This window comes from Actinoplanes sp. NPDC051343 (genome assembly GCF_044455125.1).
In the GTDB taxonomy this organism is placed as follows: domain Bacteria; phylum Actinomycetota; class Actinomycetes; order Mycobacteriales; family Micromonosporaceae; genus Actinoplanes.
On sequence record NZ_JBITEL010000006.1, the window covers coordinates 521173 to 566001 of the forward strand.

The 44829-nt window shown below is 72.3% G+C and carries 41 protein-coding genes, 2 tRNA genes and 1 pseudogene (1 of these 44 only partly in view); 27 read left to right on the forward strand and 17 right to left on the reverse strand.

Features of this window, described 5'->3' with window-relative positions:
- Together ACIA5C_RS22690 and ACIA5C_RS22695 are read left to right on the forward strand one after the other, a co-directional pair.
- Positions 1-983, forward strand: partial view of a catalase gene (locus ACIA5C_RS22690; RefSeq protein WP_396057594.1) — the final stretch only. It extends 1231 nt beyond the left edge of the window; 983 of the gene's 2214 nt are visible here — the last part of the coding sequence; its start codon lies beyond the left edge, outside the window; the stop codon is at positions 981-983.
- 76 nt (positions 984-1059) lie between these two features.
- On the forward strand, positions 1060-1851 hold the full coding sequence (locus tag ACIA5C_RS22695) for an SDR family oxidoreductase (protein WP_396057707.1): 792 nt from the start codon (positions 1060-1062) through the stop codon (positions 1849-1851).
- 6 nt (positions 1852-1857) lie between these two features.
- Here the strand turns inward: ACIA5C_RS22695 and ACIA5C_RS22700 are convergent, their stop codons facing one another.
- The 4 genes from ACIA5C_RS22700 to ACIA5C_RS22715 all read right to left on the reverse strand — a co-directional run bounded on the left by ACIA5C_RS22700 (position 1858) and on the right by ACIA5C_RS22715 (position 4077).
- Entirely contained in the window at positions 1858-2022 is a 165-nt protein-coding gene (locus ACIA5C_RS22700) for a hypothetical protein (protein ID WP_396057596.1), read from the reverse strand.
- A 73-nt stretch (positions 2023-2095) separates the two neighbouring features.
- Complete coding sequence (locus tag ACIA5C_RS22705) at positions 2096-2467, reverse strand: class I SAM-dependent methyltransferase (protein WP_396057598.1); 372 nt, start codon at positions 2465-2467, stop codon at positions 2096-2098.
- A complete protein-coding gene (locus tag ACIA5C_RS22710) occupies positions 2464-3006 on the reverse strand; it encodes a PIG-L deacetylase family protein (protein WP_396057709.1) in 543 nt (180 codons plus the stop codon). Before ACIA5C_RS22710 ends, ACIA5C_RS22705 begins: the two co-directional genes overlap by 4 nt.
- A gap of 162 nt (positions 3007-3168) precedes the next feature.
- Entirely contained in the window at positions 3169-4077 is a 909-nt protein-coding gene (locus ACIA5C_RS22715) for an acyl-CoA dehydrogenase (RefSeq protein WP_396057600.1), read from the reverse strand.
- Between the two features lie 71 nt (positions 4078-4148).
- Here ACIA5C_RS22715 and ACIA5C_RS22720 point away from each other — a divergent pair, with 71 nt between their 5' ends.
- Positions 4149-5333: a zinc-dependent alcohol dehydrogenase gene (locus ACIA5C_RS22720; protein ID WP_396057602.1), complete on the forward strand. Its 1185-nt coding sequence runs from the start codon at positions 4149-4151 to the stop codon at positions 5331-5333.
- A 1-nt stretch (position 5334) separates the two neighbouring features.
- Here ACIA5C_RS22720 and ACIA5C_RS22725 read toward each other — a convergent pair whose 3' ends face one another.
- The gene (locus ACIA5C_RS22725) at positions 5335-6132 is read right to left on the reverse strand and encodes an SDR family NAD(P)-dependent oxidoreductase (protein ID WP_396057604.1); all 798 of its coding nucleotides are present in this window, start codon (positions 6130-6132) and stop codon (positions 5335-5337) included.
- Positions 6133-6167: 35 nt separating this feature from the next.
- Entirely contained in the window at positions 6168-7055 is an 888-nt protein-coding gene (locus ACIA5C_RS22730; RefSeq protein ID WP_396057606.1) for a glycosyltransferase family 2 protein, read from the reverse strand.
- Between the two features lie 77 nt (positions 7056-7132).
- Here ACIA5C_RS22730 and ACIA5C_RS22735 point away from each other — a divergent pair, with 77 nt between their 5' ends.
- Complete coding sequence (locus tag ACIA5C_RS22735) at positions 7133-8209, forward strand: NAD-dependent epimerase/dehydratase family protein (protein ID WP_396057608.1); 1077 nt, start codon at positions 7133-7135, stop codon at positions 8207-8209.
- Here ACIA5C_RS22735 and ACIA5C_RS22740 read toward each other — a convergent pair.
- Positions 8206-8745, reverse strand: a complete 540-nt coding sequence (locus ACIA5C_RS22740) for a DUF6328 family protein (protein WP_396057610.1) — start codon at positions 8743-8745, stop codon at positions 8206-8208. The genes ACIA5C_RS22735 and ACIA5C_RS22740 overlap by 4 nt on opposite strands.
- Before the next feature lie 207 nt (positions 8746-8952).
- Between ACIA5C_RS22740 and ACIA5C_RS22745 the strand changes: the two genes are divergently transcribed.
- Genes ACIA5C_RS22745 through ACIA5C_RS22755 form a run of 3 tightly spaced genes read left to right on the forward strand, consistent with a single transcriptional unit; the run spans position 8953 to position 12628 of the window.
- Complete coding sequence (locus ACIA5C_RS22745) at positions 8953-9966, forward strand: chemotaxis protein CheB (RefSeq protein ID WP_396057612.1); 1014 nt, start codon at positions 8953-8955, stop codon at positions 9964-9966.
- A 50-nt stretch (positions 9967-10016) separates the two neighbouring features.
- Positions 10017-11852, forward strand: coding sequence for a CheR family methyltransferase (locus ACIA5C_RS22750; protein ID WP_396057614.1), 1836 nt, complete (start codon positions 10017-10019; stop codon positions 11850-11852).
- Positions 11853-11908: 56 nt separating this feature from the next.
- Positions 11909-12628 carry an ATP-binding protein gene (locus tag ACIA5C_RS22755; RefSeq protein ID WP_396057616.1) on the forward strand — a complete coding sequence of 240 codons (720 nt, stop codon included), beginning with the start codon at positions 11909-11911 and terminating at the stop codon, positions 12626-12628.
- 19 nt (positions 12629-12647) lie between these two features.
- Here ACIA5C_RS22755 and ACIA5C_RS22760 read toward each other — a convergent pair whose 3' ends face one another.
- Positions 12648-13760: a SigB/SigF/SigG family RNA polymerase sigma factor gene (locus ACIA5C_RS22760; RefSeq protein WP_396057618.1), complete on the reverse strand. Its 1113-nt coding sequence runs from the start codon at positions 13758-13760 to the stop codon at positions 12648-12650.
- 150 nt (positions 13761-13910) lie between these two features.
- Here ACIA5C_RS22760 and ACIA5C_RS22765 point away from each other — a divergent pair, with 150 nt between their 5' ends.
- The 5 genes from ACIA5C_RS22765 to ACIA5C_RS22785 all read left to right on the forward strand — a co-directional run bounded on the left by ACIA5C_RS22765 (position 13911) and on the right by ACIA5C_RS22785 (position 18702).
- On the forward strand, positions 13911-14759 hold the full coding sequence (locus ACIA5C_RS22765; RefSeq protein WP_396057620.1) for a Rieske 2Fe-2S domain-containing protein: 849 nt from the start codon (positions 13911-13913) through the stop codon (positions 14757-14759).
- 49 nt (positions 14760-14808) lie between these two features.
- Complete coding sequence (locus tag ACIA5C_RS22770; protein WP_396057622.1) at positions 14809-15531, forward strand: ArsR family transcriptional regulator; 723 nt, start codon at positions 14809-14811, stop codon at positions 15529-15531.
- The gene (chrA, locus tag ACIA5C_RS22775; RefSeq protein WP_396057624.1) at positions 15528-16685 is read left to right on the forward strand and encodes a chromate efflux transporter; all 1158 of its coding nucleotides are present in this window, start codon (positions 15528-15530) and stop codon (positions 16683-16685) included. The genes ACIA5C_RS22770 and chrA overlap by 4 nt, the downstream gene beginning before the upstream one ends.
- 38 nt (positions 16686-16723) lie before the next feature.
- Positions 16724-17587, forward strand: a complete 864-nt coding sequence (locus ACIA5C_RS22780; protein WP_396057626.1) for a glycosyltransferase family 2 protein — start codon at positions 16724-16726, stop codon at positions 17585-17587.
- 68 nt (positions 17588-17655) lie between these two features.
- Entirely contained in the window at positions 17656-18702 is a 1047-nt protein-coding gene (locus ACIA5C_RS22785; protein WP_396057629.1) for a YihY/virulence factor BrkB family protein, read from the forward strand.
- 8 nt (positions 18703-18710) lie between these two features.
- Here the strand turns inward: ACIA5C_RS22785 and ACIA5C_RS22790 are convergent, their stop codons facing one another.
- From ACIA5C_RS22790 to ACIA5C_RS22800, 3 genes are all read right to left on the reverse strand, one after another.
- Entirely contained in the window at positions 18711-19424 is a 714-nt protein-coding gene (locus ACIA5C_RS22790; RefSeq protein WP_396057631.1) for a hypothetical protein, read from the reverse strand.
- Positions 19421-20344 carry a hypothetical protein gene (locus tag ACIA5C_RS22795; protein WP_396057633.1) on the reverse strand — a complete coding sequence of 308 codons (924 nt, stop codon included), beginning with the start codon at positions 20342-20344 and terminating at the stop codon, positions 19421-19423. Before ACIA5C_RS22795 ends, ACIA5C_RS22790 begins: the two co-directional genes overlap by 4 nt.
- A gap of 103 nt (positions 20345-20447) precedes the next feature.
- Complete coding sequence (locus ACIA5C_RS22800; RefSeq protein WP_396057635.1) at positions 20448-21854, reverse strand: aldehyde dehydrogenase family protein; 1407 nt, start codon at positions 21852-21854, stop codon at positions 20448-20450.
- A gap of 162 nt (positions 21855-22016) precedes the next feature.
- Here ACIA5C_RS22800 and ACIA5C_RS22805 point away from each other — a divergent pair, with 162 nt between their 5' ends.
- The 12 genes and pseudogenes from ACIA5C_RS22805 (at position 22017) to ACIA5C_RS22860 (ending at position 34540) form a co-directional block, all read left to right on the forward strand.
- The gene (locus ACIA5C_RS22805; protein ID WP_396057637.1) at positions 22017-23636 is read left to right on the forward strand and encodes a carbamoyltransferase; all 1620 of its coding nucleotides are present in this window, start codon (positions 22017-22019) and stop codon (positions 23634-23636) included.
- A gap of 11 nt (positions 23637-23647) precedes the next feature.
- Positions 23648-24637 carry a glycosyltransferase family 2 protein gene (locus tag ACIA5C_RS22810; protein WP_396057639.1) on the forward strand — a complete coding sequence of 330 codons (990 nt, stop codon included), beginning with the start codon at positions 23648-23650 and terminating at the stop codon, positions 24635-24637.
- Positions 24634-26187, forward strand: coding sequence for an HAD-IIIA family hydrolase (locus ACIA5C_RS22815; RefSeq protein WP_396057641.1), 1554 nt, complete (start codon positions 24634-24636; stop codon positions 26185-26187). Before ACIA5C_RS22810 ends, ACIA5C_RS22815 begins: the two co-directional genes overlap by 4 nt.
- Positions 26184-27110 (forward strand): glycosyltransferase, encoded by a 927-nt coding sequence (locus tag ACIA5C_RS22820; RefSeq protein WP_396057643.1) that lies wholly within the window; start codon positions 26184-26186, stop codon positions 27108-27110. The genes ACIA5C_RS22815 and ACIA5C_RS22820 overlap by 4 nt, the downstream gene beginning before the upstream one ends.
- Complete coding sequence (locus ACIA5C_RS22825; RefSeq protein WP_396057645.1) at positions 27095-28300, forward strand: glycosyltransferase; 1206 nt, start codon at positions 27095-27097, stop codon at positions 28298-28300. Before ACIA5C_RS22820 ends, ACIA5C_RS22825 begins: the two co-directional genes overlap by 16 nt.
- Positions 28300-28779: pseudogene (locus ACIA5C_RS22830) on the forward strand (SIS domain-containing protein); the annotation flags it as partial. The gene ACIA5C_RS22825 and the pseudogene ACIA5C_RS22830, both read left to right, overlap by 1 nt.
- A gap of 87 nt (positions 28780-28866) precedes the next feature.
- Positions 28867-30258: a PfkB family carbohydrate kinase gene (locus ACIA5C_RS22835; RefSeq protein ID WP_396057711.1), complete on the forward strand. Its 1392-nt coding sequence runs from the start codon at positions 28867-28869 to the stop codon at positions 30256-30258.
- Positions 30259-30260: 2 nt separating this feature from the next.
- The gene (locus ACIA5C_RS22840) at positions 30261-30941 is read left to right on the forward strand and encodes an SDR family oxidoreductase (protein ID WP_396057647.1); all 681 of its coding nucleotides are present in this window, start codon (positions 30261-30263) and stop codon (positions 30939-30941) included.
- Positions 30938-31936 carry a glycosyltransferase family 9 protein gene (locus tag ACIA5C_RS22845; RefSeq protein ID WP_396057649.1) on the forward strand — a complete coding sequence of 333 codons (999 nt, stop codon included), beginning with the start codon at positions 30938-30940 and terminating at the stop codon, positions 31934-31936. The genes ACIA5C_RS22840 and ACIA5C_RS22845 overlap by 4 nt, the downstream gene beginning before the upstream one ends.
- Positions 31937-31960: 24 nt before the next feature.
- Positions 31961-32899, forward strand: coding sequence for a TIGR03557 family F420-dependent LLM class oxidoreductase (locus tag ACIA5C_RS22850; RefSeq protein ID WP_396057651.1), 939 nt, complete (start codon positions 31961-31963; stop codon positions 32897-32899).
- A 38-nt stretch (positions 32900-32937) separates the two neighbouring features.
- Complete coding sequence (locus ACIA5C_RS22855) at positions 32938-33507, forward strand: Dps family protein (protein ID WP_396057653.1); 570 nt, start codon at positions 32938-32940, stop codon at positions 33505-33507.
- 76 nt (positions 33508-33583) lie between these two features.
- Positions 33584-34540: a DNA topoisomerase IB gene (locus tag ACIA5C_RS22860; RefSeq protein ID WP_396057655.1), complete on the forward strand. Its 957-nt coding sequence runs from the start codon at positions 33584-33586 to the stop codon at positions 34538-34540.
- Here ACIA5C_RS22860 and ACIA5C_RS22865 read toward each other — a convergent pair.
- On the reverse strand, positions 34527-34943 hold the full coding sequence (locus tag ACIA5C_RS22865; protein WP_396057657.1) for a hypothetical protein: 417 nt from the start codon (positions 34941-34943) through the stop codon (positions 34527-34529). The genes ACIA5C_RS22860 and ACIA5C_RS22865 overlap by 14 nt on opposite strands.
- Before the next feature lie 28 nt (positions 34944-34971).
- Entirely contained in the window at positions 34972-35175 is a 204-nt protein-coding gene (locus ACIA5C_RS22870; RefSeq protein ID WP_396057659.1) for a DUF1684 domain-containing protein, read from the reverse strand.
- Between the two features lie 184 nt (positions 35176-35359).
- On the opposite strand from ACIA5C_RS22870, the gene ACIA5C_RS22875 reads away from it, so the two are divergent.
- Both ACIA5C_RS22875 and ACIA5C_RS22880 read left to right on the forward strand, forming a co-directional pair.
- Positions 35360-36436: a sensor histidine kinase gene (locus ACIA5C_RS22875; protein WP_396057661.1), complete on the forward strand. Its 1077-nt coding sequence runs from the start codon at positions 35360-35362 to the stop codon at positions 36434-36436.
- Complete coding sequence (locus ACIA5C_RS22880; RefSeq protein WP_396057663.1) at positions 36433-37086, forward strand: response regulator; 654 nt, start codon at positions 36433-36435, stop codon at positions 37084-37086. The genes ACIA5C_RS22875 and ACIA5C_RS22880 overlap by 4 nt, the downstream gene beginning before the upstream one ends.
- A gap of 29 nt (positions 37087-37115) precedes the next feature.
- Here the strand turns inward: ACIA5C_RS22880 and ACIA5C_RS22885 are convergent.
- From ACIA5C_RS22885 to ACIA5C_RS22900, 4 genes are all read right to left on the reverse strand, one after another.
- Positions 37116-37186, reverse strand: a tRNA-Cys gene (locus tag ACIA5C_RS22885).
- Positions 37187-37194: 8 nt separating this feature from the next.
- Positions 37195-37279: transfer RNA gene (locus tag ACIA5C_RS22890), tRNA-Ser, on the reverse strand.
- Positions 37280-37450: 171 nt separating this feature from the next.
- Positions 37451-38296 (reverse strand): NEW3 domain-containing protein, encoded by an 846-nt coding sequence (locus tag ACIA5C_RS22895; RefSeq protein WP_396057665.1) that lies wholly within the window; start codon positions 38294-38296, stop codon positions 37451-37453.
- Positions 38280-40865, reverse strand: coding sequence for a beta-glucosidase H (locus ACIA5C_RS22900; protein WP_396057667.1), 2586 nt, complete (start codon positions 40863-40865; stop codon positions 38280-38282). Before ACIA5C_RS22900 ends, ACIA5C_RS22895 begins: the two co-directional genes overlap by 17 nt.
- A 375-nt stretch (positions 40866-41240) precedes the next feature.
- Between ACIA5C_RS22900 and ACIA5C_RS22905 the strand changes: the two genes are divergently transcribed.
- Complete coding sequence (locus ACIA5C_RS22905) at positions 41241-44738, forward strand: AAA family ATPase (protein ID WP_396057669.1); 3498 nt, start codon at positions 41241-41243, stop codon at positions 44736-44738.
- The last annotated feature ends 91 nt before the right edge of the window (positions 44739-44829 follow it).

Below are 44829 nucleotides of genomic sequence, written 5' to 3' on the forward strand. Positions count from 1 at the left end.
CCCAGCTCACCCGCCTGGGCGGGCCCAACTTCGAGCAGATCCCGATCAACCGGCCGCACGCGCCCGTGAACGACATGCTGCGCGACGGCTTCCACCAGCACGCCGTGCACGCGGGGGTGGCTCCCTACCGGCCGAACTCGCTCGACGGCGGGAACCCGTTCGTCGACCCGTCCGACGGTTTCCTCGATGTGCCGGTGACGGTGGCCGAAGCGCCCAAGATCCGGCAGAACCCGGCCTCCTTCGACGACCACTTCAGCCAGGCCCGGGTGTTCTGGCTGAGCATGTCGCCGGTCGAGAAGGAGCACATCGTCGCGGCGTACACCTTCGAGCTCGGCAAGTGCTACGAGCAGGCCATCAAGGAGCGCCAGCTGCAGTGCCTGGCCGAGATCGACCCGGTGCTGTGCGCCGAGGTCGCGACCGGCCTCGGCCTGCCCGCCCCGGCGCCCCGGACCGACCCGGTGGACGTCTCGCCGAGCCCCGCGCTGTCCCAGCTCGGACAGTCGTGGCCGGTGGACGGCCGCATCATCGGCATCGTGGCGACGGAAGGCTCGGACGTTGGCGCGGTGCGCCAGGCCGTCCTGGACGCCGGCATGCTCCCGCTGATCGTCGCGCCGCACGGCGGCAAACTCGGCGACCTCGACGTCCAGCGCACCTTCGACACGGCGCGGTCGGTGGAGTTCGACGCCGTACTCGTGGCGGCCGCGCCCCCGCCCGCACCCGGCGCCATCCCGGCCCGGGACGCGAAGGCCGGCGCACCCGGCGCCGCGCCGGTCGACCCGCGCGTGCTGCTGCTGATCGACGAGGCCTGGCGGCACGCGAAGGCGATCGGAGCCTGGGGCGACGGGGCAGCGCTGATCGAGCAGACCGGCGCCGCCGGAACCCCCGGGGTGGTCACCGCGGGAGACGGCCCTTCGGCCTTCACCGCCGTACGCGAACTGCTCGCCGACCACCGCGTGTGGGACCGCTTCCCGGCCTCTCTGTGAAACCGGCCTCCCTCTGAAAGGAGTTGTGGTGACCGACAAGGAGCGTCAGCAGGAACCGCCCGGCACCCTCGGTGCGATGCGGCAACGGCCCGACCACGGCGAGGACAGCTACCACGGCAGCGGCCGGCTGGCCCGCAAACGGGCCCTCATCACCGGCGGCGACAGCGGCATCGGCCGCGCGGTGGCGATCGCCTTCGCCCGCGAGGGCGCCGACGTGGCGATCTCCTACCTGAACGAGCACGAGGACGCCCGCGAGACCGCGGCCCTGGTCGAGAAGGCGGGCCGGCAGGCGTTGCTCATCCCGGGCGACCTGACCGACCGGGACCACTGCCGCAACGTGGTCGAGCAGACCGTGCAACAGCTGGGCGGCCTGGAGATCCTGGTCAACAACGCCGCCTTCCAGATGACCCACGAGACGGTCGAGGAGATCCCGGACGAGGAGTGGCGGCACACCTTCGACCTGAACATCACGGCCATGTTCCGGCTCGTGCAGGACGCCCTGCCGCACCTGAAGGCGGGTGCCTCCATCATCAACACCAGCTCGGTGAACTACGACCAGCCCAGGCCGACGCTGCTGCCGTACGCCACCACGAAGGGCGCGATCGCCAACTTCACGGCCGGCCTGGCCCAGCTCCTGGGCGACCGCGGGATCCGGGCCAACGCGGTGGCGCCGGGCCCGATCTGGACCCCGCTGATCCCGTCGACGATGCCGCCGGAGCAGGTGGCCGAGTTCGGCAAGGACACCCCGCTGGGCCGCCCCGGCCAGCCGAAGGAACTCGCGCCGGTCTACGTCATGCTGGCCTCCGACGAGGCCAGCTACATCTCCGGCGCGGTCATCGCGGTGACGGGAGGCAAACCGATCCTCTGAGCCCGGTCACGCCAGCCGCTCGCGCTGGGCGACCAACCGGGCCGGCGGCGGCACGCGGGTGAAGACCTCGAGGAGGAAGTCGTCCTCCTCGTGGCGGGCCAGCCGGGTGAGGCCGCGCCGGGCGGCCAGGGCGGCGTGGACGGCGTCGCCGGAGCGGAAGTGTTCGGTCACGGCCAGCGCCAGTGGGCGGCGACCAGGTCGCCGCCGGGGACCAGGGAGTCGATCGCGCGGTCCAGCAGCGTGGTCAGGTCGGCGTCGTCGAAGTAGTAGGCCAGTTCGGAGAGAGCACGATCAGGTCGAACGAGGCGTCCGGCCAGTCGGACGGCACCCGGCCCTGGCGGACGGTGACCTGTGGCGTGGCGGCGAGCCGGGCCGTGGCGGTCTGCACGGCGGCGGGGACGGCGTCCATCGCCAGGAGGCGGTCGCAGCGGGGGGCCAGCAGGGCGGTCAGGCGGCCGGTCGAGCAGCCCGGTTCGAAGGCCGACCGGTAGCGCGGCCGGGTCGCGGCGGCCGCGGTCAGGGCGTGTTTGCGGGTGTCGTACCAGCGGGTCTCGAAGCTCCACGGGTCAGGGTCGGCGGCGTAGAGGGCCTGGAAGTAGCTGAGCGGGGTGGTCACACGAATACCGTTTCGAAGGCGCGGGTGAAGTGGTCGAGCACGTTCGGTGGGAGGATCGCGGCGTCGGCCGGCTCCGGGCCCAGGGGCGCGATCTGGCTGGGGAAGGCGGCAATCGCGGCGGCCTTGGCGGCTACCGCGGCCGGCGTCAGGTCGATGCAGCGGGCCCGCTCCCACGGCACGGCGGCATCGCCGGGGCGGGCCCAGTGCCACATCCAGATCGGGTATTCGAGCAGGCGTGCCGCGGTTGCCGCGCATGCGCGGGCGGCGGCCCGGCCCACCGTCTCGTGGTCGGGGTGGCCGTCCTCGCGCCACGTGGCCAGGCACCAGCGGCCGGGGGAGAGCAGGGCGGTGAGCCGGGAGCAGACCTCGTCCTCGTCGATGCCGCCGTCCGGCTGGCCGAGCCGGTGCACCGCCGAGCCGGCCAGGCGCAGGCGGGACAGCGCCTCTGTGGTCTCGGTCCGGCGGAGCGCGGCCAGCGAGGCCGGTGTGTGCGCGGCCGAGCCGGGATGGGACGCCTCGCCGTCGGTGACCGCGGCCAGGTCGGCCGAGCATCGCCATCAGTCCGGCCACGCCGAGGATCTCGTCGTCCGGGTGCGGCGCGACGACCAGCGGCTAGACGGCCGGGTCGAGCGCCAGCGCGGGGAACACCGGCAGCGACTCCCACTCGTTCTCGGGCGTGCCCGCCGCGACGTCGATCGGCCTCACCACGACAGGTCCTCACGGATCAGCAGGCGTCCCAGCTGCTCGAGGTCGTCCTCGGCGTGGGACTGGCGTAAGTAGACGGTCAGGTCGGCCACCCGCCGGGCGTGGTCCTGGCAGAGCGGGCCGGCCCCGAGCGCCCGCCCCACGCGGTCGAGCACCGACGTGGCGGTCGCCTCCACGGTCGCCCGCACCCGCAGGGCCAGGCGGTGCTGGTTGTCGGACGGTGACGCGTCGATGGCGTCCGCCGCCGCCGAGAGCACAGACCCGGCAGCGCCGAGCGCGACGTCGACCGCGCCCAGATGGGCGTACGCGTGCGGCGAGCGCTCCTTCGCGAAGGCCGCCCGCAGCTTGTCGGCGACTCCGAGCGCACCGCCGTACCAGACCGCGGCGACCCCGATGCCGCCGTGCCAGAAGCCGGGCCGGTCGACGTAGGCGCCCGGGCCGCCGACCGGGTGGCCGGGCGCGTCGGTGAAGCGCACGGTCCGGCTGTCGCTGCCCGCCATGCCGACCGCAGGCCAGGTGCCGTCCAGCGGCCCGGCTGTCGGGGCCGTGTTGGTGACCGCGAACAGCCGGATTCCGTCCGCTGCCGCGGCGGTGACCAGCGCGTGGGTGCACCAGTCGGCGCCGGAGCACCACGGACGGTCCCCGGTCAGCCGCCACCCGGAAGGGCCGTGCACCGCGCGTACGGAATCGGGAGCCGCCGCCCAGACGCCCCAGCGCTCGCCCGCCGGGTTTTCGGACGCGTCGGAGGAGCCCAGCTCGGCCCGGATCGCGACCGCGTCGGCGTGACCCTCACCCAGCCGGGCGCCGGCGAGGTCGGCCCGGCCGAGCGCGGTGAGCCCGCGGAGGCGTTCGAGAGTGCGGCCGTGGCCGGGGAGCGGGAGATCAGGAACGCCGATGAACGACACGGACGCCCGGTACCAGGAAAGTGGCTGCGCAATCCACGTGCATTCCGGGCGCCCGCGGGTATCCGGCGGCCATGCGTGCATTGACTTGGCAGGGCACGGGCAAGGTCTCGGTCGAAACCGTACCCGACCCGACGATTCAGGAACCGACCGACGCGATCGTGCGGATGACCTCGACCGCGATCTGCGGGTCCGATCTGCACCTCTACGACGTCCTGGGCATGTACATCGACCCGGGCGACATTCTCGGGCACGAACCGATGGGTGTTGTCGAGGCGGTCGGCTCCGCGGTCACACACATCAAGCCGGGCGACCGGGTGGTCATCCCGTTCAACATCTCGTGCGGGCACTGCTGGATGTGTCGCAAGGGGTTCTTCGCGCAGTGCGAGACGACCCAGGTGAAGGGGCACGGCAAGGGCGCGTCGCTGTTCGGTTACACCAAGCTCTACGGCCAGGTGCCGGGCGGCCAGGCCGAGTTGCTGCGGGTGCCGCAGGCCCAGTTCGGGCCGATCAAGGTGCCGGACGGGCACCCGGACGAGCGCTACCTGTTCCTGTCCGACGTTCTGACCACCTCGTGGCAGGCGGTCAGATACGCCGACGTCGAGCCCGGCGACACCGTGCTGGTGACCGGCCTCGGTCCGATCGGCCAGATGTGCGCCCGGATCGCCCGGCACCTCGGCGCCGGGCGGGTCATCGCGGTCGACGACGTGCCCGAGCGGCTGGCGATGGCGGAACGCAACGGCATCGAGGTGATCGACTACTCCAAGGTCGAGGACGTACCGGAAGCGGTGCGGGAGATGACCGCCGGCCGTGGGGCCGACGGGGTGGTCGAGGCGGTCGGCATGGAGGCGCACGGCACGCCTTTCCAGGCGGCGGCGATGAAAGCGGCAGGCATGCTGCCGGACCCGTTGGCCCGCAAGGCGACCGAGACCTTCGGCGTGGACCGCATGGGTGCGCTCCGCACGGCCTTCGATGCCGTGCGCCGGGCCGGCACCATCTCGATCATCGGCGTGTACGGGGGAGAGGCCGACCCGTTCCCGATGATGGAACTGTTCGACAAGGGCGTGACCCTGCGGATGGGTCAGGCGCATGTGAAGCGCTGGGTCGACGACATCATGCCGCTGCTGACCGGCGACGACGACCCGCTCGGGGTGGACGACCTGGTGACGCACCGGGTGCCCCTCGAGGAGGCGCCCGGTGCCTACGACATGTTCAAGGAGAAGCGCGACGGTTGCATCAAGGTCGTGCTGAAGCCCTGATCTACTCCGACGGTGCGGACCCCGGCTCGGCCATCTTGCGGTGCATCTCCGCTTTGGCCCGGTCGGGGAGCACCTTCGACATCGCGCCCTGCGCCTTGGTCTTGGCCGAGCCGGCGACGACCTTCTCCTTGTCCTTCATCATGGCCTCGAAGCCCTGCTTGGCCACCTGCGCCGGGTCGTCCTTCTTGCCCGCGCCGATCTTGGTGTCGTCCATCTCGGCGCGATGGAAGAAGTTGGTGTCGGTCGGCCCGGGCATCAGCGAGGTGACCGACACGTTGGAGTCGTTCAGCTCGGCCCGCAGCGCCTCGGCGAACGACTGCACGAACGACTTCGACGCGTTGTAGACGGCCTGATAGGTGCCGGGCATGGTGGACGCGATCGACGACGTGAACAGCACCCGGCCGGAGTCCCGCCGCACCATGTCGGGGATGACCCGCTTGGCCAGATGCACGGTGGACGTCACATTGACCGCGATGACGTTCAGCTCGTCGGCCAGGTCGGTGCCGTCGACGAACTCGCCGCCGATGCCGCGGCCGGCGTTGAGCGCCAGCGCGTCGACGCCGCGGCCCGACTCGAGGACGGCGGCGTAGAGCTTCTCGACGCCCTCGTAGGTGGCGAGGTCCGCCTGGACCGCGACGACCTGATTCTCACCGTCCCGGCGCAGGTCGACCGCGGCCTGCTGGATGGCATCGTCCTCGGCGGCGATCAGAAGGTCGTAACCGTGTTCGGCGAACTGCCGGGCGAGCTCGAACCCGATGCCGCTGGAAGCCCCGGTGACTACTGCGAATTCTTTGGACATGGCGACCGCATGCCCTCGGTGCGGTCATCTATGCGTCAGACGTAGCGCCGCGCTTTCGAGGCGCGCTGGGCGGCGTCGAGGGGCGCCAGGCGACGCTCGACCGGCCGGGGCCGGACCCGCCGTTCGGTGAGCACCCAGGGCAGCCCGCGCACGGCGTCCCACCAGGCGAAAACCGTGATCCGGTCGCGCGGCGCGGTGAAGGCCAGGAAGAGCGTACGGCGCAGGGCCGGTCGGAGTGGCCGCCGCAGCCACGTGAACCACAGGGTGTTGCGCAGACCGTCGCGCCGGCGCCGGGTGGTGTCCCGGAGCGTCGAGGCCGCGTGGTGGACGGTCAGATGGTCCAGATAGCAGATCTCCCAGCCGGCGGTGAGCAGGTCGGTCGCCAGCAGTTCCTCCTCGCCGCCGAGCCAGAGCCGCTCGCTGAAGCCGCCCTGTTCCCGGAAGGCGTGCCGCCGGACGGCCGACGCACCGGCCAGGAAGCTGCCGAGCGCCGGGCCCGGCAGCCAGTCCGGACCTTCAACGGGAGAGTCGCGCAGCTCGGCGACGATCGGATCCTCCCGGGCGCCCGGTTCGGCGACGATGCGGGCGTTCACGACGGCCAGGCGCGGGTGGGCGTCGAAGGCGTCGGCGGCCGCGGTCAGACTGCCCGGCTCCCACCACGTGTCGTCGTCGCAGAAGGCGATGTAAGGGGTGTCCAGCCGTTCCACCCCGAGGTTGCGGCCGACCGCGCCCGCGTTGTGGTCGAGCGCGAGGACGTCGACGTGCGGGAACTTGTCGCGCACGGCCTCCGCGGTGCCATCGGTGGACCCGTTGTCGACCAGCACGATCGGCGGTTGTTCGGGCAGGTCGGACAGGCGGGCGACCGCTTCGAGCGCCTCGTCGCGGCGCTCATGGGTGATGACGACGACACCGATCTTTATCACGGGGCGCGCGGGTACCCGCTCCGGCGGCGGTCAATCAAGGCGGGCGTAAAACGTACCCCTGCGGGTACGCCGCACCCATGCGAGTAGTGATCGTCGGAGCGACCGGCAACGCCGGTACGGCCCTGCTGCGCCGCCTGCACACCGAACCCGACGTCGAGCTGGCCGGGGTGTCCCGGCGGCTCCCCGACCCGGCCGGTGTCTATCGGGACGTCGCCTGGCATTCGGTCGACGTGGCCGGGGACCGGGCGGCCGGCGAGCTGACCGAGGTGTTCCGGGGTGCCGACGCCGTGGTCAACCTGGCCTGGCAGATCCAGCCCAGCCACGACCAGCGGCGGCTGTTCCGCACCAACGTGCTCGGCAGCCGCGAGGTGGCCCGCGCCGCGGTGCAGGCCGGCGTCGGGACGCTGGTGCAGGCCTCCTCGGTCGGCGTCTATTCGGCCGGGCCCAAGGACGCCTTCGTGACCGAGGGCTACCCGCGCAACGGCGTCCCCCGGTCGTCCTACAGCCGGCACAAGGCGCTGGTCGAACGGATGCTCGACGAGGTCGAGGCGGATCATCCGACGCTGCGGGTGGTGCGTCTGCGGCCCGGCCTCATCTTCCAGCGGGCGGCCGGCACCGAGATCGCGCGGTACTTCGCCGGGCCGCTGTTGCCGGCGCGGCTGCTGCGCTTCCAGCGCATCCCGGTGATTCCGGACCATCCGCGGCTGCGCTTGCAGGCCGTGCACGCCGACGACGTCGCCGACGCGTACGCCAAGGTGTTGCGGGCCGACGTGCGAGGCGCCTTCAACGTCGCGGCGGGCCCGGTTCTCGACCCCCGGGTGGCCGCGAGCGCTTTCCACGGCGTACGGGTGAGGGTGCCCGGCCCGGCACTGGCCGGCGCCGCCGCACTCGGCTGGTGGCTCCGTTTGCAGCCGATCGACGCGGGCTGGATCGCCCTGGCGCTGAAAGCGCCTCTGATGTGGTGTGCCCGGGCGCGGGACGAACTCGGCTGGGAGCCGGAGCGTGACGCCCTGGAGTCACTGCGTGAGCTGCTCGCCGGGATGGCCGACCGCGCCGGCGCTCCGAGCCCGCCCCTCGCCGCCACGCCCGGTCGGCCGGGTACGCCCGGGGGAGTGCTGCGGGGCCGGCTGCCCGGAACCGGCGACCCCTATTAGGGGAAGTTCCGCGCGGCGGCCGCGTGATCGCCCTCGGCGGAATTCATCTCCTCGTCCTCCTCCTCGGCATCCTCATCGATCCAGTTGCGCCGGATGAACGGGAAGACCACCCAGAAGGTCAGGAACCAGGCCGCCGCGATCGCGCTCAGGACCACGGCGATCCAGGTCGACAGCAGGTAAGCCGTGATCAACAGAATGCTGGCGACCATCGAGACCAGCATGAAGCCCAGGCCGGCGCTCGCCATGCGGTGGGCGTACCGCACGAGCTCGGGCTTACGTCCCTGCCGGAACAGCGCCCGGTGGAAGGCCACCGGCGAGATGATCATCGCCGCGGCGAAAGCGGCCGAGATCAGCGCGACCATGTAAATGGCCTTCTGGAACTCGGTGGTCTTCGGGAAGCCGTTGCTGAAGGGCAGGGTGAGCAGGAAGGCGAACAGAATCTGTACGCCCGTCTGCGCCACCCGCAGCTCCTGCAGCAGATCGGCGAAGTTGCGGTCCCAGCGCTGGCGCTCGGACTCACCTCGTCGGCGTGACATCTCGCGCGTCATGGGACGCGCGTTCCCCGTTCCGGGCGCCGGGAAACCCCCGGCCACGGAAGCCGCCACCCCGCAACCCGGTCGAGTCGGACTGACCGGCCCGCCGCTGCAAGCCCAGGTCGTCCGCACGGACGACCGGCTGGTGATGAGCCTTCGGTAACTGTGGAATGCTGGGGGTACTCGCAAGCGCACGCTTCGGGAGGCAGAGTGGCAGACCATCGGGACATCGTCGCCGTCGGCGCGTCAGCCGGCGGCGTCGAAGCCTTGCGGGCCCTGGTCGGTGGCCTGCCGGCCGACTACCCGGGCGTCGTCCTGGTCGTGCTGCACCTGTCCCGTGACGCGCCGAGTGCGCTTCCGGCCATCCTCGACCGCAGCGGGCCGCTCCACGCGGCCACCGCGGTCGACGGCGAGCCGTTGCAGCCCGGCCACGTCTACGTGGCCCCCAACGACCATCACCTGATCGTGATCGACGGCCACCTCCGGTTGACCCGCGGCCCGTCCGAGAACGGTCACCGGCCCGCGGTCGATCCGCTGTTCCGGTCGGTCGCCCGCGCGTTCGGGCGCCGCGCGGTGGGGGTGGTGCTCTCCGGCTCGCGCGACGACGGCGCCGCCGGCCTGGCCACGATCGTCGGCCGGGGCGGCGCCGCGATGGTGCAGGATCCGTCCGACGCGCTCTACCCGTGGATGCCCCGCGCGGCTCTCGAGGCCGCCCCGACCGAGCACGTCGCACCGGCGGCCAAGCTCGGTGCCCTGATTGCCGAGGTGACCGCCGTGGACCTTCCCGAGTCGCTGCCGGTGGTCGGCGACGACCACCTGCTCGACGCCGAGGTACGCATTTCCGAGCTGGGCCCGCTGACTTCCGACGAACTGCCGGTCCAGCCGTCCGGCTACGGCTGCCCGTCGTGCGGCGGCGCCCTCTTCCAGTACGCGACCGAGCCGAACCCGCGTTTCCGCTGCCGCGTCGGTCACGCCTGGTCGGCCGAGAGCCTGCTCGACGAGCAGGCGATCGCGCTCGAGGGTGCGCTCTGGATGGCGCTGCGAGCCCTGGAGGAGAAGTCGGCGCTGGGCCGCCGGATGGCCGGGAGCAAGATCGCCGGCGCGGTCTCGGGGGCCCGCTTCCGCGAGATCGCCGACGAGGCGGAGGCGGCCGGTGCGACGATCCGGCGGCTTATCAACCAGATCGGGTCGACCGGCCTTCAGGAGGCGGTCGACCCCGGGTGAAATACGATAGCGTCGCCGGACAAACTCCGCGTACCTCCGGGATGGGCTCGATGGAACCGATGGATCCGCATTTCGAAGCGCTGCTGGTCTACCTCAAGGAGTCCCGCGGCTTCGACTTCACCGGCTACAAGCGATCGAGCCTGATGCGCCGGGTCAACCGCCGGATGACCCAGGTGGAGACCACCGACTACCAGGAATACCTGGATTTCCTCCAGGTTCACCCGGACGAGTTCACCACGCTCTTCAACACCATCCTGATCAACGTGACCGGCTTCTTCCGCGACCCCGAGGCGTGGGACTACATGCGCACCGAGGTGCTGGAACCGATGCTGGCGGCCCGCCCGGCCGACTCGGTGATCCGGGTGTGGTCAGCCGGGTGCGCGTCCGGCGAGGAGGCGTACACGCTGGCCATGACCCTGGCCGAGATCATCGGGTCGGACGCCTTCCGCGAGCGGGTCAAGATCTATGCCACCGATGTGGACGAGGAGCAGCTCAACGAGGCCCGCCAGGCGACGTACGGCGAGCGCGAGATGCAGGCGGTGCCGCCGGAGCTGCAGGAGCGTTACTTCGAGCAGAACGGCAACCGGTTCAGCTTCCGCAAAGATCTGCGCCGCTCGGTGATCTTCGGGCGCAACGACCTGGTCCAGGACGCCCCGATATCCCGCATCGACCTGCTGACCTGCCGCAACGCGCTGATGTACTTCAACGCCGAGACCCAGTCCAAGATCCTCAGCCGGTTCCACTTCGCGCTGGCCGACGGCGGCGTCCTCTTCCTCGGCAAGGCCGAAATGCTGCTCAGCCACGGTAATCTGTTCGCGCCGATCGACCTCAAACGGCGGGTCTTCCGCCGGGCACCCCGGGCCGCGCACACTCCTGGAGCCATGATGGCCGAGCTTCCCCGGCTGGCCGCCACCCCGGTGACCGGCCTTGACCAACTCCGCAGCGAGGCGATAGCGGCGAGCCCGCTCGCCCAGCTGGTGCTGACCTCCGACGACCTGGTCGCGATCACGAACCGCCAGCTCGAGAAGCAGTTCGGTGTCTCCTCGCGCGACATCGGCCGGCCCTTCCGCGACCTCGACCTCTCCTACCGCCCGGTCGAGCTGCGCCGCTACATCGAGCAGGCCCAGGTCGAGCGCCGCACCCTGCGGATCAGCGACATCGAGGTGCAGCGCGGCGGCGGCGAGATGACCAACCTGGAGATTCAGGTCAGCCCGCTGACCGACGCCGAGGGCAGCCTCCTCGGAGTCAACGTGGTCTTCCACGACGTCAGCGAGGCCCGGCGCCTGCAGGACGATCTCGAGCACGCCAACCAGCAGCTCGAGGCGGCCTACGAGGAACTGCAGTCGACCAACGAAGAGCTCGAGACGACCAACGAGGAGCTCCAGTCCACGGTCGAGGAGCTGGAGACGACCAACGAGGAACTCCAGTCGACCAACGAGGAACTGGAGACCATGAACGAGGAGCTCCAGTCCACCAACGACGAGCTGCAGAGCATCAACGACCAGCTGCGGGTCAGCACCGGTCGCCTCGACGAGGCCAACGCGTTCCTCGAAGCGGTCCTGACCAGCTTGCAGGCCGGCGTCGCGGTGGTCGACCGCGAGCTGCAGGTCAAGATGTGGAACCGCCGGGCGGAAGACCTCTGGGGACTGCGCGCCGAGGAGGTGACCGGCCGGCACTTCCTCAATCTCGACATCGGGCTGCCGTTCGAGATGCTGCGCCCGCTGCTGCGCGGCGCCCTCGGCGGGGAGACCGGCGACGCCCAGGTCGACGCGGTCAACCGGCGCGGCCGCCCGGTAGCGGTGCGGGTGGTCTGCACCCCGCTGAGCGGGCGGGCGGGCGGCACCGCATCGGACGGTGCCATCATCGTCATGGAAGCAGGCGACTGACCGGCGTTTGGTTGCTGCCGCTAGGGGTAGTCGAGTCGGCGCTGCAGGAGGTCACGATGGCGGTTCGGTGCACGATAAACGGCGACGGTGCGGAACTGACTGCCACCCTGACCGGAACGCTGGGCATGGCCGACGCCGGGCACGTGCGCGCTTATCTGTTCAAATGCCTCGCCGAGCAGCCGGACGCCCTCTTCGTCGACCTGGCCGGCCTGTCGGTGGATGATCCGCTGGCGTTGGCCGTCTTCTCGGCGGTCAACCGTCAGGCCGCCCGCTGGCCCGGCATTCCGGTGCTCTACTGCGGCACGACCCCGCCGATCCGGGAGATGCTGGCCAGCGGCGCCTACCGGCGCCTGCCGGTGGTGGCGAGCGTCGAGCTCGCGCGCGAAGCCGTACGCGCGGAATGGCGCAGTGTCCCGTCGCTGATCGACGATGTGCTGCCGATCGCCGGGGCCGCCCGGCAGGCCCGCAACATGGCCACCGAGGCGTGCAGCCGGTGGGACCTGCCCGATCTGGTGGCGCCGGCCAGTGTGATCGCCGGCGAACTGGTCACCAACGTGGTCGATCACGCCAACACGATGGCAACCTTGCGCATCTCGCTGCGGCAGCGCTACGTGACGATCGGCGTCCGCGACGGCTCGACCGAGGAGCCCCGGCGCGTCTCTCCGGGCCCGATGGGCGGCCGCGGCCTGATGCTGGTCGAGGCGATGGCACACAGCTGGGGCTGGCTGCCGGTCGAGGGCGGCAAGGTCGTCTGGGCGTCCCTCCGCCGCGGCTGAACTGGCCGGCGCGGGAGGGTCAGCTGCGGAGCAGTTCGCCCAGGCCGGACAGCTCGAGGATCGGGCGGACCGTCGGGCCGGCTCCGTGCAGGGCCAGTGGGACGCCGGCGACCGAGGCCGCTGAGGCGCAGTCCACCAGGGTCGCCACGCCGGCGGCGTCGAGCAGCGGCATCTCGGACAGGTCGACGACCAGGGCGTCGCCGCGGGCCGTCGACACCGCGTGCCGCAGGCACAGGCGGAGGCGGGGCGCGCAGTCGCGGTCGACCTCGCCGCGTACCCGTACGGTCGCGACCCCGTCGGCACGGTCGACCGACAGGCGCAGGTCGGGGAACGACGGCGCGTTGCCGCGCCCGGTCCAGACCGGGGGCGTGTCGTTCAGCATCGCCTCGCGCAGCCAGGCCAGCGCGTGGGCGAGCAGCCGCGACACGTGCATCTGGGAGACACCCAGCTCGGCCGCGATCTCGACCTGGGTGCGGTTGCCGTAGAAGCGCATCGCCAGCATCCGGCGCTCGCGGGCCGGCAGCCGCATCAGCAGCCCGGACACCGTCACCTTGTCGTCGACGCTGTCCATCGCCGCGTCGGTCGAGCCGAGCAGGTCGGCCAGGGTGGGTGCGCCGCTGTCGTCGGAGATCGGCGAGGCGTCCAGGGAGCTCGGGGAGTAGCCGCCGTTGGCGACGAAGGCCTCGGCCACGTCGGCCTCGGCGGCGCCGATGCGGTGTGCGACCTCGGCGATGGTCGGGGTGCGGGACAGTTCGGCGGTCATCTGGGTGCGGGCCTGGCGGGCCTCCAGCAGCAGTTCCCGGATCGGCCGGGGCACGTGCACCGACCACGCGGCGTCCCGGAAGTGACGCTTCAGCTCCCCGGTGATCGTGCTGACCGCGTACGCCGTGAAGGAGCCCCGCTCCGGGTCGTAACGGTCGACCGACTTGACCAGCCCGAGCCGCGCCACCTGCTCGAGGTCTTCGAGCGGCTCGCCGCGGCCGCGGAACCGGCAGGCCAGACGGTGAGCCAGGGGCAGGCACTCCTGGGTGAAGCGGCCCCGTTCGTAGTCGAGGTCCGCGTGCTCGGCCGCCGCCCGCTCGGCGTAGGCGAGAGCCGCAGCGTCCAGGTCTTCCAAAGCGCGAACTGTCATGGCTTAACCTCGACCCCTCGAATGCCGTCGAGGTTCCGTGCCCGTTGAAGCGGCCCTCGAAACAAAATTGGGGCGGGCGTTTTGATCCTTCAAACCCGCGTCCCGGCCGGCCTGACGTTTGCCGGGACATCCCGCGGGCATGCCTGGTTGATGCGGATGATGACCCGGCTGGAAGAAGCCCGTTCCCTCGACCCGCTCAGCGACAAACTGCAGGCGGTGGTCTTTGCGGCCGTCAGGCCGCAGTTCCTGCGGGACCTGCTGCACGGCACCTGGCTGGGGCATCCGCTGCATCCGGTGCTCGTGCAGTTGCCGGTCGGCTCGTTCGTCTCGGCGGCGATCCTCGACCTGCTCCCGGGGAAGCGGCACGCCTCGACCGTACTCATCGCGGCCGGCACCGCCGCGGTCAGCCCGGCGGTGGCTGCCGGCCTGGTCGACTGGTCGCAGATGACCAAGGACCGGCGGCGGGTCGGCCTGGTGCACGCGGCGGCGAACACGGTGGCGGTCGGCCTCTATGCCGCGTCGCTGGTCGCCCGCCTGCGCGGGCGCACCACGCGCGGCAAAGCCTACGGCTTCGCCGGCCTGTCGGTGGCCGGCCTGGGTGCCTATCTGGGCGGTCATCTTGCGTACGCGCAGAGCGCCGGTGTCAACCAGGCCGCGCCCGAGATCGTGCGGGTGCCCGAGGACTGGACCGAGGTCTGCTCGCTGGCCGACCTGCCGGACGGCCGCCCGGTCGTCCGGAACGTCGCCGGCGTGGCGATCCTCGTCTACCGCCACGGCGCCGAGGTGTCGGCGCTGATCGAGCGCTGCGGCCACGAGAGCGGCCCGCTGGGGGATGGGGACGTCACCGGGTCGGGCGCGGACGCGTGCGTGACCTGCCCGTGGCACGGCAGTGTCTTCCGCCTGGCCGACGGCGCGGTGGTGCACGGCCCCGCGGCCAGCGACCAGCCGTCGCTGCGGGTCCGGGTCGACGGCGGCAAGGTTCTCGTCGCGCAGCCCTGAGGCGCCGCCGGGGGTACTGCATCAAATGAGTTTGATGTAATCTGCGGCAGTGATCCCGGCCTTCCTGGCCGCCGCCGGGCACCCGATCCGGTGGCGGCTGCTGAGCGAGCTCGCGCGTGGCGACCTGGCCGTGCGCGAGCTGACGGCGCTGCTCGACCAGCCGCAGAACCTGGTTTCCTATCACCTCGGCAAGCTGCGCAAGGCATCGCTGGTCACCGCGCGGCGCAGCAGCGCGGACGGTCGCGACACCTACTACGCGCTCGACCTGGCCCGCTGCTCCTCGCTGCTGACCGACGTCGGTGGGTCGCTGCATCCGGCCCTTCTTCTTGCACCGCCGGAGCCTTCCCCCGCGGTCACCGGGCGGGTGTTGTTCCTGTGCACCGGCAACAGCGCGCGCTCGCAGATGGCCGAGGCCCTGTTGCGCCCGCTGTTCGAAGGTGACGCCTTCAGTGCGGGCAGCCGGCCCAAGCCGGTCAACCGGCATGCCGTGACCGTGATGGCCGCCCGGGGCATCGACATCAGCGGAGCACGGCCGAAGCACCTGGACGAGTTCGCCGGCGAGCGGTTCGACCACGTGATCACGCTGTGCGACAAGGTCAAGGAGGTCTGCCCCGCGTTTCCTGGGCATCCGCGGCCGGTGCACTGGAGCCTGGCGGAGCCGGTCGAGCCGGCGGAATTCGAGCGTACGGCCGACGAGCTGACCGAACGGATCGGCTTCCTCCTGCACGCCCTGGCCGGTTCCTCCGCGCGACCCGGCGGAGAGGGCGCGTGACCAGGCCGTCCGGTGCTCATCCGGTCTCCCTCGCGACCGTGTTGCGGGAGTGGGGCCGGATCGGGTGCATCGGCTTCGGCGGGCCGCCCGCGCACATCGCCCTGCTGCGCAAGCTCTGCGTCGCCGACCGCAAGTGGCTCGATCCGCAGGAGTTCGAGGACGCCATCGCGGCCTGCAACCTGCTGCCCGGCCCCGCCTCGACCCAGCTCGCCATCTTCTGCGCCTGGCGGGTCCGGGGCCGGCTCGGAGCGCTGGTCGGCGGGGCCGCGTTCATCCTCCCAGGCCTGATCGTCATCCTGGCCCTGGCCGCGCTGTTCCTCGAGGGCGACCCGCCGCTCTGGGTCAAGGCCGCCGGTGCCGGCGCGGGCGCCGCCGTCGCCGCGGTCGCCGCCCACGCCGCGACCAGCCTCATGCCCGCCGGTTGGAAGCGCGCCCCCGAGCACAGCAGCCGCGCCCGCTGGATCACCTATCTGGCCGTCGGCGCGTTCGCGGCCGCCACCGTCGGGCCCTGGCTCGTGCTGCTGCTCATCGCCTGCGGCCTGGCCGAGATCGTCGCTCAGCGCCTGCCGGTCCACCGGCCGGTCGGCGCCCTGCCGCTCCTGGCCGGGGCCGGCGGTGGAGTGCTGGCCTCGGTGGCCTGGGCCGCGATCAAAGTGGGCGCCCTGTCGTACGGCGGCGGCTTCGTCATCATCCCCCTGATGCGGGCCGATGCCGTCGACCACTACCACTGGATGAGCGCCGCGCAGTTCCTCAACGCCGTCGCCCTCGGCCAGGTCACACCCGGCCCGGTCGTGCAGACGGTGGCCGTGGTCGGCTACGCCGCGGCCGGCCTCGGCGGGGGAGTGCTCGCCTCGGCGGTCGCGTTCACCCCGTCCTTCACGTTCATCCTGCTCGGCGCCCACCGCTTCGACCGCCTCCGGGCCGATCGCCGGGTCCGCGCGTTCCTCGACGGGGCCGCCCCGGCGGCGATCGGCGCGATCCTCGGCTCGACCGTCCCGCTCGCCCGGGCCCTCGACCGGCCGTGGCAGTACGCCATCCTGGCCGGCGCCGCTGTCCTCACCCTCGCCCTGCGCCGCGGCCCGGTCCTGACCCTGCTCTGCGGCGCAGCCGTCGGCGTCATCGTCGTGCTGAGCGGCGGCCCGCTCCCGCATTGACCCCGTTTGTCCGGCACCCGGTGTTTAGCGCGCTCCGCATGGGTATTCCGCGCGCCATGTCCATGACCGTTCCCTTCCGGACCGCGCCCCCCGTCGAGACCGACGACGTGACGATTGTCGTCGCCACCCGCAACCGGCCCGACCGCCTCGCCGAGACGATGCGGCACCACCGGGCACCGGTGATCGTGGTCGACAACGGCTCGGACGAGGCGCTCGACGCACCGGGCGCCGACGTGGTGCGGCTCGACAGCAACCTCGGCGCGGCCGCCCGCAACGTCGGCGTCGAGCGGGCCCGCACGCGTTACGTGGCTTTCGCCGATGACGACTCGTACTGGGAAAGCGGCTCGCTGCAGCGAGCCGCCGCCCTTCTGCAGACCCATCCCCGCACCGCGTTGGTCGCCGCCGAGGTGCGGGTCGGCGCCGAAGGGCGCCTCGACCCGGTCTCGGCCCAGATGGCGGCCGCGCCGCTCGGCACACCGCCGGGTGCCGCCGGGCCGGCCATCCTCGGCTTCCTGGCCTGCGCGGTGATGGTGCGGCGCGATGCGTTCCTCGCGGCCGGAGGATTCCGGCCACGGCTTTTCGTGTACGGCGAGGAGGCCCTTCTCGCCATGGATCTGGCCGCGGCCGGGTGGCGCCTGTCCTACGCGCCGTCCCTGCTCGTGCGGCACTTCCCGGCGCCGGCCGGCCGCAACCAGCGGGCCCGCCACCGCCTCGAGACCCGTAACCGGGTCCTGACCGCCCTGCTCCGCCGCCCGCCGGACGTGATCGCCCGCACGCTGGCCGGTGCGCTCGGCAGCCACCCGGCGGCCCTGCTCGACGTGGCCCGCAACCTGCCGTGGGCGCTGCGGCACCGCCGTCCGCTGCCGAGCGAGGTCGAAGCGGCGCTGCGCCGCCTGAACTGATGCATTTCTCGCCGCCCGGTGGGCATCTACGTGGTTAAACGCATCTATGCAATTCCGGGAGCACTTCTATGATGTCCAGCGGCAAGAAGGACGACGCCGACCCGACCGCGACCACGCGCACCGGCGACGACTCGCCCACCGAGCTCTCGTCGGTCTCGCCCGAGGCCGGCCCCGACAACCCCGCCCGGCTCGGCGGCCGCGGCGTGTTCGCGGCGCTGCGGCGCACCGCCAAGCAGTTCTCGGCCGACAGCCTCACCGACTGGGCGGCCGCGCTCACCTACTACGGCGTCCTGTCGATCTTCCCCGGCCTGCTGGTGATCGTCTCGATCCTCGGCCTGGTCGGCAGCAACGGGCAGAAGACGGTGCAGGACGCGGCCCACCAGCTCGCGCCGAACGGCCAGCTGCGCGACCTCGTCGACACCGTACTCACCCAGGTGAAACAGCCCGGCTCGGCCGGCCTCGCCGCGATCATCGGTATCGTCCTGGCGTTCTGGTCGGCCTCCGGCTACGTGGCCGCGTTCATGCGGGCCTCGAACGCCGTCTACGACGTGCCGGAAGGCCGTCCGATCTGGAAAACCCTGCCGATCCGCGTCGGCGTGACCGCGGTCGTCGGTGTGATGCTGGTCCTGTCGGCCGCGATCGTCGTGGTCACCGGCTCACTGGCCCGGGTGATCGGCGACCAGGTCGGCCTCGGCTCGGCCGCGGTCACCACCTGGGACATCGCCAAGTGGCCGGTCCTGGTGATCCTGGTCAGCCTGGCCTTCGCGATCCTCTACTGGGCCTCCCCGAACGCCAAGACCGGCGGCTTCCGCTGGGTCAGCCCCGGCGGCATCTTCGCCGTGCTCCTGTGGGTGCTCGCCTCGGTAGCGTTCGGCATCTACCTGGCCAACTTCGCAAACTACAACAAGACGTACGGCACGCTCGGCGGCGTCATCGCCTTCCTGGTCTGGATGTGGATCTCGAACATCGCCATCCTGCTGGGCGCCGAACTCGACGCCGAGCTGGAGCGGGGCCGGGCGATCGCGGCCGGCCAGGACCCGACCAAGGAACCCTTCCTCGAGCTCCGCGACGACCGCAAGGTCAAGAACGCCCAGGCGCCGGACGCCCACTCCTGAGCCGACGGTCAGGCGGCCTCGCCGCAGTCGGCTGCGTCGGCGGTTCTCATCCGCTGTTGCCACAGGCGCGGACCGGATGCCGAGGTCCACCGCTCGATGACGGTGAGCTGGTCGGGCCGGAGCCGCCATCGCCGGCCGTCGACCGCGAACTCGAGCGTCAGCTGCGGGTCGCGGCCGGTGCCGGTCCCGTGGGCGAAGAAGTCCTGATCGGGTGGTGCGACGCGGTGAACCTCGATGGTGCACGGCGGCACATCGGCCATGACGACGCCGGCGAGTGGCGATCGGCCTTCGAGAGCGGCGTAGATGCGCACCTCGCGCAGCGGTGCCGGCGACCGATTCTGGACCGATACGTCCAGTCCTTCGGGCAGGACGCTGTTGTGCAGGGTTCCCGGGGTGAACCAGACGGCGACGCGTGAGCTGTAGGAGCGTTGCTGCCGGTCGGCGGCGTCCTGGTTCATCTCCACCTGATTGAGCAGGGCGTACGCGGAGACCGCGAGCGCGGCGACGGTGGCCACGGCCGAGGCGATGGCGGAGCGCTTCTGGGATTGAGCGATGAGCAACTGCTGCTGCTCGACCGTGCCGGCCGTGCCGGCCGTGCCGGCCGTGCCGGCCGTGCCGGCCGTGCCGGTCCGGGACTGCCGGAACCGGCGAGCAGCGGCGGCTCTCGCGCGGCGCAGAATCCGCCGGCCGGAACGCGCGATCCGTCGCCATGGATCGATCATCGAGTCAGGCAGTTCTCGCTGAACGTCTGCGGGTCTATCTGCTGGATGGGGAGGATGCCGTCGCCGGGATCGTGATGGTCGAGGCGCAGTACTTCGTCGAACCGGTGGGCGGCCAGCCGAGCCGAGTCGTCCTCCGTGATCTTCGAAAGGTCGTTGGTATCGGGGCAGGTGGCGGGCATGGCCCGGAACCATCCACCCTCTGGTTCGATGACCTGCTGGAAGACCTTGCCGTCGAGCACGTAGGTGACTCGAAGATGGAAGATCCGGGCGTAGCGCGAGAGATCGAAATTCGAGATCAGCCACGCCGGGTCATCGACCGAGACGGTCAGCTTGTTGTTCTCGAAGTACGGCTCGTACGGCGCCTCGCCCTCTCCGACCGGAGTCATCGCGACCGGCCGGTCCGCGTCCAGGTCGAACGCGAGCTTCACCTCGTCACCACCCTCCGCGCCGAGCTGCACCAGAGTTCCTTGCGGAAGGCAGACCGTGTGCAGGTCGATCACCCTTATGTCGGTCACGGTCACCGGAGTCGCGACCGCGTCCTCGAGGACCAGGGTGATCATTGGATGACCGTAGACGAACGCTCCCTGCTCGAAGGCCTGCATGTACCGGTCGTCCTCGGGCATCGGTCCCGGGGCGTATTCGGGGAAGTTGTCGCGGATCGGTCGGGGCAGCACGAAGTCCTGGGAGCCGTCCTGCGCGGTTTCCGTCACCGAGGCCACTTTGAGAGCGGTGCCGGTCGATCTCTGCTCCGACGTGTAGTCGGCATCCTGGCAGGGGGAGCTGCTCGCAGGGGTCGCGGTCGCGGTGCTCGAGGATGATTCCCGCGGGGCGGGCAGGGTGGCCGAATTCGCACAGCCGGCGAGCAGGAACGGGCCGGTTCCCAGGACGGCGGCCCAGCCCCGCCCTCTCATGTAGCGCATCGATGACGCCTCTCCCGTAGGTTCCGACGTCATCGACTAATTCATTCCTGAAACGGGCTGAACAACGAAACGTCGAGAGTTCACCCGTAGGAGGGCGCTCGGCTTACCAGCCTGAGGGCGGCGCCTGGAGGTGGACGGCCTTCGCGACGGTCATCTCGTCGAGCAGTTCCGGGCCGTACCCGTAGCCCTGGCCGCTTCCGCGCCTCGGGTGCGCGGCACCGCCCGGCGCCCCGCCGAAGACCGCGTTGATTTTGACCGTGCCGGTCGGCAGGTCGCGCCACGCCTGCTGGGCGTGGCTCATCGAGCGGGTGAGGACCGTCGCGGCGAGGCCGTAGGGGCTGTCGGCGGCCCGGGTGAGCGCCTCGTCGAAGGAGTCGACCGTCATGACCGGGGCGACCGGGCCGAACGTCTCCTCGCGCATGACCGCCATCTCGTCGGTGCAGCCGCAGAGGACGGTCGGCGGGTAGAAGGCGCCCGGGCCCGGTGGCACCGCGCCGCCGCAGAGGGCCGTTGCGCCGTCCTTGAGGGCGTGTTGCACCTGGTCGTCGACCGTGTCGCGGAGGCGGCGGTCGACCAGTGGGCCGATCTTCTCCGACCACGCCGACGCCTCGGCGGTCAGGGCGGCCAGGAACGGCTCGGCGACCGTACGGTGCACGTAGATGCGCTCGACCGCGACGCAGATCTGACCAGAGTTGGCGAAGGAGCCCAGAGCGGCCTGCGAGGCCGCCCAGACCGGGTCGACGCCGGCGTCGACGATCAGGGGGTCGCTGCCGCCGTTCTCCAGCAGGGCCTTCGCGCCGGTGCGGGCGCACGCCGCCGCGATCGAGCGGCCGGTGGCGGTCGAGCCGACCTGGGCCACCACGTCGACCGGTGAGGCGGCCAGCGCCGCGCCGGCCGCGCCGCCGCCGTTGACCAGGTTGAGCACGCCGTCGGGGAAGTGCGGGGCCAGCAGGGAGGCCAGCCGCCAGCCGGTCGCCGGTGTGCGCTCGCTCGGCTTGTGCACCACCGTGTTGCCGGTGACCAGGGCCGCCCCGAGCAGGCCGCAGGCGACCGCCACCGGATCGTTCCAGGGGGTGATGACCGCGACGACGCCGCGCGGGCCGTACGCCATCAGGTCGACGGCGTCGTAGTTGCCCGCGAGCGTGCGCCCTCGGTGGGTGGGGCCCAGTTCGGCGTACTGGTGAAGCGTGCCGACCCCGGCGGCGACCGAGTCACGGGCCTCGCCGACCGGTTTGCCCATTTCGGACGACATGATCTCGGCCAGTTCGCCGGCCGCCGCGTCGACGGCCTCCGCGGCCGCGTGCAGGGCGGCTCCGCGGGCGCCCGGGGCGGTGCGCGCCCAGGCCGGCGCGGCTTCGCGGGCGGCGCTGACCGCCGCGGCGACGTCCTCGTCGCTGGAAAGGGTGACCGTGGTGACGGGGTGGCCGTCGGCCGGGCCGACGACGGTCAGTCGGTGTGCCGAACGGCCTGGTTCCCAGGCGCCGGCGATCAGCTGCGCAACCTCGAACATGGGCGCACGCTTGCCCCCGGGGTAACGCATACAAACACGCTCCGTCGAATCGATTTCGACTTCTCCGCCCACCTATCAGTGCAGTTCAGAGCGGGACCAAGTTTTTCGGAGAAGTCGATGATCATTCGGTTAGAGGGGTGATCCACGGGTATGTGGCGCGGCATGCGTGTCCTGGGAATCAATGCGATCTTCCACGATCCCGCCGCCGCGTTGGTGGTCGACGGCCAGGTCGTCGCCGCGGCCGAGGAGGAGCGGTTCAGCCGCCGCAAGCACGGCAAACGGCCGGTGCCGTTCTCGGCCTGGGAGCTTCCTTCGCTGTCCGCCGCCTGGTGTCTGGAGGCGGCCGGTCTCACCCCGGGCGATCTCGACGCGGTGGCCTACTCCTTCGACCCCGCGCTCTGCGCCGACGCCGTACCCGGCGACCCCTGGGACCATCTGCGGGTCGACTATGCGCGGCGGGCGCCGCAGTTCCTCGCCACCGAACTGCCCGGGCTGGACCCGTCACAGGTGCGGTTCGTGCCCCACCACGTCGCGCACGCCGCCTCGGCCGGACTGTCGGTTGCCGAGGACAGCGCGGTGCTGGTGCTCGACGGCCGCGGCGAGGCCGCCAGCCACCTGGCCGGTGCCTATCGCGGCGGCTCCCTGGACATTCTCCGGCAGCAGGCCCTGCCGCACTCGCTCGGCCTGCTCTACGAGGACCTGACCCGTCACCTCGGCTTCATGCACTCCAGCGACGAATACAAGGTGATGGCGCTCGCCTCCTACGGCACGCCCCGGCATCTCGGGCTGTTCCGCGACCTGGTGCGAGCCACCGGAGACGGCGGCTTCGTCGTCGAGCGTATCGACTGGTCGGCGATGGCCAAGGCGCGCGCGGCCGATGCCGAAATGACCGCCGACCACGCGGATCTGGCGGCGAGCGTACAGGTGCGACTGGAAGAGGTGCTGCTCGACCTCGCCCGGTGGACCCACGAGGCCTCCGGCGGTCTGTCCACATTGACCATGGCCGGAGGTACCGCGCTCAACTGTGTGGCCAACGCGCGGATCGCGGCCGAAGGGCCTTTCGAGCGGGTGTGGGTGCAGCCCGCGGCCGGTGACTCGGGCACTGCCCTGGGTGCGGCCCTGGCCCTCGGCGAGCAGAACGTACCGTTCACCGGCGCCGCCCTGGGCCGGGGCTGGAGCGACGACGAGATCGAGGCCGAGCTGAAGCGGGCGGCCCTGCCCTACTCGCGGCCGGCGTCGATCGCCGACGAGGCGGCCCGGGTGCTGGCCGGCAACGGCATCGTCGCCTGGTATCAGGGTCGCAGCGAGTACGGCCCGCGCGCCCTCGGCCACCGGTCGCTGCTGGCCCATCCCGGCGACTCCGACACCCAGACCCGGATGAACGACGTCAAGGGCCGCGAGCAGTTCCGCCCGATCGCCCCGATGGTGCGCGCCGAGCGGTTCGCCGACATCTTCGACGGGGTCTACCCCAGTCCCTACATGCTGTTCGTGCACCGCGTGAAGCCGGAATGGCGAGACCGGATCCCGGCCGTCGTGCACGTCGACGGCACCGCGCGCGTGCAGACCGTCCACGACGAGACCGAACCGCTGGTCGCCGCCATGCTGGCCACGTTCGAGCGGCTGACCGGATTGCCGGTGGTGGTCAACACCTCGCTCAACACCGCCGGCCGTCCGATGGTCGACACCCCGCGCGAGGCGATGGAACTGTTCGGCTCCGCCCCGGTCGACCTGCTCGCCATCGGCCCGTTCGCGGTCCACCGCGGGACGGCGTTCGCGGCGTGAAGGTGAGCGTGGTGATACCGAGCCTCGGCCGGCCGAGCCTGTTCGCGCTGCTTTCCCGCATCTCCGTGCCGGATCTCGAGGTGATCGTCGTCGACGACCGCCGGGCGGCCACCGAGCCGCTGCCGGTCCCGCCGGGCGTGCGGGTGGTCGCCGGCCGGTCGGCCGGTCCCGCCGCCGCGCGCAACACCGGCTGGCGAGCGGCCCGCCACGAGTGGATCGCCTTCCTCGACGACGACGTGCTGCCCGACCCGGACTGGCCGTCCCGCCTGGTCGACGACCTCGCCGCCGCCGCAGGCGACGTCGGCGGGGTGCAGGGCGTGCTCCGGGTGCCGCTGCCTGCGCACCGGAAGCCGACCGACTGGGAGCGGGTCACCGCGGGCCTGGCGGACGGTGCCTGGATCACCGCCGACATGGCCTATCGCCGCGTCGCGCTGGCGCGCGCCGGCGGCTTCGACGAACGCCTGCCGAGGGCCTTCCGCGAGGATGCCGAGCTGGCTTTCCGCGTACGGCGGGCCGGCTGGACCCTGCACCGCGGCCGGCGCACGACGGTCCATCCGGTACGCCCGGAATCGCCGTGGGTCAGCGTGCGCACCCAGCGGGGCAACGCCGACGACGCCCTGCTGAGGCGCCTCTACGGGCCGCGCTGGCGGTCCCTTCTCGACATTCCGCCCGGCCGCCGCCCCCGGCACTTCGCGACCACCGCGGCCGGCCTGGCCGCGATCGTCGCGGCCGGCCTCGGGCGCCGCGGACCGGCCACCGCGGCGGCGGCGCTGTGGGCGGCCGGTACGGCCGAGTTCGCACTGGCCCGGATTCTTCCCGGGCCGCGCGACCGCCGGGAGACCGCGACGATGGTCGCCACGAGCATCGCCATCCCGCCGGTCGCCGTCGCCCATTGGCTGCGCGGCTGGTGGCACTGGCGGCAGGTCCGGCCGGTCGGGGCCGGTTCCCCGGGCGGGCATGACGACCGGACCGCGCGTCCGCCGGCGGAGGTGTCCGCGTGAGCCGGCTGTTCGAGGCGGTCCTCTTCGACCGGGACGGCACGCTGATCGTCGACGTGCCCTACAACGGTGACCCGGCGCGCGTCGAGCCGATGCCGGGAGCACGGGCGGCACTCGACCGGGTCCGGGCGGCCGGGCTGAAGGTCGGCGTGGTCACCAACCAGTCCGGGCTGGCCCGCGGCCTTTTCACGGCCGAGCAGCTCGCGGCGGTCAACCGGAAGGTCGAGGAACTGCTCGGGCCGTTCGACACGTGGCAGATCTGCCCGCACGATGGCGACGCCGGGTGCCGGTGCCGCAAACCCGCTCCGGGACTCGTCGAGGCGGCGGCCGAAGAGCTGGGCGTGGAGGCGTACCGCTGTGTGGTGGTCGGCGACATCGGCCGGGACATGACCGCGGCCCTGGCCGCCGGAGCGGCCGGCGTGCTGGTTCCGACGCCGGTCACCCTCCCGGACGAGGTCGCGGCGGCATCGGAGGTGGCCGGCGACTTGACCGCGGCGGTCGACCGGATTCTGCGCCGGCAGGCGCTCGCCGAGCCGGCGCCGCGACCGGGGAAGGCCGGAACCGTGCTCGTCGTACGTTCCGACTCGGCCGGGGACGTGCTGGTCACCGGGCCGGCGATCCGGGCCGTGGCACACGGATCCGACCGCGTGGTGATGCTCTGCGGCCCGCGCGGGAGGGCGGCGGCCGAGCTGCTGCCGGGCGTCGACGAGCTGATCGAGTGGCGGCTGCCCTGGATCGACCCGTCGCCCGAGCCGGTGGACCCAAGCCGCACCGAGGCGATGGTCCGACGCATCAGGGAGACCGGCGCGGACGAGGCGGTCGTGTTCACCTCGTTCCACCAGTCGGCGCTGCCGCTCGCGCTCGTGCTCCGGCTCGCCGGTATCGGGCGGATCACGGCGATCAGCGAGGACTATCCGGGTGCGCTGCTCGACGTTCGCCATCGCGTACCGGAAGACCTGCCCGAACCCGAACGGGCCCGCAGCGTCGCCGCGGCCGCCGGATTTGATCTGCCGCCCGGGGACGACGGTGCGCTGCGGATCAACCGGGAGGCCGGACGGACCGGCGGCAATTACGTCGTGGTCCACCCGGGCGCCAGCGTCGAGGCGCGGGCCTGCCCGCCCGACCTGATGCGCCGCATCGTGACCGCCCTGAGCGAGGCCGGGCACCGGGTCGTCGTGACCGGCGGGCCGGACGAACGGTTGCTGGCGAAGTCGGTCGGTGACGATGCCGGACCGATGGGTCTCGCCGAGCTGGCGCAACTGATCGCGGGCGCGAAGTGCCTCGTCGTCGGCAACACCGGCCCGGCTCATCTGGCCGCCGCGGTCGGCACCCCCGTCGTCAGTCTCTTCGCGCCGACCGTCCCCTATGGAAAGTGGGGCCCCTATCGGGTGCCGGCCGTGCGACTCGGCCGGGCCGGTGCGGCCTGCCGGGACAGCCGCGCGGTCGTCTGCCCGGTGCCCGGGCACCCCTGTCTGTCCACCATCGAGCCGGCCGAGGTCGTCGAAGCTGTCGCCCGGCTGACCCGGAGTCAACTCAGCGAGGTCGCCGCGTGAACATCCTCCTCTGGCATGTGCACGGCTCCTGGGCCACCGCGTTCGTCCAGGGCAAACACCGCTACCTGGTGCCGGTCAACGAGGCCCGGGACGCCTGGGGCCGCGGGCGCGCGCAGACCTTCGACTGGCCGCAGTCGGTCGAGGAACGGCCCCTCGAGGAGATCACCGACATCGACGTGGCGATCGTGCAGCGCCCGCACGAACTCGACCTGGTGCCGCCGCACGTGCCGGTCGTCTACGTCGAGCACAACACCCCGAAGGGCGACGTCCCCCTCACCCGGCACCCGATGGCCGACCGCGACGACCTGATCATCGCCCACGTCACCCACTTCAACGAGCTGTTCTGGGACACCGGCGCCACCCGCACCACGGTCATCGAACACGGCATCGTCGAGCCGGCCGCCCGCTGGACCGGCGAGCAGGAACGGCTGGCGATCGTCACCAACGAGCCCGTCCGCCGGGGCCGTGTCACCGGCACCGACCTGTTCGGACGGTTCACCGGGGTCGCCCCGATCGACGTCTTCGGCATGGGCGTGTCCGGGCTCGACCACCCCCGCATCACCACCTACGACGACCCACCCCAGCGGGTGATGCACGAGCAGATCGCGCGCCGCCGGGCCTACCTGCACCTGTGCCGCTGGACGTCGCTCGGCCTGAGCCTGATCGAGGCCATGCAGATCGGGATGCCGGTGCTCGCGCTGGCCACCACCGAGGCGGTCGCGGCCGTGCCGCCGGACGCCGGCGTGCTCTCCACCCGGGTCGACACCCTGGTCGAGGCCGCCCAGTGGCTGCTCGACGAGCCGGAGGCGGCCGCCCGGCTCGGGGCCCGGGCGCGCCAGGTCGCGCTCACCCGTTACGGCCTGGACCGGTTCCTGGCGGACTGGGATCAGCTTCTCGAGGAGGAATCATGCGCATCGCGATGATCTCGGAACACGCCAGTCCGCTGGCCGCCCTCGGCGGCGTCGACGCGGGCGGCCAGAACAAGCACGTCGCCGAGCTGGCCGCCGCGCTGGCCGGGCAGGGACATTCGCTACGCGTCTACACCCGCCGGGACAGCCCCGATCTGCCCGATGTCGTGCCGTTCGGTCACGGGGTCGACGTGGTGCACGTGCCGGCCGGGCCCGCCGAAGTGTTGCCCAAGGACGAACTGCTGCCGTTCATGGGCGCGTTCGCGGAGTGGATGGCCCGGGACTGGCAGCGCGGGTGGCGGCCGGACGTCGCGCACGCCCACTTCTGGATGAGCGGCCTCGCCACGGTGACCGCGAGGCGCGCGTGCGACGTGCCCGTGGTGCTGACCTATCACGCGCTCGGCGTGGTCAAGCGCCGCCATCAGGGCGCGGCCGACACGAGCCCGGCGCACCGGATCGCGTACGAGCGGGAACTCGGGCGGGCCGTCGACCGGGTGATCGTGCAGTGCGAGGACGAGCGCGCCGAACTGCTGAACCTGGGCGTGCCGCGGACCCGGATGACGCTCTTGCCCTCCGGCGTCAACACCGAGGTGTTCAGCCCCGAGGGCCCGGCCGCGCCGCGGGAGAGGGGCCGGGCACGGATCCTGACCGTCGCCCGGCTGGTCGAGCGCAAGGGCATCGAGGACCTGATCCGGGCGCTGCCGCGGGTGCCGGGCGCCGATCTGGTGGTCGCCGGTGGCCCGCCGGCCGGGCGGCTGGCGGTCGACCCGTACGCCCAGAAGCTGCGGCGGCTCGCGGCCGAGCTGAAGGTCTCCGACCGGGTACGGCTGCTCGGCGCGGTGCCGGCGCAGGAGATGCCGGCCTGGTACCGGTCGTCCGATGTGGTCGCCGCGACCCCGTGGTACGAGCCGTTCGGCCTCAGCCCGCTCGAGGCGATGGCGTGCGGTGTGCCGGTCGTGGCAAGTGCGGTCGGCGGTCTCACCGACACCGTGGTCGACGGCGTGACCGGCGACCTGGTGCCGCCCCGCGATCCGCGCGCGCTCGGCACCGCTCTGCGGCAGCTGCTGGGCGACGACATGCGGCGGGTCGCGTACGGCGCCGCCGCGGTCGACCGGGCCGCCTACGCGTACGCCTGGCCGCGCGTCGCCGCCCGCCTGACCGGGGTGTACGAGTCAGTGGCCGTCTCCGAGGCGGCGGTCGCCTGATGGATCCGCTCGACGACCACCTCAGCGCGCTGGCGTCCTCGTTGGAGGGCTACCGCTCGGTTGCCGTTCGCCTGGCCGACTGGGGCTCCGAACTCGCACGGCTGCTGAAGGGCGGCGGGCGCCTGCTCGTGGCCGGAAACGGCGGCAGCGCGGCCGAAGCCCAGCATCTGGCGGCCGAACTGGCCGGCAAACTGCGCGACGACCGGATGCCGCTGTCGGCGATCGCGCTCACCGCGGACTCGTCCGCGGTCACCGCGATCAGCAACGACTACGGCTACGACGAGGTCTTCGCCCGGCAGGTGCGGGCACACGGACGTCCGGGCGACGTGCTGATGCTGCTGTCGACCAGCGGCAGCAGCCCCAATCTGCTCGCCGCCGCCCGCGCCGCGCGGGAGATCGGCGTGCGGACGTGGGCGATGACCGGAGCCGGTGACAACCCGCTCGCCGGCGCCTGCGACGAGGTGCTGCGCTGCCCCTCGCCGGAAGGCCAGGTCGTGCAGGAGCTGCACCTGGTATCGGTGCACGTCCTGTGCGAGCACATCGATCGCTTCCTGGGGAGCCCTGTCATGGAAAAGCCCGATCTTGTGATCGTCGGTGACACCCTGCTGGACCGCGACGTCGAGGGAGCGGTCCGCCGGATCGCCCCGGACGCACCGGCCCCGGTGCTCGACGAGGCATCGGCCTCCGAGCGGCCGGGCGGCGCCGGCCTCGCCGCGATGCTCGCGGCGGCGGACGGCCGCAAAGTCGCACTGGTCACCGCGATCGCGGCGGACGCCGCGGGGGAACGGCTCACCGAGCTGCTCACGGCGGCCGGTGTTCAGGTGTACGCGCTGCCGCTGCCCGGCTCCACGCCGGAGAAGGTGCGGTTGCGCTCGGGCGGTCAGGTGCTGCTGCGCCTGGACCGGGGTGGCGAGCCGCAGGCGCCCGGCGACGCGCCTGCGGCCGCCCTCGACGTGATCCGGACGGCACCGGCGCTGCTGGTGAGCGACTACGGCCGCGGGGTGGCCCGGCATCCCGCGATCCGGGCGGCCCTCGGTGAGACCAAGGCGCCGCTGGTCTGGGACCCGCACCCGAACGGGCCGGCGCCGGTGCCGGACGCCCGCCTGGTGACGCCGAACCTGGCCGAGGTGTGCAAGCTCGCGGGCGACGCCGGTGGCGGCTCGGCGCTGGTCGTCGCCCAGCGGGCCGGGCATGTGCTGCGGCAGCGCTGGCGGGCCGGTGCGGTCGTGGTGACGTGCGGTGCCGACGGCGCGGTGCTCTGCCATTCCGGGCCGACACCGCTCGCCGTCGCCACCCCGGGCGCGGTGCAGGGCGACACCTGCGGAGCGGGGGACCGGTTCGCTTCCGCGGCCGCGCTCGCTCTCGCCGACGGCGCGCTGGTGTCCGAAGCCGTTCAGACCGCGGTTTCCGAAGCGACCGCCTACGTCGCCGCCGGTGGCGTGACGGCGGCCCTGTCCCCGCCCGAACCCGACGCCGAGCCCGGCCGGATCGGGGCGGACGAGGCCGGCCGCATCGCCGCCGAGGTGAAAGCGCGCGGGGGAACCGTCGTGGCCACCGGGGGTTGCTTCGACCTGCTGCACATCGGTCACCTGGCCACCCTGCGCGCGGCCCGGGCCCTCGGCGACTGCCTCATCGTGTGCCTCAACAGCGACGCCTCGGTCCGGGACCTCAAGGGCCCCGACCGGCCCCTCAACGCCGAAGCCGACCGGGGCCGCCTGCTGGCCGCCCTGGACTGCGTCGACGCCGTCGTCGTCTTCGACGAGACGACCCCGTCCGCGGTCCTCACCTGGCTGCGGCCCGACATCTGGGTCAAGGGCGGCGACTACGCCGACGGCGGCCCCGACCTGCCCGAAGCCGAACTGGTCAAGACCTGGGGCGGCCAGACCGTCATCGTCCCGTACGTCGACGGCCGCTCCACCACCCGCACTATCGCCGCGGCCCGATCCGGAGGTAAATGAGCATGGATGCAGTCATCGTCACCGGTGGTTCGAGCGGCCTGGGTGCCGCCGTCGTCGAAGCGGTGGTCAAGGCGGGCGGCCGGCCGTACGTCATCGACCGGCAGCCGCCCCGCGAGGGCATCGAGTGGATCTCCTGCGACCTGGCCGACACCCGGGCGGCGGAGGAGGCAACCCGATCCGCGGTCGAGCGGGCCGGCGGCACCGTCGACGGCGTGGTCACCGCGGCCGGCATGGACGTGCCCGGCGCCCTGGCCGACATCCCCGGCGAAACTTGGGACCGCATCGTCACCATCGACCTGCTCTCCACCGCGGCCGTGATCCGGGCCGCGCTGCCCGCCCTCAAACAGTCCCACGGCAGCGTGGTCACCATCTCGTCGACGCTGGGCATCAAGGCGGTCGGCGACGCGACGGCCTACTGCGCGGCCAAATTCGGGGTCGTCGGCTTCACCCGCTCGCTCGCCGCCGAACTGGCCGGCCAGGTCAACGTCACCCTGGTCATCCCCGGCGGCATGCGGACGAAGTTCTTCGACGAGCGCGACGACCAGTACAAGCCGGGCCCGGACGCGATCCTCAACGACCCGGCCAACGTCGCCGCGGCCATCATGTTCGCGCTCGCCCAACCGGTCGGTTGCGCGGTCCGGGAACTGGTCATCGCGGCCGAAACCGAAAGCTCCTACCCGTGATCCTGGTTCTGCGGGCGCTCGGCCTGGGCGATCTCGCCACGGCCGTGCCCGCGATCCGTGGGCTGCGGACCGTGTATCCGGCCGAGCCGCTGGCTCTCGCCGCGCCGGTCGGCCTGACGCCGCTGATCGATCTGATCGGCGGTGTCAGCGCCGTCGTCGACACGCCCGGCCTGGACGCGCGCCTGCCGGATGATCTGCAGCCCGCGATCGCCGTCAACCTGCACGGCAGCGGGCCCGAGTCGCACCGCTTGCTGCAGGCGGTCTCACCGAGCAAGCTGTGGGCCTTCCGGAATGCCGAAGCCGGACATTTCGACGGGCCGCCATGGATCTTCGCCCCGCCACAAACCGCCCCCCACCCCGGTTGGGTGGGGCCGACAGTAGCGCCCGGACCCGACGATCCGATCCGGTTATCCACAGGCGAGGAACACGAGGTCGCCCGCTGGTGCCGGCTCCTCGACCACTACGGCGTGCCCGCCGACCGGGAAGAACTCGGCCTGGCGACCCCGAACATCGAGGTGCCGCGCGGACTCACGATCATCCACCCGGGCGCGAAATCCGGCACACGACGGTGGCCCCCGGAGCGCTTCGCGGCGGTCGCCCGGGCGCTTCGCGCCGACGGGCACCGGATCGTGGTCACGGCTGGCGGCGACGAGCGGCCTCTGGGCGTACGCGTCGCCGAAGCGGCCGGCCTCACCGGACACGACGTGCCCACCACCGGTCTCGGCGAACTGGCCGCCCTGGTCGCCCACGCCCGGCTCGTCATCAGCGGAGACACCGGGATCTCGCACCTGGCCACCGCGTACGGAACCCCCTCGGTGACCCTGTTCGGGCCGATGTCGCCCGAGAGGTGGGGACCGCCGGACCGCGCGTACCACCGCAAGCTCTGGAAAGGCACCCGGAGCGAGCCGGGCGACCGGCCCGGCCCCCCGCATCCGGCCTTGCTCGCCATCGGCGAGAAAGAAGTCCTCGAAGCCGCACGCGAGGCGCTTGGCTGAGCCGACAGGGGGTATCCGGTCCGGATGCGAATCGGATACTTCCTGTCGTGCGAGGAATACACGCCGGCCCAGCTCATCGAGCAGGCGAAAATGGCTCAGGAAGCGGGCTTCCAGAGCCTCTGGATCTCCGACCATTACCACCCGTGGAACGATGAGCAGGGGCAGAGCCCGTTCGTCTGGTCCATCATCGGAGCGCTCAGCCAGGTCGTCAGCATTCCGGTGACGACCGCCGTCACCTGCCCCATCATGCGCATCCACCCGGCCGTCGTGGCGCAGGCGGCGGCGACCAGCGCGGTGCTGCACGACGGCCGTTTCGTGCTCGGCGTCGGCACCGGCGAAGCACTCAACGAGCACATCCTGGGTGATCGGTGGCCGTTCGCCGAGGAACGGCTGGAGATGCTCGAAGAGGCCGTCGGGGTGATGCGGGAGCTGTGGGACGGCGGATTCGTGACCCACCACGGCAAGCACTACACGGTCGACCAGGCCCAGGTCTACACGCTGCCGCCGCGGCCGCCGAAGGTCTACGTCTCGGCGTTCGGGCCCCGGGCCCTGGAGGTCGCGGCGCGGATCGGCGACGGCTACGTGTCGACGATGCCGGACGCCGACCTGGTGCGCCGGTTCCGCGACATGGGCGGCGGCGACAAGCCGGTGCAGGGCGGGTTCAAGGGGTCGTGGGCGCGGACCGAGGAGGAGGGCGTCAAGACGGCGCACCGGCTGTGGCCCAACAGCGGCGTGCCGGGCGAACTCTCGCAGGTGCTGCCGTCGCCGAAGCACTTCGAGCAGGCGTCGCAGCTGGTCACCGAGGACATGATGCGCGAGTCGGTGGCCTGCGGACCCGATCCGGCCAAGCACGCCTCGCAGTTGCAGGCGTACGAGAAGGCCGGCTTCGACGAGGTCTACATCGCCAACATGGGGCCGCACTACGGCGAGCTCATCGAGATGTACCGCACCGAGTTCCTGTAGGCCGGTTTGGCGTTGCCACAGAAGGGAATTCCGCGGAAATGCCTCCACGTACCCGTAAGAACAGCGCCCCGGGCTACACCGTCCCGGGGATGAAGCCGGACGCCGCGGGCGAGGTGATCGCCCTGCTGCAGGACCGGTTGAACGCACTGAACGATCTCGCGCTCACCCTCAAACACGTGCACTGGAACGTCGTCGGCCCGCACTTCATCGCCGTGCACCAGATGCTCGACCCGCAGGTCGACGCCGTCCGGCTGATGGTCGACGACCTGGCCGAGCGCATCGCCACGCTGGGCGGCTCCCCGGTCGGCACGCCGGGCGCCCTGGTCGCGCAGCGCAGCTGGGACGACTACTCGATCGGCCGCGCCGACACGAACGCCCACCTGGCCGCCCTCGACATCGTCTACAGCGGAATCCTCGAGGCCCACCGCGAGGCGATCGAGAAGGCCGAACAGGCCGACCCGGTCACCGAGGACATGCTGGTCGCGCAGACCGGCCGGCTGGAACAGTTCCACTGGTTCGTCCGCGCCCACCTCGAAACCGAGTCCGGCACCCTGCTCACCGAGGGCGTCCGCGACGAGAAGACCGCCGCGCGCAAGGGCAAGCGCTGACCTTCCGCACGGGCGTGACCGCGGCGGGAGGATCGGGCGGATCTCCCCGCCGCCCTTCTTTCTCGAAGGAGTTCCCATGCGCCTGCGGCGCAGCAACCCCGGCAAGGCCGGTTACGGCCGGCGGCGGTCCGGGCGCGGTTTCCGGTACGTGGACGAGCACGGTCAGCCCCTTCACGACCCGGAGGCGGTCGAACGCATCAAGGCATTGGTGATCCCGCCCGCGTGGGAGGACGTGTGGATCAGTCCGGATCCGCGCGGCCACATCCAGGCGACGGGGCGCGATGCGGCCGGCCGCAAGCAGTACATGTATCACGAGGTCTGGCGCACCCGGCAGAACTCGAAGAAGTTCGACCACGCGCTGGAAGTCGCCGCCGAACTGCCCAAGCTGCGCGAGCAGCTGTGCGGCGACCTGTCCGGCCGCGGCCTGACCCGCGACCGGGTGCTCGCCGCGATGGTCCGGCTGCTCGACCTCGGTCACCTGCGGGTGGGCGGCGACGAGTCGGCCCAGCGCGCGGAGGACCCGTCGTTCGGGCTGACCACGCTGCGGCCCGAGCACGTTCGTGGCAAGGGCGGCTGCGTGCTGCTCGAGTTCACCGGCAAGTCGGGTATCTCGCACGCGGTCTCGGTCGGCGACGGCGAGGTCTGCCAGGTCCTGCGGGACCTCCGGCGCCGGCGCCGCGACCAGGACCGGCTGTTCGCCTACTACGAGGGCAAACGCTGGCACGAGATCCACGCCGAGGACGTCAACGCCTACCTCCGCGACGCCGGGATGACGGCGAAGGACTTCCGCACCTGGCACGGAACCGCCGCGGCCGCGGCATCCCTGGCCGACAAGGGCCCGCAGCCGACGAAGACGGCCCGCAAGAAGGCGGTGGCCGCCGCGATGCGCGACGTCGCCGACAAGCTCGGCAACACGCCCGCGGTGGCCCGCAGCGCCTACGTGGACCCGCGCGTGGTCGAGAAGTTCGAGCAGGGCGAGGTGGCCCGCAACGGCGGCGAGAAGGCCGTCATCGATCTCCTCACCGACGACTAGAGCCGAGGGTGGCGAGCAGGATCGCGGCGCCGTCCTCGGCCAGGGCGGCCGGCGTGGCGTAGCCCCGGTGGGTCGCGAAGGCCCGCCACCACGCCCCGGCGTAGCTGGCCACGGCGGCGGCCGACGCGCCGACCAGGGCCGGCCCGGCCACGCCGCGCCCCCGGCGCCGGGCGTCCAGGCCGGCGGCCACCGCCCCGGTCACGATGCGGGCGGTCAGGGGTGCGGGTTTCACGCGGCTCGGCGTAGCCGGAAGTTTGTCGGCGATGAGCTCCCCGCCCGCCGCCGCCGTGGCGAAAACCTTGAGCCACCGGTTGTCACCCTGCGCGGCCAGCGCGGCCAGCGGCGTGGCGCTCCGGGCACCGGTCGCGGCGCCCAGCAGGCCCGCGCGCACGAGACTGTTCATGCTTCGCGCCTACCCGGGCCAGGAACCGTCAAACCGTGACCTCCACCGCCGGGGTCTTTTCGCCCGCCTCGACGGCGATCGGCAGGTGGTTCCCGGACGGGCGCAGCGGGCAGGTGGCGAACTCGGTGTACGCGCAGGGCAGGTCGGTGGCCCGGTTGAAGTCGAGAACCACCGAGCCGTCGGGGGCCGGCGGGTCGATGGCCAGGCTCCGGTTCGCCGCGTAGGTCGTCACGCCGCCACCGGCGACTACGCCAAGATCCTGGCCAAGCGGGGCGTCACCGACTCCGGGATCTCGAAGTCGGCGATCAATCCACCGTCCGCCCTTTAATTACGTTTCCGGCTACGGTCTCCGACGTACCGGAAAAGCCGCCCGGCGGCCGACGCTGCCCCGGCCCCGACCGGGCAGGATGGGCCGCATGGCCAAATGGACGAGGGACGCCGCCGTGGCCCTCATCGTGCTGGTGATCGGCCTGTTCGGCACCCGCTGGGCGGCCTACGTGCAGCACGGCAGTGACCGCCTCGGCCCGCTCGCCTACGCACTGGTCACCATCGCCGCGCTCGCCCTGGTCGCGCGCAGCCGGGCGCCCCTCGCCGCCCTCGCCGCGACCACCGCCGCCACCTCGCTCTATCTGATCCTCGGCTTCCCGTACGGCCCGATCCAGATCTCGCTGGTGGTTGCCGTCTTCACCGTCGGCCGGCGCCTTCCGCTGCGGATCTCGGCGAGCGCCTGCGCCCTCAGCACGATCGCGCTCCTCGTGCACGGTGCGGTCGGGGATTCCGGCGCCACCCCGACCGGAGTCCTGCCGTTCTCGGCCTGGACCATCGTTCCGTTCGCCGTCGGCGTCGTTGCCCGGACGACCGCCGAGGGCAACGCCCGGGTGAAAGCCGAGCACCTCCTCGAGGAACGCCTCCGCATCGCCCAGGAGGTGCACGACGTGGTCGGCCACGGCCTCTCGGCGATCAACATGCAGGCCGAGATCGCCCTGCATCTGCTGCCGAAGCGCCCCGAGCAGGCCGAGGAGGCGCTGATCGCGATCAGCCGCACCAGCAAGGAGGCGCTCGACGAGCTGCGGACCACCCTCGCGGTAATCCGCCGCTCCGACCCTTCGGGTCTCCGCGCTCCCACCCCGGGCCTCGCCCGCCTGCCCGACCTGGTCGAGCGGATGTCCGGCACGGGCGTGCCGGTCACTGTCGAGTTCCCGGGTACGCCGGGGGATCTGCCGGTCGCCGTCGACGTCGCCGCCTACCGTCTCGTCCAGGAGTCGCTCACCAACGTGCTCCGGCATGCGGGCCCGGCGCGGGCGACCGTCACCATCGACCACGAACCGGAGGCGCTGATTGTGACGGTGACCGATACGGGTCGCGGTGGCCCGGCCGAGGAGGGGCACGGCATCAACGGCATGCGGGAACGCGTCACGGCCCTCCGGGGAACCTTCGAGGCGGGCCCGGGGCCCGCCGGCGGCTTTCGCGTACGCGGTAGCTTTCCGCTGTGATCCGTGTGCTGATCGCCGACGACCAGGACCTGGTCCGCCTGGGCCTGCGGACCCTGTTCGACAGCGAGGACGACCTGACCGTGGTCGGCGAGGCCGCCGACGGCCTGCGCGCCGTGGAACTGGCCCGCGAGCTGCGCCCCGACGTGGTCCTGATGGACATCCGCATGCCCGGCGTCGACGGCATCGAGGCCACCCGCCGCATCGCCGGCGACCCGCGCACCCGGGACACCCGGGTGGTGGTGCTGACCACGTTCGAACTCGACGAGTACGTCTTCGACGCGCTCCGCCTCGGCGCCAGCGGCTTCCTCATCAAGGACACCAAGCCGGCCGAACTCCTGCGCGCGATCCGTGTCGTGGCCGCCGGCGAGGCCCTGCTCTCGCCGAGCGTGACCCGCCGCGTGGTCGCCGAGTTCGCCCACCGCACGGCCCGCCCGACCCGGCCGCACCCCCGGCTGGGCACCCTGACCGACCGGGAACGCGAGATCGTCGGCCTGGTCGGCGAGGGCCTGAGCAACGACGAGATCGCCGAGCGCCTGGTGGTCAGCCCGGCGACCGCCCGCACCCACGTCAGCCGCGCGATGGTGAAGCTGGGCGCCCGCGACCGCGCCCAGCTGGTGGTGTTCGCCTACCAGTCCGGCCTGGTCGACTGAAGGTGGGGCCGCCTTTTCCGGTACGTCGGAGACCGTAGCCGGAATCGAACCGGCGTTGACCGCGTTGCAGGCGGTTCCCTCACCACTCGGGCATACGGCCGGGTTTCGCGGAGACGGGGCGAGTCGAACGCCCACGGGTTTTACCCCCAACCGCTTTCGAGGCGGCGGCCGGCGCCTATCGGCTGGCGTCTCCCTGCGCGGGCCGGCCGGCAAAAAGCCGCCGCCCGGTCGTCCGGGCGGCGGTGTCAAAACGTGCAGAAGGCGATGCCTAGCCCGGGCGACAACTCGACGAACATGACATCAGGGCCTCCAAAGCCTTCGGTGCCGACAACGTTATTGCCCCTGCCCGGCAAGGGCAACGCCATTACCGGGCGGTCGGCGGACTTACGGCGGTGGCGAAGACGTGCAGGCCGCTGTTGGACGGCAGGGTCAGGTAGGCGACGGTCTTGCCGGCGGTCAGCGGCACCGAACTCGAGTACAGGCTGACCTGGTGATCGGCCGGCAACGTGCTGCCGGCGGGCCGGTTCCAGTGCGGCGTGGTCACGACCAGGGCCGAGCCCGGCGCGGCCGCGTTGTTGTACCAGTCGGGGGCGGTGACCGTGCCCGACGAGGTGGTCCCGTCGGTGTAGGTCACGGTGACCGTCCCACTTTGCAGGCTGCTCGTCCCGGCGAGCAGGAAGGCGAGCGCCGGCCCGGAGCCGCCCTGCAGGATCACCTGGCCCTGGGCGGTCACGACGTCCGGCTGGCCGGGCGCGGCCGACGGCCACGTGAAGCCGCCGATCGGGCCGCCCGCGGTGACCCCGGCCGAGGCGAGGGCCTGCGCCGAATAGCTGTAGCCCGAGCCGTCGAAGTTGCCGGCCGCCGGGTTCGCGTCGTCGCTGACCGCGACCGCGTTGAAGGCGGCGGCCAGGTCCGGGTAGGCGATGCTGACGTTCGCCGTGCCCGAGGCGGCAGGCCGGTGGTCCGACCCGGTGTAGCGGGTCGTGGCGGTGACCGCGGCGGAGCCGCCGGCCGCCCCGGCCGGAACGGTGACCGACCAGCGGGCGGTCACCGTCTGACGTGGAGCGACCGAGGCGTACGTCGCCGGTGTGAGCGCCTTCGCGGTCCACCCGGACGGCAGCCGCAATGTGGTGCGGGCCGACGTCACCGCTTCGGTCGCGTCGTTGGTGAACGCCGTCGTGGCCGTGAAATCCTTACCGGGTGTGGCCACGGCCGGTGCGGTCACCTTGGTGAAGCGGGGACCGGTGGTGGTCCACAGTGAACGATGCGGACAGCGGCAGGTCCCGCGACGACGTACCCACGCGTACGGCATAGGAGCCGGCGGCGAGCGTCCAGGCCTGGGCGTCGGTGTTCCAGTACGAGGCGTCGTGTGCGCTCAGCTGAAGGCGTACGCGCTTGGTCCGGTGCGCGGAAAGCGCGACCTTCGCGAAGGCCTTGAGCTGGGCGGCCGGCTCGCCGGCCGCGGCCGGGGAGGTCAGATAGAGCTGGACCACCTCGGATCCCGCCCGCGACCCGGTGTTGGTCACGTCGACGCTTGCCGACAGCTTGCCGTTCTCGGCGAGCGTGCCGCTCGACAGCGTCAGGTTGCTCACCTGGAACGAGGTGTACGAGAGGCCGTAGCCGAACGGGAACAGCGGGGTGAGGCCCTGGCTGTCGTACCAGCGGTAGCCGACCTTCAGACCCTCCGAGTACTCGACCCTTCCGCCGACGCCGGGCCACTGCGCAGTCGTCGAGGCCGGCACCTGGGCGAGCGAGGCCGGGAAGGTGACCGGCAGCTTGCCCGACGGATCGGCGTCGCCGAAGAGCAGCCCGGCGATCGCGTTGCCCGACTCCTGGCCCGGATACCAGGCTTCGAAGACACCCTTGACCTGATTCAGCCACGGCATCGTGACCGCGCTGCCGGTGTTGAGCACCACGATCGTGCGCGGGTTGGCCGCCGCGACCGCGCTGATCAGCTGGTTCTGGGTGCCCGGCAGGTCGATGTCCGCCAGGTCGCTGCCCTCGGACTCGAAGTCGTTGGCGTAGACGACCGCCACGTCCGACTTCGCGGCCAGGTCGGTGGCCTGCTTGAGCAGGTCGGCGCCGGGCGGCTGCCATCCGAGGTTGACGACCGAGTCGCCGCCGGCCTGATAGAAGTCGACCTCCACCGGTACGGACTGGCCGGCGGTCAGTTGCACCGCGGCCTGTTCCGTATTCGTCCCCTGGTCGCGCCAGTTGTCGATGACCTGCTTGCCGTCGATGAACAGGCGGCTGCCGTCGTCGCTGGAGAGCGCGAAGGTGTAGGTGCCGGTGGTCGGCGGGGTCAGCGTGCCGGTCCATTTGACGGAATAGTTGGTCGATCCCAGCCCGGCGATCGGCGGGCTGCCGGTCCAGGTGTACGAGACGTCCGGGTCGGTGCGCGTAGCGACCGGCGTGCCCGACAGCGTCGTGTTGTCGTAATAGGCGCCCTGCAGACCCGAACCGAAGTACTGCGCGCCGATCGCCGGCAGCGCGCCGGTCGCCGGGGCGTTGCCCTGGGCGTACTCGACGTCGATCCGCCGGCCGGCGCGCGCCTTGATGCCGTCGTACGGTGTGACCGTCCCGGTGCCGTTGACGACCGCGCTGCCGCCGCCGTGCGACATCGTGTTCGGCCCCGCGCCGTCGCCGATCACCGCGATCGACTTGAGCTTCTTGTCGTTCAGCGGCAGGATCGCGCCGTCGTTCTTCAGCAGCACCGTCCCGTCCTGGGAGACGTCGCGGGCGGTCGCGATGTGCTCGGCGTTCGCCGCGATCGCGTCCGGGGTGTCGGGCGACGGGTGGTCGAACAGTCCGAACCGGAATTCCTCGACCACGATCCGGCTGACCATGTCGTCGAGCCGGCTCTGCGGCACCTGACCGGCCAGCACGGCCGCCTTGAGGGCCGCGCCGAAGTAGGAGCCGTCCGGCATCTGCATGTCCATGCCGGCGTTGGCCGACCCGACCGTGCTGTGGGTGCCGCCCCAGTCCGAGGTGATGAACCCGCCGAACCCGAAGTCCTTCTTGAGGATCGTGTTGAGGTAGGCGTTCTCGCAGGCGAAGACCCCGTTGATCGCGCTGTAGGAGCACATCACCGAGGACGGGTCGGCCTCGGTGACGATGTCACCGAACGCGGCGGTGTAGATCTCGCGGACGGTACGGTCGTCGACGATCGCGTTGTCCGCGATCGTGTTGCGGTTGGTCTCCTGGTTGTAGACGGCGTAGTGCTTGACCTGCGCCATCACGCCCTGGCCCTGGATGCCCTCGATGTCGGCGGCGCCGATCTGCCCGGTCAGCCAGGGGTCCTCGCTGTAGGACTCGAAGGCGCGTCCCCAGCGCGGGTCGCGGACGATGTTGATCGTCGGCCCGAGGTCGACGTCGACCCCCTTGGTCTTGTCCTCCTCACCGATCACGCCGCCGTAGAGGCGGGCCAGATCGGGGTCGAAGGAGGCCGCGAGGGTGGAGGCCGACGGCAGCTGGGTGGTGTTCGCCATCCGGACGCCGACCGGGCCGTCCTGCATCTTGAGGGCCGGGATGCAGAGCCGGCTGTCCCCGGGGATGTAGCCGGTGTACGCGGACCCGCCGGCCCCGTGCACCATGGCGATCTTCTCGTCCAGGGTCATCTGCCCGACCACCTCGGCGGTGCGGTCGTCGAGCGAGGCGTGCGAGCCGACCCAGGGGCAGGACGGGGCGGCGGCCGCGGAGGCGGAGGTGGCGGGGATTCCGATCGTCGCGACGACGAGGACGACCGCCGGGATCAGGGAAAAAGACTTGGACGTAGGCATTCGGCACTCCCGTTTCCGATTACTGGTACGGGGCCTTAACTAGATCGAAACATAGTCGAGCATCGAACTACGAGCAAGGCTTTCTATTGCGTAGCGTGATCTCAAAATGGCCGAGGGTAACCGGCGGCCAGGGTCTTTTCAGGCCGGTCTGCGCGGCCGCCCCGGGGGGTCCAGCACGCCGTCCCTGCTCGCGATGCGGGCGCGTGCGGTCCACTCAGGAGGCCGCGAAATTCGGCGAGGATCTTCTCGAGGGAGGCCGGTCGCGCGCCGAAACGGGACACTCGGGGGCCTTTTGCTGAGCCGGGATCCGGGTCAGGATGACCACGGCAATGCGCAGTCTTCACCAGCGGACGAACCGTGACGAAGGCGGGCAACGTGGCGGGTCGGGGGCAGGAAACAGGGCACGGCGTCGAGCTGCTCGGGCGCGGACCGGAACGGTCCGCTCTCGACACGCTGCTCGCTGCCCTGCGCGCGGGCGAGAGCCGGGTGCTGGTGCTGCACGGGCCGGCCGGGGTCGGCAAGACGGCCCTGCTCGACCACACCGCGGCCACCGCGACCGGGCTGGGCCTCCTGCGCACCACCGGCCTGGCAGCGGAGACCGAGCTCTCGTACGCCGCGCTCCACCGGCTCTGCGCGCCGCTCTTCGACCGGCTGCCGAAGCTGCCGCCGCCGCAGCGTACGGCCCTGGAAACGGTCTTCGGCACCCGCGACGGCCGCCCGCCCGAACGTTTCCTGGTCGCGCTGGCCGTCCTCGGCCTGCTCTCCGACGCCTCGGCCGAGGGCCCGCTGCTCTGCCTGGTCGACGACGCCCAGTGGCTCGACCGGCCGTCGGCCCAGGTGCTCGGCTTCGTCGGCCGCCGACTGCTCGCCGAGTCGGTCGGTCTCGTGATGGCGGCCCGCGACCGGGCTCCCGACCTGCGCGGACTCCCCGAGCTGGAGATCGCCGGGCTGCCCGAGGCGGACGCGCAGGCGCTGCTCCGCTCGGTCACCCACGGCCCGTTCGACCCGCACGTGCTCGATCGGATCGTCGCCGAGACCCGCGGCAACCCGCTGGCGCTGCGCGACTTCCCGAACGGCCTGCCCGTACCGCGGCTGGCCGGCGGCTTCGCCCTGCTCTCGGCGGACAGCCCGGACGACCCGGCCCTGCGCGAACGCATCGCGGCGCTGCCCGGGCCGGCCCGGCTGCTCCTGCTGGTCGCGGCGGCCGAACCGGTCGGCGACCCGGCCCTGGTCTGGCGGGCCGCCGAACAGCTCGGCGTCACTCCGGCTTCGGCGCTCGGCGCCGGCATCGAGGGGCTTCTGGCCATCGACGTACGCGTAACCTTCGCGCACCCCCTCGTGCGGTTGTCGGCCTACCGGTCCGCGCCGGACGAGGACCGGCGCCGCGCGCACCGCGTGCTCGCCCGGCTGACCGACCAGCGCACCGACCCCGACCGCCGGGCGTGGCACCTGGCCGCCGCGGCCCCGGCCCCCGACGAGTCGGTCGCGCTCGCCCTCGAACAGGCGACCGGCCGCGCCCGCGACCGTGGTGGTCTCGCGGCCGCGGCCGCCTTCCGGCAGCGCGCGGTGGCCCTGACCGCCGACCCGGCCCGGCGCGCCACCCGCGCGGCCACGGCGGCCGACGTCAGCCTGCGGGCCGGCGACCTGGAGGCCGCCCGCTCCCTGGCCGGCGTGGCCGCCCGCGACGCCGAGGACGACCTGGTGCGGGCGAAGGCCCAGCTCGTCCGGGCCCGCCTCGCACTCCTCGACAGCGCCCACCCGGCCCGGCCCGGCACCACCCACCCGGCGCCCGCCGGCGCCCATCCAACCCGGCCTGCCGGCGCCCCTCCGGCCCGGCCCGGCACCGCCCATCCGACCCCGCCCGACGCGGCCGGCATCGCACCGCTCGACCCCGCCGGCCCGGGTCCGGCGGACCGCTCGAGCCTCGATCCGGCCGGCCCTGGCACTCTCGGCCCGGCCGATCGCGCCAACCTCGGGCCCGTCGGCCGTGACAACCTCGGGCCCGTCGGCCGTGACAACCTCGGCCCGGCCGGTCCGGCCGGCCTCGGCCCGGCGGCTGACAACGGCCTCAATCGCGTTGACCGTGACGGCCTCGGTCGGGTTGACGGTGCGGGTGTTGCTCCGGCCGATCGGGTCGGCCTCGGCCCGGCTGCCGAGGCCGGTGTCGGTCGGGTTGACGGTGGCGGTCTCGGTCCGGTGGCCGGGGCCGGTGTCGGTCGGGTTGACGGTGGCGGTCTCGGTCCGGTGGCCGGGGCCGGTGTCGGTTGGGTTGATGGTGGCGGTGTCGGCCGGTTTGACGGTGCCGGTCTCGGTCGGGTCGGCGGTGGGGGGCCTGGATCCGCCTACGCGGGCCGGCTGGAGCCGGTCGACGTCGCCGACCAGGCGCTCTCGGCGATGCTGGCTGCGGCGCGGCAGCTCGAGCCGTTCGACCTTGACCTGGCTCGCGAGGCCTACCTGCTTGCCTGGGGTGCCGCCGCCCGCGCCGCCCGCAACCTGGCCGAGGTTTCCGGCCCGCCGCCCCCGCCGCCCCCGCCGCCCCCGCCGCACCGGCCCGCACACGATCCGCCCGCACACGATCCGCCCGCAGGCCACGCGGCCGCACGTCACGGGGCCGGACAGCACCCGTCCGCTCACGGTCCGCCTGCAGGCCACCCGGCCGGACAGCACCCGGCCGGACATCATCCGGTCGGCCGCGCCCGGACCGCCAGTCGGCTGGCGGCGGTTTCGCGGTCGGTGCCTCCGCCGGCGGGGGAGCCGGGGCTGCTCGACCTCATTCTCACCGGCTACGCCCGGCTGGTCACCGACGGGCCGGGCGAGGCGATCCCCCTGCTCACGCGGGCGGCCGCCGCCCTCGCCACCCGGCCGATCCCGGCCCGGTGGGGGTGGCTGGCCGGCGGCGTCGGGGCCGCGCTGTGGGACGACGATGCCATGCGCGACACGCTGGGCCGGGCCGCCGACGCCGCCCGGGCCGCCGGTGCGCTCACCGAACTGCCGCGCAGCCTGGTCCCGCTCGCCGTGGTGACCGCCTGGAACGGGGAATTCGACGCGGCCGAGGCGATCGCGGCCGAGGCCGCTCGGGTCGGGAAGGCGATCGGCATGCCGGTCGAACCCGACGCGCGGCTGTTCCTCGCCGCGCTGCGGGGGGACGGGGCGGCAGCACCCGGTGCGGTCGGGCACTGGACGGCCGCGGTGCTCGGCAACGGGCTGGCGCGATATGAGCAGGCGCTGGGGGCGGCCCGGGCCGCGGCGGCGTCCGCCGATCCGTGGATCTCGGCGTGGGCCCTGCCGGAACTCGTCGAGGCGGCCGCGCGGACGGGCGACGCCGAACTGGCCGGGGCGGCGCTGACCGACCTGGTCGAGGCGACCGAGCTGTGCGACAGCGACTGGGCGACCGGCGTCGTGGCGCGGTGCCGGGCGCTGGTCAGCGACGGGCCGGCGGCCCGATCGCTGTACGCCGAGGCGATCGAGCGGCTCGGGCGCACCCGTCTGCGGCCCGAACTGGCGCGGGCCCACCTGCTCTACGGCGAATGGCTGCGTCGCCGCCGCCAGCGCGTCGATGCGCGTGTGCAGCTGCGGACGGCGTACGAAATCAGCTCGGCCATCGGCATGGCCGGCTTCGCCGACCGGGCCCGGCGGGAGCTCCTGGCCACCGGGGAGACGGCCCGGCGGCGTACGCCTGAGGCCGCGACCGACGGCGAGCTGACCGCCCAGGAGCGGCAGATCGCGCTGCTGGTCCGCGACGGGCTGTCCAACCCCGAGGTGGGCTCGAGGCTGTTCCTCAGTCCGCGCACGGTCGAATGGCATCTGCGTAAGGTCTTCGCCAAGCTCGGTATCGGTTCCCGGCGCCAGCTGCGCGAAGCGCTGCAGCCCTAGTACTGCAACGGCACATGCGTATCGGTTGGCTTCTGGTCGCGTTGACTGTTCGTGACTTACGTTGATGTCGAGTCGTGGCAGGCCGAGCTGG

Bases quoted from the DNA above. Each gene is read 5' to 3' on its own strand.
- ACIA5C_RS22825 (WP_396057645.1), top strand. From the start codon at position 27,095: ATGCGCATCGCGATGATCTCGGAACACGCCAGTCCGCTGGCCGCCCTC.
- ACIA5C_RS22780 (WP_396057626.1), top strand. From the start codon at position 16,724: ATGGGTATTCCGCGCGCCATGTCCATGACCGTTCCCTTCCGGACCGCG.
- ACIA5C_RS22840 (WP_396057647.1), top strand. From the start codon at position 30,261: ATGGATGCAGTCATCGTCACCGGTGGTTCGAGCGGCCTGGGTGCCGCC.
- ACIA5C_RS22725 (WP_396057604.1), bottom strand. From the start codon at position 6,132: ATGTCCAAAGAATTCGCAGTAGTCACCGGGGCTTCCAGCGGCATCGGG.
- ACIA5C_RS22755 (WP_396057616.1), top strand. From the start codon at position 11,909: ATGGCGGTTCGGTGCACGATAAACGGCGACGGTGCGGAACTGACTGCC.
- ACIA5C_RS22735 (WP_396057608.1), top strand. From the start codon at position 7,133: ATGCGAGTAGTGATCGTCGGAGCGACCGGCAACGCCGGTACGGCCCTG.
- ACIA5C_RS22785 (WP_396057629.1), top strand. From the start codon at position 17,656: ATGATGTCCAGCGGCAAGAAGGACGACGCCGACCCGACCGCGACCACG.
- ACIA5C_RS22850 (WP_396057651.1), top strand. From the start codon at position 31,961: ATGCGAATCGGATACTTCCTGTCGTGCGAGGAATACACGCCGGCCCAG.
- ACIA5C_RS22900 (WP_396057667.1), bottom strand. From the start codon at position 40,865: ATGCCTACGTCCAAGTCTTTTTCCCTGATCCCGGCGGTCGTCCTCGTC.
- ACIA5C_RS22765 (WP_396057620.1), top strand. From the start codon at position 13,911: ATGCGGATGATGACCCGGCTGGAAGAAGCCCGTTCCCTCGACCCGCTC.
- ACIA5C_RS22875 (WP_396057661.1), top strand. From the start codon at position 35,360: ATGGCCAAATGGACGAGGGACGCCGCCGTGGCCCTCATCGTGCTGGTG.
- ACIA5C_RS22865 (WP_396057657.1), bottom strand. From the start codon at position 34,943: ATGAACAGTCTCGTGCGCGCGGGCCTGCTGGGCGCCGCGACCGGTGCC.
- ACIA5C_RS22740 (WP_396057610.1), bottom strand. From the start codon at position 8,745: ATGTCACGCCGACGAGGTGAGTCCGAGCGCCAGCGCTGGGACCGCAAC.
- ACIA5C_RS22805 (WP_396057637.1), top strand. From the start codon at position 22,017: ATGCGTGTCCTGGGAATCAATGCGATCTTCCACGATCCCGCCGCCGCG.
- ACIA5C_RS22790 (WP_396057631.1), bottom strand. From the start codon at position 19,424: ATGATCGATCCATGGCGACGGATCGCGCGTTCCGGCCGGCGGATTCTG.
- ACIA5C_RS22750 (WP_396057614.1), top strand. From the start codon at position 10,017: ATGGAACCGATGGATCCGCATTTCGAAGCGCTGCTGGTCTACCTCAAG.
- ACIA5C_RS22795 (WP_396057633.1), bottom strand. From the start codon at position 20,344: ATGCGCTACATGAGAGGGCGGGGCTGGGCCGCCGTCCTGGGAACCGGC.
- ACIA5C_RS22720 (WP_396057602.1), top strand. From the start codon at position 4,149: ATGCGTGCATTGACTTGGCAGGGCACGGGCAAGGTCTCGGTCGAAACC.
- ACIA5C_RS22835 (WP_396057711.1), top strand. From the start codon at position 28,867: ATGGAAAAGCCCGATCTTGTGATCGTCGGTGACACCCTGCTGGACCGC.
- ACIA5C_RS22855 (WP_396057653.1), top strand. From the start codon at position 32,938: ATGCCTCCACGTACCCGTAAGAACAGCGCCCCGGGCTACACCGTCCCG.
- ACIA5C_RS22860 (WP_396057655.1), top strand. From the start codon at position 33,584: ATGCGCCTGCGGCGCAGCAACCCCGGCAAGGCCGGTTACGGCCGGCGG.
- ACIA5C_RS22695 (WP_396057707.1), top strand. From the start codon at position 1,060: ATGCGGCAACGGCCCGACCACGGCGAGGACAGCTACCACGGCAGCGGC.
- ACIA5C_RS22800 (WP_396057635.1), bottom strand. From the start codon at position 21,854: ATGTTCGAGGTTGCGCAGCTGATCGCCGGCGCCTGGGAACCAGGCCGT.
- ACIA5C_RS22760 (WP_396057618.1), bottom strand. From the start codon at position 13,760: ATGACAGTTCGCGCTTTGGAAGACCTGGACGCTGCGGCTCTCGCCTAC.